Here is a 46,531-nt window from a genome sequence, read left to right as displayed (position 1 = left end):
AGGGCGTACAGCACGAGCGCACCGGCCAGGCCGCCCGCCGCCGAGGGCAGGGCGTCGGCGAGGCCTCCGGAGTCCGGCCGGTTCAGCGCTGCCGCGGCTCCCACCAGGCCGAACAGGAACACGCCCGCCGCCCCGGTGCGCCGCCTGCGCAGGGCGAGCAGCCCCACGGCCATGGCCAGGAGGGCGGTCACGCCGAGGATCCCTAGCTGCAGGACGAGCTTGTCGTCGGTCCCGAAGGTGCGGATCGCCCAGTCCTTGACCGCGGCGGGCGTGCGGTCGATGGCCGCTCCCCCGACGACCGGGACCGGGCCGGCCTGGGGCCGGGCCCCGGCTGCGACCAGTTCCGCCAGTGCCAGTGCCGCGTAGCCGGACACCAGTCCGGCCAGCGACGCCGCCACCGGCCGCTCGATGGCTTTCTTGTCGATGCTCACACCCGTGACTTCGCAGCGCGGGCAACGCCGGATTGGTCGCTCCCGGAGCGGCGGCGGACCGTCAGTCCCGGGTGACGAGGCTGGTGACGAGTGCGGCGGTACGCCGGTGCCAGGCGCCCGCGCCACGGAGCATCGCGTGGCCGCCCGTGTGCATCGGGATGGCGGTGGCGTCGGCGCCCGCGAGCCGGGAGCGGCGTACGAACTCCCAGGACCCGGCGGCCGAGGTGACCCGGTCCTGCTCGTCGTGGAGCAGGTAGAGCCTGCGGCCCGCGAGGTGGTCCACCGGCTCACCGGGCGGACACCAGGGGGCGAGGGCCACCACGCCGTGCACCAGGGGTGCGCCGGCCGCCCGCAGCGCCGCCCGGCCGCCCATCGAATGGCCGACGAGGACCACCGGTACGTCCCCGGCGAGCCCCTGCAGCCGTGCGAGGGCCGCCTCGGCGTCCCTGGCGGCGTCGCATCGGGAGCCGTTCCATCCGCGGTGCCGGTAGCGCACCTCGGCGACCAGGACGTCGCGTCCGCGCGTCGCGCGGACGACGGCGGCGGCGAAGGGCCTCATCCGCAGCGCGGGCAGGTTGAGGAGGGGCGGCGGCTCCGGCCCGTCCTCCCGCCCGCCGTGCAGCAGCAGGACCGCCGCCGCGGGTATCTCGGGGGACGTGCGGACCACGAGCTCCCGGCCCTCGCCGGTCGATGCCGTGTCCCGCTCCGTCCCGGCCGTCACCCGTGCTCCCGGCGTCCGGCGCGCGGCGGGCGCGGGAAGAACCCGCTGGTGCGGGCGGCATAGGCGGCGTATCCGGGCCGGTCTGCCATGTGGGCCTCCAACAGTCTCTTGCCGCTGCCCCAGATCAGCAGCGCGCTCATCACCAGCGGCGAGACCAGCGTGAGCGCCGCAGTCTGCCAGGTCGCGCAGGCCAGCAGGTACAGACCCCACCAGACGAGGAAGTCGCCGAAGTAGTTGGGGTGCCGCGTCCAGCTCCACAGACCGCGGTCCATGATCGTTCCGTGGTGCTCGGGGTGTTCCCTGAAGCGGGCGAGCTGGAGGTCACCGACCCCCTCGAAGAGCAGTCCGGTCGCCCACAGCAGCAGGCCGGCGGCGGCGAGCGGACCGAGGGGCACGGACACGTACGACGCGGCCTGCACGGGCAGCGAGACGAGCCAGACCAGGGCGCCCTGGAGGAGGTAGACCTTGCGCAGCGCGTACAGCCGGGTGCTGCCCGGCGCCCGGGCGAGCATGCGGGCATAGCGCGGGTCCTCACCGTGCCCCCGGCCGCGCCGGGCGATGTGCAGGGCCAGGCGCAGTCCCCACACGACGGTCGCCGCGGCGACCGCGAGCCGCCGGCCCTCGTCGCCGTACCCCGCCGACAGCAGCCAGCTGGTGAGGGCCACCGCGGCGAAGGCGGCTCCCCAGGCGATGTCGACGATCCGGTGCAGGCCCCTGACGGTGGCTACGGCGAAGGTCACCAGCATGACGGCGAGGGCGGCGCCGGCCGCGACGGCCAGGTTGACGCCCAGCGCGCCCCAGTCGACGCCGCCGGCGAGGGTCTGCGCCGGGCCGGTCACGGGGTCTCCCGCGGCACGGGGTCGGCGGTGAGCAGCAGTTGGCGTACGTCCAGGTAGCGCGAGCGGAATCCGGCCTCGGAGTAGGCGAGGTAGAGCTCCCACATCCGGCGGAAGGTGCGGTCGAAGCCGAGGGCTTCGACGGAGTCGGCCCGGCGGTCGAACTCCTCGCGCCACAGCCGCAGCGTCTCCGCGTAGTGGTCGCCGAAGCCGCTGTCCGCCACGGTGTGCAGCCCGGCCGCGGCGCTCTCGCGGGCGATCGCCTCGCGGGAGGGGATGAGCCCGCCGGGGAAGACGTACTTGCTGATCCAGGTGTGCGTGCGGGCGGTCAGGAGCATCCGCTCGTGCGGCATGGTGATGGCCTGGAGGGCGACGCGGCCGCCGGGTGCGAGGAACCGGCGCAGGGCGGCGAAGTACGCGGACCAGTACTCGGCGCCGACGGCTTCGATCATCTCCACGCTGACGACGGCGTCGAAGGAGCCCTCCACGTGGCGGTAGTCGCGCAGTTCGACGGTGACCCGGTCGCCGAGGCCCGCCGCGGCGATGCGTTCCCGGGCCAGGTCGCGCTGCTCGGCGGAGAGCGTCACGGTCAGCACCCGGGCGCCCCTCGCGGCGGCCCGGATCGCCAGCTCGCCCCAGCCGGTGCCGATCTCCAGCAGCCGGGTGCCCGGTCCGACGTCCGCGAGGTCGAGGAGCCGGTCGATCTTGCGGTGCTGGGCGGCGGTGAAGGTCGCGGGCCCGGCGGGGAAGGCGGCGAAGACCGCGGAGGAGTAGGTCATGCTCCGGTCGAGGAACAGCGTGAACAGCTCGTTGGACAGGTCGTAGTGGCGGTGGATGTTCTCCCGCGCGCCCTCGGGGGTGTTGCGCTGCTGCTCGGGGCGCCTGCGCACCCACGCGTCGCGCAGCCGGCGCAGGGGCGCCGGCACCAGGTCGTCGACGTGGGCGGCGAGCACGGTCAGGGCGCCGACCAGGTCGTCGCTGTCCCACTCCCCGGCCATGTAGGACTCGCCGAAGCCGATCAGGCCGTCCGCGCCGATCCGGCGGTAGAAGGCCTCGGGGTCGTGGAGGGTGAGCGTCGGCAGCGCTCCGGCCTGCGGCGGGACGCGGTACGCCGGGCGCTCCCCGGAACCGTGCCGTATGCGCAGCGGGAGCCGGGCGAGGGCGCGGCCGATGATCCGCTCGGCGACGGCGGTGCGCAGGGCCGATCCGCGCGGCGGCCGGGCCACGTCGGGCCAGCGGTCCGCGTCGACGGGTGCGAGCGCGCTCTCGTGGGCCGGGGAGTACGAGACGGTCACAGGGTGCCTTCCTGCGGGGGGCGAACGGGACGGGGGCGGACCGGGAGTCCGCGGAGGAAGAGGCGGATGCCGTGGAAGCGGATGGCGGCGGAGACCCTGGCGGTGGACCAGGGGTGCCGCAGTGCGGCGCCGAGCAGGGCGCTGACGCCGGCCGGGCGGTGGCGGCCCCGTACGGTCGCGGTGAAGGGGCAGGTCCCGTCGTCGCGGCGCAGTTGCACGGTCAGGTCGAGGCGGTCGCCGGGGACGGGCAGCCGCATCCGGTAGAAGCCCTCGACCGCGAAGAACGGCGAGACGTAGAAGTCCTTGGGGACGTCGGCCAGTCCGTCGATGCCGGGGCGCAGCAGGTAGCAGTGGCGCTCGCCGTAGGTGTTGTGGACCTCGGCGACGACGCAGACCGGGGTACCGGCGCGGTCGTGGCACCAGTACAGGGTCAGCGGGTTGAAGACGTGCCCGAGGACGCGGGCGTGGGCGAGCATCAGGACGCGCCCGTCCGCGTTCTCGACCCCGTGGGCGGACAGCTGCGCCTCCAGGCCCGCGCGCAGGGTGGGTGCCCGGCCGCCGAAGTGGTCGCGGGGGTCGAACCGGGCCAGGGCGCGCAGCGCCCGGGGTATGCGGGGCGGGTCGTCGATGTCGATGAGCCACAGGTAGGTGCGCTGGCTGAAGGCGTGGCGGACGGGGGTGGTGCGGGCGTGGGCCACCGTGCACTCGTAGAGGGCCGGTACGCGGGGCAGGGCGGCCCGTGGCGCGGGGGTGCCGTTCACCACCGCACCCCCAGGGCCTCGGCCGCGGCGACGCCGGAGCGGCAGCCGTCCTCGTGGAAGCCCCAGCCGTGGTAGGCGCCGGCGAAGGCGGTCACGGGTGAGTTCAGCCGGGGCAGTTCCCGCTGTGCGGCGACGGACCGGGGGGTGTAGACGGGGTGTTCGTAGACCATGCGGGCGATCACCTCGAAGGGGTCGACCCGGCCGCGGGCGTTGAGGGTGACGATGTGCGGGTCGGCGGTCGGCAGCTGCTGGAGCCGGTTCATGTCGTAACTGACCTGGACGCTCTCGGGCCGGGCCGAGCAGGACGGGAGCCAGTAGTTCCACGAGGCGCGCGCGTGCGGTGAGCGGGGCAGCAGCGAGGTGTCGCGGTGCAGCACCGTGGGGTTGCGGGAGTAGGTGAACGCTCCGAGGATCCGGATCTCGTCCTCGGTCGGGTCGGCCAGCAGTCGCAGCGCCTGGTCGGGGTGGACGGCGATGACCACGGCCTTGTACGGGGTCGAGTCGCCGTCGGGGGTGAGCACGCGGGCGTGGTCGGCGGCGCGCACGACGGACCGGACCGGAGTCCCGGTGCGGACGGAGGTGAGGTTCTTGGCGGCCCTGGCCACGTAGCTCGCCGAACCGCCCGTGACCGTACGCCACTTCGGGGATCCCTTGACGGACAGCAGTCCGTGGTGGGCCAGGAAGCGGAAGAGGTACCGGGCGGGGTACTGGAGGGCCGTGTCCGGCGCGCAGGACCAGACGGCCGCGACCAGCGGGATGGCGAAGTGGCCGACGAAGTAGGAGGAGAAGCGGCGTCGTTCGAGGAACTCCCCCAGGGTCTGCCCGCCGTCCTCGGAGTCGAGCAGCCGCCGGGCGGCACGGTGGAAGCGCGGCACCTCGGCCAGCATGCGCAGGTGGCGGCCGCGCAGCAGGTTGCCGCCGCCGAGCAGGCCGGCCGCGCCGCGGGCGCCCGCGTACTCCAGTCCGCAGCCGTCGCACCGGACGGACATGCTCATCTCGGATTCCTGGGTGGTGACGCCGAGTTCCTGGAAGAGTCGCAGCAGGTGCGGGTAGGTGCGCTCGTTGTGCACGATGAATCCGCTGTCCACGTGGACGGTGCCCGCGTCCGCGGTGGGCAGTTCATGGGTGTGGGCGTGGCCGCCCAGGCGGTCGTCCGCCTCGTACAGCACCACGTCGTACTCGCGTTGCAGCACATGGGCGGCCGTCAGCCCCGCCACGCCCCCGCCCACCACAGCGACTCTCTGCCGGTCCACGTCACTCAACCCCTCACGCTCGCCTGCCCGCACGGCCGGTGCCGGGCGTTTCACGGGTACTTCGGTGCCGGACGGCCCGCGGATGGGAATCTTGTTCCGGAGGGCGCCGTGTGCCGGCCGCCGGTGCCGCCCGGATCGCCGCCGAGGCAGTGGCGCATCCGGTGCAGCCCGCGGCGGGCGTGGCTCTTGACGGTGCCGAGCGGCATGCCGGTGCGCTCGGCGATCTGGGCCTGGGTCAGGTCCGCGTAGAAGGCCATGGCCAGCACTTCCCGCTGTGCGCGGGGCAGTTTGGCCAGCTCGCCGGTGACGAGCAGCCGCTCCAGTACGGTTTCGGGGCCCACCGCCGGCTCGTCAGCGGGCGGCAGGGCGGCGCCGGCCGCGGCGACCAGGTCGAGCCGACGGGTACGGGCCGTGAGCGCGTCGGCGATCTTCCGCCGGGTGATGCCGACCAGCCAGCCGGCGAACGGTCCGCGCTCCGGCCGGTATCCGGCCCGGCCCTGCCAGGCGGCCAGGAAGACCTGCTGGCTGACGTCCTCGGCCTCCCTCCAGTCGCCGAGGGTGCGGGCCGCCAGGGTGTGGACGAGCCCGCCCCAGCGGCGGTAGGCCGCGCTCAGGCAGCGTTCGTCGCCGTGCACGAAACCCTCCGCGATCTCGTGGTCGGGAAGCTGCTCCCGGGCCGCGTCGGACGGCCGGGCGGTGACGCTCTGTGCGGTCATGGCGACTGCTCCTCGGGCCGGGACCGGGGTGGGCCGGTCGGCGGACGGTGCCCGCAGGGCGCACCGTGCGCCGTGGGCCCGTCCAGATTCCGTCCGCGCATCGCATCGATTCCACTCGCATCGTTTGTGCGTCGCATGATGGATGCATGAACGAGCCCGCAGAGCCCGCACACGGCGTGACCACCGGAGCCGTGGCGCGCCGGCTGGGGGTGGCCCCCACGACCCTGCGCTCCTGGGACCGGCGCTACGGCATCGGGCCGGCCTCCCGGGAGGACGGCAGGCACCGGCGGTGGACCCCCGGGGACATCGCCGTGCTGCAGGAGATGTGCCGCCTGACCGCGTCGGGGGTGCCGCCGGCGGAGGCCGCGCGCGCCGCCCGGGGCGGGTCGGCGGGCGACGGGTCCGCCGGGTCCGCCGGGTCCGCCGCATCTTCCGCGTCCGCGGCCGCCCGCGCCGTCCCCGCCGCGCCGGCCCGTGAGCCGGGATCGGGCAACGGCCTGCCGCTGGGCGATGTGCGCCAGGAGTGCCGGGGGCTGGGCCGGGCCGCCGTGCGCCTCGACTCCCCGACCATGGACGAGATGCTGGGCTCCCTGATCACCGAGTACGGCCTCGTCACCACCTGGGAGGAGGTGATGGTGCCGACCCTGCACGCCGTGGGTCGCAAGTGGGAGACCTCGGGCGACCAGTACGTCGAGGTCGAGCACCTCCTGTCCTGGCACGTCTCGACCGCGCTGCGCCGCGTGGGCACCGGTGCGCCGTCCGGGCCCCGGGCGGCCGCTCCCCCGATCCTGCTGGCCTGCGTACCGGGCGAGCAGCACACCCTCCCGCTGGAGGCGCTGACCGCTGGTCTCGCCGAACTCGGCCTGCCCGCCCGGATGTTCGGGGCGGCCGTACCGCCCGAGGCGCTCGACCAGGCCGTGCGCCGGACCGGACCGGCCGCGGTCGTGCTGTGGGCCCAGGCCCGCTCCACCGCGCACCACGCCCTGGCCCGGCACGTCGCCGACACCACCTGGGGCGTCAAGGGCGCCCGGGCCCGGACCACGGTCCTCCTCGCGGGCCCCGGCTGGGCGGGACCCGCGCCCGCCCCGGGCATGCTGCGCCCCGGCGGGCTGCGGGAGGCCCTGGCCCTGCTGCACGGGCTGTCCGAGGCCGCGTCCGCGGCGCGGGCCCCTCAGCGGCCCTGACCGGCTCCGCGCCCGGCCGCCGGGGCGGCGCGGACCTCGTCGACCACGTCGCGTATCGCCTGCACGACGAGTCGCGGCTGCTCGACGGCGATGCCGTGGCCACTGTCGGTGTCGGTTACGTGCCGGGCGTGCAGCCCCTCGGCCAGGCGCTGCTGGGCGGCCAGCCAGGCCGGCCAGGTCGATCCGCCGCCGACTCCGAGGTCCCACGGGTGGTCGGAGGTGAGCACGACGGCGGGCAGGTGACGCGGCAGGGCCGGCGCCCCGGAGACCTCCCGTACGGCGGCGGGGTAGTCGGGTGCTTCGAGACCCTTCCCGGGGTCCGTGGCCCGGATCCGGTCCATCCACGCCGACCACTGGGCCGGTGTCAGGGTGTCCTTCAGGAACGGGGAGGCGCCGTCGACGGTCACCAGCCCGGCGGTCAGCGCCGGTCCGGTACGTGCGAACAGCGAGCCGATCATCGCTCCCCAGGAGGCGGCGACCAGCACGTACGGCGGGCGCTCACCGGCGGTGAGCGCCGCCCGCAGGTCCCTGACGCCCGCGGCCGCCGTGGTGGGCTGGGGCACGGGCGTCGAACGGTTCGGCGTGCCGTCGAGCCGGGTGGTGCCGGGCCGGTCGTAGGCGCACACGCGCGTGAACGAGGCGACCGTGGTGAGGACGGCCGACGGATCCGGTTTCAGGTCGGCCCCGGGACGCGCGGGGTCCGCGACGTGCGTCCACTCGTCCGACGCACCTCCTGCGCCGGACACGAGCACGACCGTGGGGGACCCGGATCCGCGGCAGTCCAGCAGCACGCGGCGACCGGATCCGACGTCCACCAGGCGTGCGGAATCGGCCCCGCCGTCCGCCGCGGCCACGGGCCCCGCCCCCGCGAGCAGTACGCACGACAGGGCGAGGGCGGCGGCGGTGACGACGGCGGACACACGACGGGCCATCGGGACACGGTGTGCCCGGTCCCGGGCCCGGCCTCCAGCGGCCACCCGTCCAGTCTGGCACCCGGCGGTGACCCGGGACAGCCGGAACCCCGGCGGACGGTGCGAGGGCCGGATCGCGTCAGGGGCGGACGGTGTCAGGGGCGGACCGTGTCAGGGCCCGTCCTTGCCGCGGGCCCGCCGGAAGCGGGCCAGCCCCTCCGGGAGGCCGACCAGCGGGTCCGGATAGTCGTACCGGGCCCGTTCGAGGCCGGGCAGCTGCCAGGGCTCGTGCACCGAGGGGCCCGGCAGCCCGGCGAGTTCCGGGACCCAGCGCCGTACGTAGGCGCCGTCCGGGTCGTACCGCTTGCCCTGGATCACCGGGTTGAGCACCCGGTTGGGGCGGCTGTCGGTGCCGGTCCCGGCCACCCACTGCCAGTTGAGCTGGTTGTTGGCGACGTCACCGTCGACCAGCAGGTCGAGGAAGTGCCGGGCTCCGGCCCGCCAGTCGATGTAGAGCGTCTTGGTCAGGAAGGACGCGGCGAGCAGCCGGCCCCGGCCCGGCATCCAGCCCTCGTGGGCGAGCTGCCGCATGGCCGCGTCGACCACGGGGTAGCCGGTGCGGCCCTCCTTCCACGCGCTCAGGTCGGCCTCGGCCGCCTTGCCGCGCCGCCAGCGGTCGTCCCGGGTGCGGTAGTCCTGGGCGGCGGCGCCGGGGCGGGCTGCGAGGAGCTGGTACTGGAAGTCGCGCCAGCAGAGCTGCCGTACGAAGGCCTCGGCGCCCGCGCCGCCCCGGGACCGGGCCCGGTGCACGGCCTCGGCCGCCGACACCGCGCCGAAGTGGATGTACGGGGAGAGGCGGGAGGTGGCGTCGCCCGGGAGGTCGTCGTGCCCCTCCTCGTACCCGTCGGCGTACCCCTCCAGCCAGTCCGCGAGCCGCTCCCGGCCCTCCCGCTCTCCCCCGGTGGCCAGGCCCGCGGAGACGGAGCGGACGGCCGCCCGGGACGGGACGGCGTCGGAGCGGATCGCGGCGGGCACCCGGACCTGCTGCGGCGGCGCGAGCGGCTCGCGCAGCCGCTCGCCCGACCAGCGCCGGAAGTACGGGGTGAAGACGGCGAAGTGATCGGATCCGCTCGGTGTCACGGCTCCGGCGGGCAGGGCGGTGACCACGCCGTCGTGGACGTACAGGCGCCGCCCGTCGGCCTCCAGGGCACTGCGCAGCCGCTGTTCGCGGCGCAGGGCGAAGGCGCTGCAGCCGGCCGCCATGTGCACCTCGTCGGCGTCGGCCTCCCGTACGACGGCGCACACCTCGGCGACGGGGTCCCCCGAGCGCACCACGAGCCGGCCGCCGCGCTCGCGCAGCCCGGAGTCGAGACCGGCCAGACAGTCCGCGAGGAAGGCGAGCCGGTTCGGTGCCGCGAAGCCCGCGCGGTCCACCGCCGGGTCCCTCACGAAGAGCGGTACGGTCTCGTTCCCCTGGCCCAGCGCGGCGCGCAGCGGCGGATGGTCGTGGACGCGCAGGTCCGAGGTGAACAGGACGACCGAGACGTTCATGGTGCTGCTCCTGGCATCGGGCCACCGGACGGGCTCTGGACGTGCCGCGCGGTGGTCGCTGGGCTGGCCTTGCCGGCCTGGCCCTGTCATTCCGCGCGTGCGGCCTCGGCGGATGCAGCCGGGTGGCGATCACCGTCCGCCTCCGCCGTGCGCGCGATGTTGCGGGCCATGCCGCCGAAGACCACGGCGTGGAACGGCGAGACGCTCCACCAGTACAGGTGACCGGCCAGGCCGCGCGGGTGGAAGAGCGCCCGCTGCCGGTAGCGGGTGCGGCCCTCCTCGTCCCGCTCGGCGTACATCTCCAGCCAGGCGAGGCCGGGCAGCCGCATCTCGGCGCGCAGCCGCAGCAGCCGGCCGCGTTCAATCTCCTCGACCCGCCAGAAGTCCAGGGAGTCCCCCACCCGCAGATGGGCGGCGTCCCGGCGGCCCCGGCGCAGTCCGACGCCCCCGACGAGCCGGTCGAACCAGCCGCGGACGGCCCAGGCGAGCGGGAAGGAGTACCAGCCGTTCTCCCCGCCGATGCCCTCCACGACCCGCCACAGGGCCCGGGGCGAGGAGTCGACGGTGCGCTCGCGCTCGTCGGAGTAGAGGCTGCCGCCGGCCCAGTCGGGGTCGGTGGGCAGCGGGTCGCTGGGCGCTCCGGGGTAGGAGGCGGAGGACCAGCGGGTGAGCACCTGGGCGTCGCGGACCTTCTGGAGGGCGTAGGTGAGGGCGGTGTCGAAGTCGAGGGGGGCGCCGGGCGGATCGGGCACCCAGGCGGCGATGTCGTGCTCGTCGCAGACGACCTCGTACTTGAGCGACTCCGCGAGGGGGCGGGCGATGGAGCGGGGCACCGGGGTGACCAGGCCGACCCAGTGGCTGGAGAGCCGCGGGGTGAGGACCGGTACGGGGAGGATGAGCCGCTGGGGCAGCCCGTCGACGCGGGCGTAGCGGCGCATCATGTCCAGGTACGTGAGGACGTCGGGGCCGCCGATGTCGAAGGCGCGGCTGACGCCGGCGGGCATCCGGGCGCTGCCGACCAGGTAGCGCAGCACGTCGCGGACGGCGATGGGCTGGATGCGGGTGCGCACCCAGCTCGGGGTGACCATCACCGGCAGCCGCTCGGTCAGGTAGCGGAGCATCTCGAAGGAGGCCGAGCCCGAGCCGATGATGACGGCGGCCCGGAGCACCGTGGTGGGAACCCCGGAGCCCAGGAGGATGCGCCCGACCTCGGCGCGGGAGCGCAGATGCGGCGAGAGGTCACGGTCGGCGACCCCGCGCGGGGTGAGTCCGCCCAGGTAGACGATGCGGCGGACGCCGGCGGCGCGGGCCTGCTCGGCGAAGTTCCGCGCGGCGAGGCGGTCGGTGCGCTCGAAGTCGCGCCCGGTGCCGAGGGCGTGCACGAGGTAGTAGGCGACGTCGACGTCCCGCAGGGCGGGGGCGAGCGACGCGGCGTCGGTGACGTCGCCCCGGACGATCTCCGCCTGCCCGACCCAGGGGTGGTCGCGCAGTTTCTCCGGAGTACGGGCGAGGCAGCGCACCCGGTGGCCTGCGGTGATGAGCTCGGGTACGAGCCTGCCGCCGATGTAGCCGGTGGCTCCGGTGACCAGGCAGCGGGTGCCCGGGGCCGGGAGTCCTTGTGCGTCCGTCATGGGTTGCTCCGATCCGCCTCGCGGGTGTCCCCCGGAACACTTCCGGGGGCGCGGTCCGGCCGGATGCACGGACCGCCGCCCACGAGTCGACCGTACGGAGCGGGCCTACTTCGGCATGAGGACCGTGTCGACGATGTAGACGGTCGCATTGGCGGTGGGTACGTTGCCGCAGACGACCTTGGAGGAGCCGTTCACCCTGTAGTCCGTGCCCGAGCCCTTGGTGGTGACCATGCCCTTCTGCAGGGTCTGGAAGGAGCCGCTCCCGAGCTGCTCGGGGGTGAGCTTCTCGCCCACCACGTGGTAGGTGAGGATCTTGGTCAGGGTCTCCTTGTCGGCCAGGACCTTGTCCAGGTCCGCCTTCGGGATCTTCGCGAACGCGTCGTCGGTCGGCGCGAACACCGTGATGTTCCGGGCGTTGTTCAGGGTGTCCACCAGTCCGGCCTTCTTCACGGCCGTGACCAGCGTCGACAGTGCGGGATTGTTCGAGGCGGCGGTGGCGACCGGGTCCTGGGCCATGCCGTCGAAGGAGCCCGCGCCGCTCTTCGGCACCGAGGCGCAGGCCGGGCCGAACGGACTGCCCGCTACCGTTTCGGTGTCACCGATCGGTGTCGGGGAAGAAACGGCATCGGGCGCGGCGGCCCCTTCCTTGCTCGTACTCTCCTCCGAACAGGCGGACAGTGCCAGCGGAAGCAGTACTGCGGCGGTCACGGCGAGGGCGGCACGGCGGAAGGTGTGAATGCTCATGGTCTCTCCAGGGTCTGCGGGGCTCACCCATCGGTGAGTCACGCTGCCCATTCGGCGCGGGCCCTCATCCGGATGGTCCCCTCACCGGAACGGGCGACACCCCGAACACGCCTTCGAAGAACTGTCCACGACTGCCGACCCATGTCCGCCGGGACCCATCCGGCCGGTCGACGGCTCCGAATGAGCTGTGCAACCAAGAACTCCTGGAGGACCTCCCCGGTGAGAGAGAACGTGCGCATAGGCCGGCCCCCGTCGGCCGCTCCGGACCTGCCCGAGCTGATGGGCCGGGTGGCCCGCGGTGATCAACAGGCGTTCGCGGTCGTGTTCGACGCCGTGTCCGGTCCCGTCCTCGGGCTCGTCCGCACCGTGCTGCGGGACCCGGCCCAGTCGGAGGAGGTCGCGCAGGAGGTGATGGTCGAGCTCTGGCGGACCGCCGCCCGCTACCAGTCCAAGAAGGGCTCGGTGATGAACTGGGTCCTGACGCTGGCCCACCGCCGGGCCGTCGACCGGGTGCGTTCCGAGCAGGCGGCCTCCAACCGCGAGAAGCGGGCGGCGCTGCTGGAGCACACCGCGGCCTACGACGAGGTGGTGGAGCAGGTGGAGACCCGGCTGGAGCGCGAGCAGGTACGGCGCTGCATGCGCGGTCTCACCGAACTGCAGCGGCAGTCGGTCACGCTGGCCTACTACCGCGGTCTGACCTACCGGGAGGTCGCGGAATTGCTCGCCCTGCCGTTGGGTACCGTCAAGACACGACTGCGCGACGGCCTCATCCGGCTCCGTGACTGCCTGGGGGTGGGCTTGTGAACGCCGTGGATCTCCACACGTTGACGGGCGCGTACGTGCTCGACGCCCTGGAGCCGGACGAACGGGCCGCCGTCGAGCGGCACCTCGCCGACTGCCCGTCCTGCGCCCAGGAGGTCCGGGAGCTCTCCGAGACCGTCGCGCGCCTCGGGCTGGCCGTCGCCGCGCCGCCGAGCCCCGCGCTGCGCAACGAGGTGCTGCACCGGATCGCGACGGTCCGCCAGGAACCGCCCCGGGCGGTGCGGGCGTCCCGCGGGAGCCACGTACGGCCCCGCTGGCGGCGGTCGTCGGACTGGGCTCTCGCTGCCTGCCTCGCGGGGGCCGTCGCACTCGGCGGCGTCGCGGTGGCGCAGTACGAGCGGGCCGAGGAGGCCCGGCAGCAGGCGCAGCAGGCCCGCAGCGCGAACGATGCCGTCGGCGCGGTCCTCGCCGCCGCCGACGCCCGGGTGACCACCGCGCCCCTGCGGGGCGGCGCCGTGGGCACGGTGGTCGTCTCGGCCTCCCGCAACCAGGCGGTCTTCGCGGCCTCCGGCATGCCGGCTCCGCCCGACGGGAAGGTGTACCAGCTCTGGTACAACGACGGCGGGAAGATGCGCTCGGCGGGTCTGATGGACACCGGTACCCCGGCCGCGGCCACGCTGCTCGCCGGGCCGGTCAACGCGGCCTCGGGGATGGGCATCACCGTCGAACCGGCCGGCGGCTCGCCGCGGCCGACCTCGGCGCCGGTGGCCCTGCTGGCCTTCCCCGCGGTGTGAGCCGGCGGGGGCCGGTCAGCCGGCGGGAGCCCGGAAGCGGTTGCGGTACTGCGTCGGTGTCGTGTCGAGCCGGCGGCGGAAGGCACGCACGAGGGTGTCGGTCGTGTTGAATCCGCAGACGGTCGCGACGCGTTCGAGGGTGTCGTCCGTGGACTCCAGCCGGTTGCGCGCCACTTCGACGCGGGCCGATTCGATGTAGGCGGCCGGGGTCGTCCCCAGCTCCGTCTTGAAGATCCGGGTGAGCTGCCGTTCGCCGACGTGGGCCTGCTCGGCCAGGTCGGCGACGGTGAGCTGCTCGGCGATGTTCCGCGTGATGTAGTGGCGGAGGTCCTCGATGCGCCGCGTGGTCGACCGGGGTTCGAGCGGGACGCTGAACTGGCTCTGCCCGCTGGGCCGTTTCAGGTACATCACCAGTTGCCGGGCGACGCGCAGGGCGACGGCCTCGCCGAAGTCGTCGGCGACGAGGGCCAGCGAGAGGTCCAGGCAGGCGCTGATCCCGGCGCCGGTCCACACGTCCCGGTCCCGGATGAAGATCGGATCCGCGTCGACCTCGATCGAGGGGTGCTCGTCGGCGAGTTGCTGCGCGGTCGACCAGTGGGTCGTGGCCCGTCTGCCGTCGAGCAGCCCGGCGTCCGCCAGGATGTGCGCGCCCACGCAGACGGATGCGACGCGGCGGGTCGTGGCGGCGAGGGTCCGCACCCGGTCGACGACGGCGGGGTCGGCCACGGCGCGGACTCGGCCCCCGCAGTCGGCCTCGACCGACCCGGGCACCAGCAGGGTGTCGATGCTCCTGCCGGCCACCTCCCGGAAGGTGAGGTCGGGCAGGATCCGGACCCCGGCGGAGGTGGTGACGGGGTCCATGGTCTCGGCGGCCAGGGCCACGCGGTAGCCCGACGCATCGCCCATCTCCCGCTGCAGCAGGGCGAACACCTCCGGCGGTCCGGTGACGTCCAGCAGGTCGACGCCGTCGAAGAGGACGACGACGACGAACCGGTCGACGGTGCTCAAGGGGATCTCCGTCCGGTGCGGCGGCGGTCGTGTCACCACCCACCGTATGTCGGTTTCTGCAGGTTGGATGACATTGCCGACATCTCAGGGGCGGTCATAGCGTTGCGAACACGGCCGCACTCCGCGGCCGGGACCTCTCGACGTGACACCCCAGGAGGGTATTTCCATGTCCGCGACGACCCTGCGCGACCTGAGCGGCCTCGACCGGTCCCCGGCATCGGTGGCCGGTGCCACGCTGGTCCTGGTCGACTACCAGAACACCTACACCCGGGGCGTGATGGAACTGACGGGGTGGGAGCCCGCTCTCGACGCCGCCGCCGCGCTGCTGGGCCGGGCCCGCGAGGCCGGGGCGAAGGTCATCCACGTGGTGAACGACGGCGGCGAGGGAAGCCCGTACGACATCCGGGCCGACATCGGCGGCATCCACCCCCGGGTGGCTCCGGCCCCGGGCGAGCCCGTGGTCGTCAAGACGGTCCCCAACGCGTTCGTCGACACCGACCTCGGCGAACTCGTCGACGCGGCGGGCCGCAAGGACGTCATCGTCATCGGGTTCATGACCCACATGTGCGTGACCTTCACCGCGGAAGGCGCGTTCCTGCGGGGCAACCGGCCCACCGTCGTCGCGGACGCCTGCGCGACCCGGCCGCTGCGGACGGCGGTCGCCGACGTGTCCGCCGAGCAGCTCCACCACGGCGCCCTCGCGACGATCGCCGATCTGTACGGGGTCGTCGTCCCGTCCGGTTCGTCCCTCGGCTGAGCGCCGAGGGCCCGCGCCCGGCCCGGGTACCGCCCCGGCGAGGCGGCACCCGGGCACCCGGGCGGGTCAGAGTTCCTCGCCGAGCGGCAGCCGGTGGATGCCCGGCAGGTACTCGTCGAGCTCCCCGGGGGTGAACCGGGCCATGCCCACGACGTGCCAGAACTCCCCCGCCACGTCGCCCTCGTACTTGTATCCCCCGGCCGGTGTCAGCGCCGCCCAGCCGCCCGCCATTCCCATCAGCGTCGCGCGCAGGGCCGGCGGCTCCCCGTCCGCCGGGATGTTCCACAGCCGTACGGTGCCGTCCTCGGCGCCGCTCGCCAGCGTCGTACCGTCCGGGGAAAAGGCCAGCGAGAGCACCCGGCCGGTGTGCCCGACGAGGTCGGTGACGTGCTCGCCCGTGTCGGCGTCCCAGAGGCCGACGGACCGGTCGTCGCCCCCGGTGGCCAGCAGCGGGCGGCCCGGATGGGCGGCCACCGCCCACAGCCGGCCGCCGCGCCCGCGCAGCCGCGCAGCCGGCTGCCCGTCCCGCCACACGATGGCGCTGCCGTCCCAGCTCGCGCTGGCCAGCCAGGCGCCGGCCGGGCCGTAGGCGACGCCGTACACGCGGTCCGCGTGCCCGCCGAGCTGTTCCACGAGGCGGCCGCTCCTGGCGTCCCACACCCGTACGAAGCTGTCGTCGCAGCCGGTGGCCAGTACGTCGGCGTCCGAGCGGAAGGCGATCGAGCGGACCCGGCCCCGGTGCTCGGTCAGCGTGGACACGGGGGAACCCGTGGGGCGGAACCAGACACGGACGGAATCGTCGTCGTTGGCGGTGGCGAGCAGGGTGCCGTCGGCGTTGAAGGCCTCCGCCCACACGTGCTCGGTCTCGGCGTCGAGCTCCCTCATGTATTGGCCGCCCAGCGGGTTCCAGAGGTACATGTCCCCGTCGTTGCTGGCCGTGGCCAGGATCGCTTCGACGGGGCTGAACGCCGCCGACACCAGCCGGTCGCCGCGCCCGGTGAGCTCTTCCGTACGCCGCCCCGTACGCGTCTCCCAGAGCCGTACGACCCCGTCGTTGCCCGCGGTCGCGAGCTGCGTGCCGTCCGCGCTGAAGGCGACCCCGCTGATCCGGCGGCCGTGGCCGCGCAGGATGCGTTTGCCCTGGCCGGTGGCCGCGTCCCAGATCTGTGCGCCGCCGTCGTTGCCGACGGTGAGCAGCTGGCTGTCGCCGGGCCGGAAGGCGCACGCCCAGGCGGTGCCGCGGTGCTCGGTCGGCTGCTGGGGATGGAGGGCGATGGTGTATCCGTGCGGGCGCCCGGTGACCGTCCAGAGCCGGACGGCGCCGTTGCTGTCGCAGGCGGCGAGGAGTTTGCCGTCGTCCCCGAACAGCACCTGATAGACGGCACCGGTGCCCCGTTCGAGGATTCCGGCGGGCGTGCCGACCACGGGGTCCCACAGTCGGACCTGGCCGTCGGTGTCCCCGCTGGCGAGGAGGTTCCCCTCGGGATGGAAGTCGAGGACGTACACCCGGCCGGTGTGTCCGGTGAACTCGTGCAGCAGCCGCGCGTCGGCCGCGCGCCAGATCCGTACCGTGCCGCCCTGCCCGGCCGCGCCCCGGTCGGCGGTGGCGAAGAGGGTCCCGTCGGGACTGAACCGGGCCCGGTAGACGGCCCCTTGATGGCCGTCGATCTCCCGGACGCAGTGGCCCGTGTTCAGGTCCCAGAGCCGTACCCGGGCGTTCGCGTCGCCGGTGAGGAGCATGCCGTTCGGGCCGTAGACCGCGGTGTACACGGGCGCCGTGTGACCCGGCATCCGGTGCACGGGCTCGCCGGTGGCCACGTCCCAGACCGTGACCAGGCCCTCGCGGTCGCCCGTGGCCAGCAGTGTGCCGTCCGCGTCGAAGGAGACCGGCCACACTCCGTCGGGATGGACCCGCAGGTGGTGCCGGCACGCTCCGGTCACCGGGTCCCAGAGCCGCACCGCGCCGTCGGAGCCGCCGGTGGCGATGACGTCCGCCCGGAACTTGACGGCGTACACGCGCCCTTCGTGCCCCTGGAGGGTGCGCACCGCCCGGCCGTCGTCGGCGCCGCAGACCAGGATGGAGCCGTCCTCGCTGCCGACCGCGAGGAGTTCGCCGTCGGAGCTGTAGGCGATGGGTTCGGGCAGGCGGCTGGTGCGCATGCCGAATCCGTACGGGACCCCGACGGCCGACGGCCGGAAACCGGCGTCCACCGGCATCCCCGGGGCGATCGCGGCGGTCCCGAGCTCGGGGGCCGACCGCACCCCGTCGTCCATCGTCACGTCGATGAGCGCGGCCCGGTGCCAGCGGCTGCCGGTCAGCAGGGCGCCCCGCAGATCGGCCCGGGTCAGCCGGGCCCGGCTGAGATTGGCACCGGTCAGGTCGGCCCGGCTCAGGTCCGCCCGGTCGAGGCGGGCGCCGGTCAGCCGGGTGTCGCGGAGCAGTGCGCCGGAGAGGTTGGCGCCGATCAGCCGGGCGTCCGTCAGGTCGGCGTCGGTGAGGTCGACGCCGGAGAAGTCGCGGTGCGAGAGGTCCTCACCGGCCAGCCGGGCTCCCCGCAGATCGGCGTTGGCCGGGACCCGGAGCCGGTCGGAGATCCGGACGGCGTTGGCCCGGGCCGCCTCGCTGAGCGCGCGCCCCGGCGAGTCGAGGACCTCGCGCACCCATCGGGCGCACTGCTCGTGGTCGGCGAGGTCGCAGAAGAACTCGACGGCGAGCTGGCTGAGCGGGCGCGCGAGGAGCAGGGTGTGCTGACCGCGGGCGAGCTGGCGGGCGGCCTCCCGCGCCACCAGCCATTCGATGACGGAGCCGTGGATGAACTGGAAGACCCCGTCGTCGCTGCGGACCAGCAGGCTGCCCGCGCCGACCGCCTGCGCGCGCTCGGACGGGGTGAGCGGCGAGAGGGCGTGCGGGGACCCGGTCAGTTCGCTGAGGGTGCCGGCGACGGTTTCGGTCAGCTCGTCGAGCCGCAGGGCGCTGCGCCCGCTCTCCCACAGCCGCCAGGCCAGCGCGGTCACGGCCGCCCACAGCTCGTCGGTGGTGAGCCCGGGCGGCGCGCCGGGCCCGCCCTGGCCGCGCCGCTCCTCGTGGTCGAGCCAGGAGGTGAAGACGTCCTCGTACAGGCGGGCGGGGCTGAGCGCCCGGCCCGCTCCGGCGACCGCGCGCAGCTGGTCCTGGCTCAGATCGGCGACGAAGGAGAGCAGCCGGGGATTGCGGCAGAGCATCAGCAGGTCGGGGATGTTGCGCAGGAGCTGGTAGCGCTGGTCGGCGGCGCGCTCGTCGCCGTAACTGCGCACCAGGTAGGAGCGGATCTGCGCCGGGGTGAAGCCCTCGACGGCCAGGATCCGGCGCTGCGGGAGCAGGCCGACGCGCTCGCCGAGCGCGGTGAGGACCTGGGCGTGCGACTTGAAGTGCTGGGTCCTGCTGCTGACGACGATCTTGGCGTTGTCGACGGCGGCGTCGAGGAGGACCTGGAGGTGGTCGGCGGCCCGGTCGTAGCTGACCCGGTTGACCAGTTCGTCGAAGCCGTCGAAGAGCAGGACGACACGGCCCTGCGCGAGCATGTAGCGCAGGGCCCGCAGGTCGATGGTGTCGACGTCGTGGCCGGCCAGGTGGGCGGCGACGAGGCCCTCGAGGCTGTGCGCCCGGTCGAGGGAGTTGAGCGGGATCAGCAGCGGGGTCAGGTGCGGGAGCTGCTCGCTGATGCGGCGGGCGAGCTCGCGCAGGGCGAAGGTCTTTCCGTGTCCGAAGTCGCCGAGGAGCAGGACGAACCGTCCGTGATCGGACTCCAGGAGCTCCAGCAGCTCCTCGACGAGCCCGTCACGTTCTTGACCGGTACCGCCCTGGCCGTCGGGGCGGTCGGCGTCGCGGTAGCGCTGGGGGAGGTAGAGGCCGGGGGCGTACTGCTCGCTGCCGACGAGCCGGGCTGTCTGGGCGGCGACGTAACCGCGCAGGTCGAGCAGGCCCTGGAACTCGATGAAGCTGCGCACCCTGACCCGTACGCCGTGGCCGGCGGCCCGGCGGCGAAGTCCGGCGGCCGGTGCGTCGCCCGCGTACACCAGGACGGCCTCCGATCCCGTGTCGGTGGCGTGCACCTGGGCGATGAAGCGGTCCAGTTCCTCCGCGGTGGGGCTCCCGGGGTGGACGGCGATGCGCTGCTGCTGGACGACGCCGTCCTCCTGCTCCTGCCAGGTGGCCATGATCTGCACCATGTCGCCCGGTTCGCGGCGAGGGACGTCGCGCAGCCGTACGCCTTCCCTGCGCACCCGGCAGATCTCCTTGACCCGCTCGGCGAGCGCGGCGGCCGGGTCGTCCAGGGGAGCCCGTCCCGTGGCGCGCTCCACGTTGATGACGGCGGGCAGTTCGGGGACGGGGAAGACCCGTCGGGTCTGCCTCCATTGCGCGGGGACGGTCACGGACGCGGAGGTGATCCGGTCGTCCCAGCGGGTGACTCCCTCCGCGCCGACCTGGAGCAGCTGGAACCGGGCGGGGGCCGCGGAGCCGAACAGCGGCAGCTCCCCGGCGGCGCCGGCGAGCTGGGTGCGGCTGGGGTCGGCGGTGACGGTGCGCGGGCCACCGGTCGGCCCGTGCAGCAGCAGGTGCAGCCGCGGGGCGGCCAGCCGGGCGAAGGTGTCGGCGTCCCGCAGCCCGCCCGGGCCGCCGACCGCGTCGCCGGGGCGGCGGCCGTCGGTGAGCGGGTGGCGGAGCGCGCCGAGGCGCAGCCAGCCCTCCTCCTCGTAGCGGCGCATGGCCTCGGCGAACCAGGCGGCCTGGTCGCGGCCGATGAAGCCGTACTGCTCCTCGGGGCGGTGGCTGTAGGCCATGGAGGAGTTGAATCCGGCGACGACCGTGCTCAGTTCGGGCACCGGGAAGAGGGTCCAGGGCTGGTCGCTGTCGAAGACGGTGTCCAGGCCCTGGTAGAGGCCGCGGAACAGCCGGGTGTAGTGGCGCCACTTCGGCCAGTACGGCGGCTGCGGTGCCACTTCGTCGGCCTCGCAGGTGTGGAAGTAGGCCTGGGACGCGGCCTGGTTCACGTCCTGCGCTCCCGGCACCACCATCACCCGCTGGGGGGACAGGTCGAGCTGGGACCGCAGGGCGGTGAGGAAGCTGAGGGCCTGGTCGCATTCGCGCGGACTGCCGGACGCGGTCAGGTCCCCGGTCACCACCATCAGGTCGGGGGCGGGCGCCCCGGCGTCCCGGAGCATGATGAGGTCGCCGCGGATCTGGCGGCTGAGCGCATCGGGCTCGCGGCCGCGCCCGAAGTCGGGTCCGGCCAGGTGCAGGACGGTGACGGCGTCCTGGGCGCTGCGTCCCGCCTCGGCGGCCTGCGGATAGAGCGGCGCCCTGGCAGGGCGCCGGCGACCCGACCAGCCGGGGCCGGCGAGCGCGCTCGGCTGCGGCTGGCCCGGGTTCGGCTGCTCCGGGTGCCGGACGGTGCCCGATCCGCTCCCCGGATAGCCGGGACGGCGCCCCGGGCGGGCGTGGCCGTCGACGGCCTGCCCGACCCGGTTCAGCAGCAGGGAGCGGGCCGCTTCGGTGTCGGCCACGCCGACGAGGTCGACGTAGGTGATCGTGGCGAGGAGGCCCTCGATCGGGATCTCGTCCACCCGGACGGTCAGCAGTCTCCGTTCGGGCGACTCGGGCGAGGCCCGGAGCGCGGCCTGCCATTCCATGCGACCGTAGGTCGAGCGCTCGTAGTGGCGTGACAGTACGGCGATGACCGCCAGGGATTCGCTGACCCCGCGGTCCATGAAGTCTATGAAGTTGGTTCCCGGTACGAAGTCCCAGGCCTGCACCACCGTGCGGTAGCCGGCCTCCTCCAGGGTCCAGGCGATCCAGGCGGCCCACTGTTCGTCTGCCGGGGAGTAGCTGATGAAGAAGTCGAACTCTCTTGCAGGAGCGCCGAATTGCCCGTCCGTCATCATGACTCCATCGTAGGGCTGTGCCCTCGGCGGCGGGTTTGTCCCGTCAAGGACGACGATGCCTCCCGCGGCGCGGCGGACACCCCGCCCGGGCGGGCCTGTCCGATTCCGTCCGCCCCGTCTGATGCCGGGGCGTGTGTATGTGCGAACCTGTTCGCCGTGTCTCTCCTCAGGCGTCTGCATCCACTGGACTGGCTGGCCGGTGGCCTGCTCGCGCTCGGTGCGCTGTTCGTCGCCACCGGGCTGCTGCCCAGCGGGCCCGCCGCGGACGTGATGGAGCGCATCGGTCCGCTGGTGGTCTTCCTCGCGACCGTCATCGTGCTGGCCGAGCTGACCGGCAAGGCGGAGGTCTTCGACGTCGTCGCCACCTGGGTGGCACGGGCGGGCCGCGGACGGTACCCCCTCCTCTTCTGCCTCTGCGTGCTGTTCGCGTCCGTCACCACGATCACCCTCAACCTGGACACGACGGCGGTCCTGCTGACCCCGGTCATGCTGGCGCTGGCGACCCGGGTCGGCATCGCGGCCTTGCCGCTGGCGATGACCACGGTCTGGCTGGCGAACACGGCGAGCCTGCTGCTCCCCGTGTCGAACCTGACGAACCTGCTGGCCGCGGACCGGGTCGCGCTGACCCCGTCGGAGATGGCCGCCACCATGTGGGCGCCGCAACTGGCGGCCATCGCGGTGACCATGGCCTGCCTGTGGGGTTTCTACTGGCGTCCGGGACGCCGCGGGGAGACCCGCTACACGCCTCCGTCACCGCCGCGCCCCGCGGACCGGGTCCTGTTCCGGGTGTGCGCGGTGGCGTGCGCCGGGTTCCTGCTGGCGATCCTGCTCGCCGACGTACCACTGTGGTCGGCGTCGATGGCGGCCGCGCTGATCGTCGTCGTGGCCTTCTGGGTGCGCAGCCGGGAGACGCTGCGCCTCTCCCTGATCCCCTGGCGGCTCCTGGTCCTGGTCCCGGGCATGTTCCTGGTGGTGGAGACGGTCAACGCCCACGGGCTGCACGACATCCTCGCCGCGGCGATGGGGACCGACAACGGCGTCGTCGGCATGCTGAGGTCCGCGGCGGTCGGTGCGGGCTTCTCGAACGCGCTGAACAACCTGCCGGCCTACCTGGCGGGCGAGGCGGCCATTCCGGTGGCCAACCACGAGCAGCTGCTCGCGCAGCTCATCGGCGTCAACGTGGGCCCGCTCGTCACGCCGTGGGCCTCGCTCGCCACCCTGCTGTGGTTCGAGCGCTGCCGCTGGCACGGTACGCGCATCGACCTGGGCCGCTTCTTCGGCACGGGCCTGGTACTTGCGGTGGCGGGCACACTGGCGGCGACGCTCGCACTGGCCGCCACCACCTAGCGATAAAAGGTCCGGCCGCCGGAGCCGGAGGAAACGGACCACACCTCGCTGATCAAACCGTTGGTGATCCTCAGGGTGTCGGTCCCGCTCCTGGCGACGGTTCGGGCGTCCTCGTCCGTGACGGAAGCGAGGTAGGGGCGGGCGACCAGGCCGGTCGGTGCGCCGTCGACGAGCGCGAGGTCCACGACTGCCTCGCCCTCGGCCACGAAGCGAAGCCCACGGCGTTCCCGGTGCCAGGCCGCGATGATGTCGGCGAGCTGCTGCGGAGTGCGGACATCGTCGAAGGCCTCGGTGCCGGCCTGGGCATAACGCAGGACGAATTCCGGCGCCATGATCTTCTCGGCAAGGTCCAGATCACCGTTCCACATCGCAGTCCACCGGTCGTAGGTGTGAATGCCGAACTGCCGCACATCGTTGTCGCTCATCAAGACCGCCCTCGATCGTTTCGGGTTCGAGGTTCGCGACGGTAACAAGAGGGTCTGACAACGGTGATCGCCTGCCGGGCCGACGCCACGAGCTGCTGCGACGGACATCCCCACGGTCGCAGCACCGGGCCGTCTAGACGCTCGGGGCGACGGCCCCCACCTCGCCCAGCAGGTACGCGAGGGTCTCGCCGCGCGCCGCCACGAAGCTTCGTCCGGTGTCGGCCCCGGCGAAACCGGGTCTGAACGCCGCCCCGGACAGCGTGCGCAGCTCCACCCCCGCCTCGGCCGCGAGCAGCGCCCCGGTCGGCAGGTCCACCCCCTCGGCCCGGTAGCCGACGAAGGCGTCGATGGTGCCGCGGGCCAGCAGGCTCCAGCCGAGCAGTGGCGCCCACAGCTGCAGTACGCGCCGGCAGCGCAGCTCCAGCACCCCGCGCAGGGCCACGGCCGTCGCGTCGCCCCGTTCCACGGCGTAGCCCTGGGTCCAGGCGACGACGGGTCCGGGGCGCGGCAGGGCGCGATCGGGGCCGGGCAGCGTGCCGGACGGTCCGTGGGCCCCGTACCCCCTGACCGCGTGCCAGGTCTCCCCGGTGACCGGCTCGTGCACCACGCCCATCACCGGGATGCCGCCCAGGCACAGCCCGATTCCCACCACGTAGGTGGGCAGTCCGATCGCGACGTTGTTGCTGCCGTCCAGCGGGTCGACCAGCCAGGTGCGTTCGCCCGCCGCGTCGAGCAGTCCGGCCTCCTCGGACAGGATCCGGTCGTGCGGGAAGTGGTGCTGTATCCGGCGCAGGACGAGTTTCTCGGCGGCGAGGTCGAGGTCGACCTGCACGTCCCCGGAGCCGTCCTTCGTACGCAGGCACCGCGCCGTTGCGAAACGGCTGCGCAGCAGGCCGCCCGCCTCTTCTGCCGCGGCGACGGCGACCCGCCTCTCGTGGTCGAAATCAGGCCCGCTGTTGGGCATCGATCCTCCTGAGGACGGTGTGGACGCTGCGCACGGTCTGGACGGTGTCGCACAGCCGGCGGGTCGTGCGGCGCGGGCGGCCGTCGAGCGGGCCGAGCGAGAGGTCGAGCCGTCCGGGGATCGACGTCCCGTGCACCAGGGTGGCCGCCGGTTCGGCTCCCTCCAGGGCGGTGGCGTGGAACTCTCCCGCCGCGAGGGTGTAGGTCTCCCCGCCGGAGCTGATGTGGGCGGGGCCGGGCTCGCTCCGCACCAGGACGGAGGTCGGCCGGATCTCGTCCACGCCGTCGCTCCCGCTGTACACCTCGAAGACCCGGTGGGTCGCGCCCTCCTCACCGCCGCGCACCACGCTCGTCCGTACCGGCAGGTTGGCCACCCGCCCGTACAGCACGCGGCTGCGCAGTTCCCAGCTGTGGGCGTGCATCGGTGACGCGTCCGGCTCGGCACGGTTGCCGATCTCGAAGAGATGCACACAGACTCCGAGCGGACCCTCTCTCACCAGCGGCAGGCAGAGGAATCCGAGCGGATGACGGACAGCGCGTAACTCCCGGTTCCCGGAGGCTATTTCCTCCAGGGTGACGAGAGTCCTCTCAAGCTCCTGGTCCATGGGCACGCGCCGGAGCGCATCACCTCCTGTAGGGGTCCTCCGCGTGCAGGGCCTTCTCGATGATCTTGCCGATGTCGCTGTCGGTGAAGACGCGCGGCAGGGGCAGCCGCAGGTCGTCGAAGAGCGTGCGCACCTCGTCGACGGTGGGCTCCTGGCCGAGCGGGGAGGCGACCCGCAGATCGAGCACGGTCGCCTGCTCACGGCTCTGGTGCAGCTCGGTCACGTAGTAGTCGTAGAGCGGTTGCCCGCGCTCCACCAGCAGGTTCACCCGCGACTGGTCGTCCTGGGTGATGATGAGGCAGGTCTCCGACAGGTCGAAGCGCAGGGTCGGCACGGCGGCGGACAGGTGCACGCTGATCTCCAGCGTCGTCAGCTGCCGCTGGTACCAGCAGGCGGCGAGCACGGTCGCGTACGACTCCCGGCGGACCCGGTCGGTGGTCCACACGTCGTCGCCGCGACGCTGCCCGCCGAACATCTGCCGGAACCGGGCGTAGGCGGCGCAGGCCCGCTCGTCGGCCGGATTGACGATGTCGATCTTCACGTTGAGCTGCGAGCGCTGTTCCTTCGCGGCGCTCACGCACAGGGGCAGGGTAACCGCCCGCAGGTAGGTTCCCGTACCGCCCTTGAAGTACCAGAGGTTGGTCTGCTGGCGGGCCTTGCGCAGTGCCTCGCCGACCTCGTTGCCCGACAGCGAACGCACCATCGCGAGGTCTTCCAGCGCCTGCCGGGTCCCGCTCATCGCCTCCTGGATACTCGCGGGCCGGCGCACGCGTTCCACGATCGATCCGGTCGCGAGGAGGCCGAGGACGACGAGGGTGGCACCGGAGGAGACGTCGTCACTGATGACGTCGCCGAAGATGTCCAGGAGTCCGACCACCATCGCGATGCAGAGGGCGACCACGACGTCGGCGTTGCGCAGCACCCAGGCAACGAAGCGTTCCAGCCGTCCTACGTGCGCTGCCATGGACGCACCCCCCTCCCCCACCCGTGCTCCGATGGTAGGAGATGCGCCGGTGGCGCCACCAGAGCGACTTCACGTCGCGCGGGAGTCCGCCTCCGGCTCGCGGGCGCCGGTCAACAGGCGGGCGCGCAACCGCTCCACCGTCTCCGGCGACAGCCGGACCCGCTCCTCCAGGTAGCCCTGCACCGATCCGTACGCGGCCTCCAGGTCGGCCAGCACCAGCTCCATGATCACGGCGGGGGCGCGGCCGTAGCCGGGCCACTTCATGACCCGGCCCTCATGGGCGGCCCGCCAGTCGGCGACGAGCCGCTCGGTGGCCAGTTCGGTGAGCGCAAAGTCGGCGAGGACGTCCTCCCGGCCCACCCCGAGCAGGGTGAGCACGAACGCCCCGATCAGCCCGGTCCGGTCCTTGCCCGAGGCGCAGTGGAAGACGACGGGGCCGGGCGCCCCGGCGATCTCCTCCAGGACCTGCCGGATCTCCTCGGCGCCGTCCTCGGTGACTTCGGCGAACCGGTCCGCGAGGTAGCGCCACGGGTCGAGGTCCGGGTCGATCTCGGCCTGGTCGTAGGGCCGGTGCTCGATGCTCAGGTTGACGTAGCGCAGCCGCTCCGCCTCGGGCACCCGTCCCTTGGCCTCGATCTCCCACGGATAGCGCAGGTCGATCACGGTACCGATGCCCAGCTCCAGGAACCGCTCCCGGTCGGCGCCCGCCAGCTTGCCGAGCGAGTCGGCCCGGTACAGCGTCCGCCACCGGACGGTCCGGCCGTCGGCGGACCGGTAGCCGCCCAGGTCCCGGAAGTTGTGCAGCCGCTCGAACTCGACATGCCGGTCCATCGGTTCCCCCTTCGCCCTCTGATCCGATGATCATGCCGCAAGCGGGGCGTCGAACTCCAGGCCGCCCGACCGGTGTTGCGAACGGGCGGGGGCTGACGGTTACGCGCTCCCCACCACCGCGGCCTCGGGGCGGGCCGCCGGGAGGGCGAAGGTCTCCGCCAGCAGCTCGTACGAGCGCTGCCGGTCCGCCGGGTCGCAAGTCAGGGTGTTGATGATCAGCTCGTCCACGCCGTGGGCCGCGCCGAGGGCGGTCAGCGCCGCGGACACCTGCTCCGGCGCCCCGGAGACCAGCGCCGTGCGGTGCACCTTGGCCCGCTCCAGCTCCGCGCCCGTCCAGCGGTGGCGGCGCGTGGTCTCGTACGACGGCAGCGGGCCGTCCTGGCCGAGGTCCTTGCGGGCGCGCCACAGCAGCAGGCTCTGGGCCAGTTCCTCGGCGCGGCCGGCGCTGTCCGCCGTCACCACCCGCACCGCGAGCGCACCGCCCGCGCGGCCGCCGGTGGAGGTGCGGAACTGGCCGCGGTAGTCCTCGAGGGCCTCCCGGCCGCCGACCGGCGAGAAGAAGTGGCCGAACGCGAAATCGGTGCCCAGCAGTCCGGCCAGCCGCGCCGACTCGCGTCCCGCGCCCAGGAGCCACATCTGCGGCGGGACCGGTGCGTGCGGGACGACCCCGCCCGCGCCCAGCAGTGCGCGCAGTTCCGCCAGCCGCTGCGGGAAGTCGCGGGCCGGGCCGCCGGCCCGGCCGATCCCGAGGTCGACGCGCCCCGGGTGGAGGGAGGCCAGTACGCCGAACACCTCGGCCACCTTCGCCGGGTCGTAGCGGGGCAGCAGCACGCCGCCGGTACCGATCCGCATCCGCGAGGTGTGGGCGAGCAGGGTGCCCGCGAGGATCTCCGGCGCGCTGCTCGCGAAGCCGGGCGAGTCGTGGTGTTCGGCGACCCAGTAGCGGGTGTAGCCGAGGTCCTCCGCGGCGCGGGCGAGATCCACGGAGGCGCGCAGCGCCTGGTCAGCGGTGTGGTCCTCGCCGACCGGGGTCTGGTCCAGTACGGACAGTCGCAGCTTCGTCATGACGGGCCGCCTTTCAGTGCTGGTGTGCGGGGAGACCGGTGGCGCCCGCCATGGTCGCGGGCACGATCCTGAAGTCCCGTTCGAAGACCAGGTTGTGCAGGTCCGCGGCGGCGATCGCGCGCAGGGTGGGCAGTTCGGCGGCGGCCTGTGCGTCGTCGAAGACGTTCAGCGGCCATTCGGAGACCGTCGCCCCGCGCAGGTGCGGGTGGTGGAAGGAGGCTCCGTAGTGCGCGTACAGCGTCACGGGCGGGATGTCGGCGGCCGACTGCTCGTCCCACCACAGGGTCCAGGCGTGGAAGAGACTGCCGTCGTCGGCGCGTTGGACCCCGCCGGCGTCGATCACGCCCTGCCCGAGGAGCAGTTCGTCGTTGAGCTCACCGAGGGCCTGGCGGGCGTACGGGTCCAGCAGGCGGGCGGCGGTGCGGAAGTGCTCCTCCTTGTCGGGCCGGGAGACGGCGCCGCCGTGGATGCCGTCGCGCAGATCGGCGAAGTGGCGCAGGAGGGCGTCGAGGTTGGGGACGTCGGAGATGGTCATGTCAGCTCCATGAAGGTGAGCGGGGAAGACGGAGGCTCAGGTGTCGTTCGGTGAGGTCAGCAGGTGCAGGGCCCGTCCCAGCCAGTCGCGCATCGACGTCACCGGGCGCCCGCCCGGGCCGCGGCCGGGTTGCAGGAACGCCCCGTGCCCCGTCTGCCGGAACTCCCGCAGGGTGACCTCCACTCCGGCCGCCCGCAGCAGGCGCCCGTAGTGGTGCACGTCGTCGCTGACGGGATCGAGGTCACCGGTGGCCAGGACGGCCGGTGCGAGTCCGCGCAGGTCGGCGGCTTCGAAGGGGGTGCTGTGGAGCCGCGTGCCGTCCGCGGCGACCGGCCGGCCCGGATGCCGGTAGTCCTGCCAGGCCGCCCTCAGGTAGGAGGCCGTGGGGAACAGGTCGGGAAAGCGGTGGTACGAGGCGGCCGCGCACTCGGGGTCCAGCGGGGGGTACGCGAGGACCTGCGCGGCCAGCGGCACCCCGCGGTCGCGGCAGACGAGGGCGGCCGAGGCGGCGAGGGTGCCGCCGGCGCTGTCTCCGCCGACGGCCAGGACGGGCGGAGCGCCGACGGGCCGGTCCTGCTCCCCGGCCCAGGCCAGGGCGGACAGGACGTCCTCGACCATGGCCGGGTGGCGTACGTCGGGGGCCAGCCGGTAGTCCACGCTCACCACGCCGAAGCCGGACGACCGGGCGAGCTCGGCCGTGGCACCGTGCCAGTCCTGGGCGGATCCGGCGCGCCAGCTGCCCCCGTGGGCCCACACCAGCCAGCCGTGCGGTGACCCGGCGCCCGGCCTGAACACCCGGGCGGGCAGGGGGCCGGACGCGGAGGGGACGGACACCTGCTCCCAGCTGACGACGGCACGGCCGGTGCCGTCGGCCGGTCGGGTGGATGTGGCCATCGGGGTTCCTTTCCATCGGTAGCCGGCGCTCGCGCCGGGCCCGGGGCCAACGTTCGCGGCCGCAGCAGGGCTGTCACAAGGCGGAGTTGCCTTAGTGGGGGCGGTCACTTCGTCAGCCGGCCTGCTTGGTGCGGAGGAAGAGGACGGTGGTGAGGGTGCCGACCAGGACGATCGCGGTGTTCACGATGACCGCGGTCGTGATCCCGGCATGAATGTCGGTGTTGGCCGCCGCGATCGCCGACATGATCGGCGTGCCCATCGTGATACCGACCTGCTGCGTCATCGTCGCAAGCCCCGTCGCCATGCCCTGCTCGTGATCCGGCAGACCCGTCGTCGCCGTGACCATGAACCCGACGATCACCAGCATGTTCCCCACACCACCCGCGAACGTTGCGACCAGCAGCAGCCACATGCTCGAGGACGTCTCACCCAGCGCGATCAGACTCAGCGTCGCCACCGCCTGGAGCACACCACCGATGACCAGCGTGCTGCGGGTGCTCGTCGCTCCGATGACCCGCGGTGCGATCGAACCACCGATCACCGTCCCGATCCCCAGCACACCGAACGACAGCCCGGCCGTCAGCGGCGAGAAATCCAGAACCTCCTGCAGATACAGCGTCATCAGGAACACCAGACTGGTCTCCGTCAGGAACGCGATCAGACCCGCGATATTGCCCCACGCCACCGTCTTCTTCTTCAGCACCGACACCGGCACCAACGGAGCCGCACTCTTCGACTCGATCGCATAGAACACCACCAGCAGCACCACACCCGCCGCCAGCCACCCCAGCGCACCACCCGAACCCCAGCCGTGCTCACCCGCCTGCGTCAGGCCGTAGATCAGCGCCAGCAGACCCAGCGTCACCGCCGTCGCACCCGGCAGATCCAGCTTCGGACGCACTGACGGACGCGACTCCTTGATCACCGCCGGAGCGATGAACAACACCGCCAGAGCCACAGGGACGTTGATGAAGAACGCCCACCGCCACGACAGCAGATCCGTCAGGACACCACCCAGGATCGCGCCCGTCGTGAACCCCGCCGACATCAGCGCACCGTTCAACCCCAGAGCCTTCTGACGCAACGGCCCCTCAGGAAACGAGGTCGTCAGCAGCGACAGGCCCGCCGGAGTCACCGCCGCCGTCGCAAGACCCTGGAACACACGGGCGATCAGCAGCATCTCCGGACTGTTCGCCAGACCACCCGCGAGGGAGGACAGACCCAGCACCGCAAGCCCGACGAGGAACAGCCGGCGCCGCCCGAACAGATCCACCACCCGGCCGAACAACAACGTGAAGCCCGCAGCACACAACGCGAACGACGTCGCGATCCACTGCAGATTCGACAACGAGAAACCGAGCCCGTCACCGATCACCGGCAACGCCACATTCAGAATCGAGAAATCAACCGCCAGCATGAACTGCGCCACCAGCAGCACCACAAGAACCAGCTTCAAACGCCCGTCCAGACGAACAGGCCCCCCGGTCCCCGTATCGACCCGCGCACCTTCGACAACCGACATCGCCGTCCATCCCTTCGATCACGCAACGAGGTGTTGCGTCATCGACTCTGGACCGGTCGGAGGGGGTTACCCAGCCCCCTGGTTGTGCTGGCGCCGGGCAGGCTAGCACTGGCAGGGCCACCTTCACGGGCAGCGCTCGGCGCCCTCCCCCGGCACACTGGAACGCATGGACACACCGACTGCTTTGGGCGAGTTCCTCCGCACGCGTCGCGCCCAGCTCCAGCCCGAGGACGTCGGGCTCCCCTCCCACGGCACCCGCCGTCGCGTGCCCGGGCTGCGGCGCGAGGAGCTCGCCCTGCTGGCCGGCGTGAGCATCACTTACTACACGCACCTGGAGCAGGGACAGAGCACGAACGCCTCGGACAGCGTCCTCGACGCCCTGGCCCGCGCGCTGCGCCTGACCCCGGACGAGCACGCGCACCTGCTGAACCTCGCCCGGCCGCCGCGCGCCAAGCGGGCCCAGTCGCCGCGCCCCGAGCACGCCCGCGACACCACGCGCCGGCTGATCGCCGCGATGCCGCAGGTCCCGGCCGTCGTCCTGGACGGCCGCAACAACGTGCTCGCCTGGAACCCGCTGGGACATGCCCTGCTCGCGGGGCACGTCGACTTCGCGAGCCCCGACGATCCGGCGGTACGCCCGAACCTCACCCGGATGCTGTTCCTGGACCCGCACACCCGGGAGCTCTACACGGACTGGAAGAGCGAGGCCCGGGTGGCCCTCGCGGCCCTGCGCCTGGTCGCCGGGCGCAACCCGGAGGACCGTGCGCTCGCCGAGCTCATCGGGTCCCTGATGCTGCAGAGCCCGGACTTCGCCTCGCTGTGGTCCAAGCACCCCGTACGGGACTGCACCGTCGGCACCAAGAACCTGCACCACCCGGTCGTGGGTCCGCTCACCCTCGACTTCGAGAATCTGCACCTCACCGACGGCACCAACCACCGGATGCTGCTCTACAGCGCCCCCGAGTCCTCCCCCTCCGACGCTGCGCTGCGCATGCTGTCGAGCCTGACCGCGGCTCCCGCCCCGGCCGGGCACGAACGCCCGAAGCCCGCGTCGGCGGATGCCGACGCGGGCGGGGAGCGGTAGGGCGGCGGGTCAGTCCCGGGCGGCCGCACTGACCGGGGTCCGGTCACCGGAGGGATCACGGGCCGGGTCCGGGTCCGGGGCCGGGACGGGCTGCGTACGGGGCCTGGCGCGGCCGAAGCGGCGCATGGCGGGCATCTCGACGAAGCGGTAGAGCAGCCAGCCGCCCAGCAGCGAGGCGGCGAGGAAGCCGACGATCACCAGCAGGGCGACCGGGACGCTGTAGGTGTGCTCCCCCAGCAGCGAGCGCAGGTAGAAGATCGTGACGCCCTGGACGAGGTAGAAGCCGAAGGACACCTCTCCCAGCCACACCATGGGCCGGCTGCGCAGGAAGGTGGCCCGGTCGTCCACGTCGGCCTGCGCGGTGGCCCCGATGAGCGCGGCGACCGGGATGATCGTCGCGACGACGAATCCGTACTGGAACGGGGCGACGAGCGCCGCGGCGTAGCCGAGGACCGTGAGCGCGAGGGAGACGCCGAAGCCGACGCGGCGCGGCCACAGTCCCGCGAGGACGATGCGGGCGAGCAGGATGCCGAGGACGAACTCGAAGAGGCGGCCGGCCGGGAGCAGGTAGCCGAACCAGAACTGCATCCCGGAGATCGGCGTGATGGTGGACTTCGGGGTGTCGGGGACGAAGTGGGTGGCGATCAGCTGGACGGCCACCATCCCGGCGATCATCGCGGCGCTCCAGCCCCACAGGGCGGTCCGGCCCCGGAGCCTGCGGATCGGAACGATGAGGGCCGGGAAGAGCATGTAGAAGAGCAGCTCGCTGCCGAGGGACCAGCTGGGCGGGTTGACGCTGAGGTTGACGGTGGGCTGCGGCCACCAGGTGTGGATGAGGAAGAGGTTCGGGAGCCAGTCGGCGACGCCGGTGACGGCCGAGCCGGCGAAGAGGATCATCGCGGCGGCGAAGACGACGAGGTGGTTGGGGAAGATCTTCAGCAGTCGGCGGCGGAGGAAGGCGGTGACGCGCTCGCCGGGCTTGGCGGCCCAGGCGAGGACGAAGCCCGAGAGGACGAAGAAGAAGGAGACCCCCAGGTAGCCGGCCTTGCCGAAGGCGGTGGAGAAGCCGTCCGCGACGGTGGCGTCGGCGAAGGGGTTGATCGGCGCGTTCGGCGGGATCGGGGAGTCGGTCAGGGACGAGTGGAAGAAGAAGACGGAGAGCGCGGCGAAGAAGCGCAGGCCGGTCAGTGAGGGCAGCTTCGCCCGCTTCGCGGCGTCGGGGGACGTCGTGGAGGCCACAGGAGATCGCTCTTTCGGGAGTGGGGTTCGTCGGGGACAGCCGCCGGGACCGTGCTCCGCCGTGCGGTGCGCGGTCCCGGCGGCGCGAAGGGGCGCAGGCGTGCGGGACTGCCCGGTGGGGCGGAGTGCTACTGGTCGATCTCGTTGCGGTAGACCATGAGCTTGGCGTCCTTGGCCACGTAGTAGTTCTGGACGGAGTACGCGATGGTGGCGAAGTCGAGGCGGCCGTCCCCGTTGAAGTCGGCCGTGGCGATGCGGGCGACGGACTCCTCGGAGACCCGCCACTTGGCCCAGACGCCGTTGGCGGCGTCGATCGCCTTGTAGTACATGACGCCCTGCCAGGGCCACGGTCCGCGCAGGGCCACGAGGAACTCCTCGTCGCCGTCGCCGTCGAAGTCGGCGCAGACGATCTGGTGGCCGGGGCCCTCGCCGTTCTCGTTGGGGTCGCCGTACACGTCGAGCAGGACGCGGTTCCAGCCCTCGTCGTCCGCGGCCTTCGTGTAGACGGCCACGGTGTTGCCGTGGAAGGGCTCGATGGCGGCGACGTACGCCATCGGGTCGTCGCCGAGGCGGCCCGCGTTGAGGTCGCCGCTGCCGCGGAAGCCGGTCTGCTCGAACTGCGTGAGCTCGCCCGTGCCGATCAGCTCGCGGACCCACTCCTGGCGGGCTTCGTCGAACCAGAGCCAGGTGACGCCCTCGTCGGAGGCCAGCAGCAGGGATTCGAGCTCGGAGCCGGGGATCAGGCCCTGCTTCTTCTCGGCGCCGTGGATCATCCGGAAGTGACTGTCGTCGATGACGGTCATCGGCCACTCCTGCGCCGTGTGCACGTCGTCGGGCTGGGTGAACAGCACGACGGGCAGTACGGCGTGGACGTCCTCCTTGGCGACGATCGGGAGGCCGATGATCTGGAGCCGGTCGGTGCGGGTGAAGTGCCCGGCGCGCAGGCGGTGCATGCCGGTGGCGCGGCCGACGTAGTGGCGCTTCCAGCGGGACTCGTCCTTGTCGGGGGTGCCCGGGTTCTCCAGCCAGTCGATCTTGCCGCCTTCGGTGTTGGCGTCGTGGATCGTGCCGATCGGGCCGTACAGGTCGTAGCAGACGATGACGTCGGGGTGGCCGTTGCCGCTGACGTCGGCGAAGTCGGCGCCCACGGGCATCTTGATCCGGTCGGCTATCAGCCGGCGGGTCCAGTCGCCGTCGTTGGCGTACCAGTAGATCTCGCCCAGCCGCAGCCCGTAGCCGAACAGGTCGGGCTTGCCGTCCCCGTCGATGTCGGGCGCCTCGAGCCAGTAGCCGTCGCGGAGCTGGTCGGCGACGATCTCGGCGGTGAACTTCGGGGCGCGCAGGACGGTCTCGGGGTTCTTGCCGGTGCCGGTGGCGGTCATGAGCGGTTCTCCAGGGGGGTGAGGACGGTCGCGGGGTGGAGGGTGCGCAGCGCGCGGGGTACGGGGTGGTACTCGATGGCGAGCCAGATGCAGTCGGTGTCGGCCCGGTACTGGTGCCAGGGGTAGTGGTAGGTGCACTGGGGGCCAGTGGCGCAGAACGGGTCCGGGGTGGTGTAGCCGGGGCTCATCAGGACGTCCTGGTAGAGCGAGGCGTGGTCCCGGTCCCGGAAGCGCTGCATCCGGCCCAGGCCGTGGACCTGGGTGTGGACCTCGATGAAGTCGTGCTGGTTGTGGACGGCGCAGTCGGTGCCGGCGGGCGAGAACCAGAGGTTGGCGCGGACGTTGAACTCGCGCAGGTCCATGGAGGTCTCGCGCTCGCCGAGTACGTGCGCCGGGTCGAACAGGACGGTGTTGATGTCGTCCTGGAGGCTGCGGTACAGGGCGGTCTCGCGGGGAAACTCGCCGGGGGCGAGGAGGTCGGCGAGGTGGGACCAGCCGGGTTCCGCGGTGATGCCGGTGATGTCGGTGCCGTCGGGGGCGGTGCGCAGGAGGAGGAGCGCGTCGGCCTTCTCGATGCGGGTGTCGGCGAGGACGGTCGAGGAGAGCGGGGGGATGGTCTTGCGCGGTTCCTCCGCGATGGTCACGGGCGTCACACCGGGGTTGACGACGATGGTGCGGCCTTCGACGGTGTAGTCCACGGCGTCGCGGACGAGTGCGGCCCTCAGGTACGGGGTGCTGAAGTGCAGCGGGCGTTCGACGGCGGACGGGGTGGCGCTCATGCGGCGGCTTCCTCTCCGGGGGTCAGGTGCGGGCGAAGTCGGCGGTCCGGGCGAGCTCGACGCTGAGCTCGTCGACGGCGCTGTCGGGGACGAAGGGCTCGGGCGCGGGGCCCAGCCCGAAGAAGTGGGCGAGGGCGGCGACCGTGCGCTCGGTGGCGCGTCCGTCGCCGTACGGGTTGGCGGCGTTGGCCATCCGGTCGTAGGCGGCCCGGTCGCGCAGCAGCTCCAGGGTGTGGGCGACGATGCCGTCGGTGGCCGTGCCGACGAGGCAGGCGGTGCCGGCGACGATGGCCTCGGAGCGCTCGGTGACGTCGCCGAGGACCAGGGTGGGCTTGCCGAGCGCGGGCCCTTCCTCCTGGCTGCCGCTGCTGTCCGAGACGATGAGGTCGGCGCGGCCCATGAGCTTGCAGAAGCTGAGGTAGGGCAGCGGATCGGTGACGGTGATGCCCGGGTGGCTGCCGATGTGCGGGAGCAGCGCCTCGCGGACCACGGGGTTGCGGTGCAGCGGGACGACGACGCGCACACCGGGCTCGTCGGCGATGCGGGCCAGGGCCCGGCCGATCTCCGGCAGGTGCGGCCATGCCTCGCGGCGGTGCGCGGAGGCCAGGACGACCCGGCGCGGGTCGAGGTCGAGGTCGGCCAGGGCCGGGTCGCCGTAGCTCCCGGCACGGCCGCTGGCCCAGCGCAGGGCGTCGATGACGGTGTTGCCGGTGACCGTGATCGTGTCGGCGGCGATGCCCTCGCGCAGCAGGTTCGCCAGGTTGCCGGGGGTGGGCGCCAGGTGGAGGGCGGCGACCTGCGCGACCAGCCGTCTGTTGCCCTCCTCGGGGAAGGGCGAGCCGAGCCGGCCGCTGCGCAGTCCGGCCTCGACGTGGACGACGGGGATGCGCTGGTGGAATCCGGCCAGGGCCCCGGTGAGGGTGGTGGCGGTGTCGCCGTGGACCAGGACGGCGTCGGCCGGCGCGGTGGCGAAGTAGTCCTCCAGGCCGCGCAGCGAGCGGTAGGTGACCTGGGAGAGGGTCTGCTTGGGGGCCATCACTTTCAGGTCGACGTCGGCGTTGAGGCCGAAGGCGTCGAGGGTCTCGTCCAGCATCTGGCGGTGCTGCCCGGTGGAGATCACGACGGGCTCGAAGCGCGGGTCGTCCTGGAGGGCGCGGATGACCGGCGCGAACTTGATGGCTTCCGGCCGGGTGCCGAGGACTACGGCGACGGAACGCATGGCTTCTCCTACTTTCTGACGCGTTGGGAATCGAGCCGTGGCGGGGCGTACGAGGGCGCGGCACGGCGGTGCCGAGGGCCTGTCGACGGGTGGTGGCCAGGGGATCGGATCTCACTGCGAGGGGCTTTTCAGCTGCCCTCTTTCCGGCCAGGACTCAGCTTTCCCGGAGCGGGCCGGGGAGTCAACGAACGCCCGTGACAGCTCGAACGGTTGAACGGGAACGACACAAGCCCCGCACTCCGGGGACCGGAGTGCGGGGCTTGTGACCAGGGATGACGCCTCGGGGCGAGGTCAGCCCCGGGCGGCGGGCTTGATGGACATGGAGTGGCGGAAGAAGTCGGACGGGTCGTACTTCCTCTTCACCTGCTGCAGGCGCGGATAGTTGTCCTTGTAGTAGAGCGTCTGCCACGGCACACCGGACCGGTTGCGGCGGGGGTCGGTGACGTCACGGTCGGGATAGTTGATGTAGCAGCCGTCGGTGCTGTCGTCGATCAGCGGCACGCCACCGGTCGCCGAGAAGAAGTCCTCGTAGAGGTCACGCAGCCAGCCCAGGTAGTACGCGTCCTCGCCCTCCTCCTGCCAGAAGGTCTGGAAGCACATCTTGAAGATGGACGAGCGCTGCGCGTTGGCCGTGGCGTCCGGTGCAGCGGCGTTGACCTGGCCGCCGAAGGAGAAGAGCACGAGCATGGTGTCCGGATTCTTGAAGTCCGGCCGGCTCATGTACCGGTAGAGCGCGGAGATCTGGTGGTCGGTGAAGTTCTTCCGCATGTACGCGGACTTGTGGGCGCCGCGTGAGGTGGGGTTGGTGATGACCGGGTTGTTGGTGCCGACCAGTCTGGTGGCCTGGAGCCAGGGCAGGGTCCTGGGCTCCGCGAACTGCGGCATCGCCGGCAGCTCTCCGGTGGGGCGGGTGAGTGCCTTCGGGATGACTCCCGTACCGGCCGTGATGGCCGCCAGATAGTCGTCCAGCAGCTTTCTCGCGTTCGGCACGGTCGCATCGACCTGGGTGAACATGCCCAGGCTGCCGTGCGCCTTGGAACTGACGTTGAACAGGCTGGAGAGGTTGCGGTACGGGGAGTCGGGCGCGCTGTTGGCGGCGTGCCAGGCCCCGAAGTTCTTCAGCAGCCGGGTGAACTTCGCCTCCGTCAGCTGCTCCCAGGGGAAGTCGACGGCGCTCACCAGGACCTTCGACGGCGGGGAGATCAGCTGCTCGGAGGGTACGGAGCCCCTCGCGTCCGGGGAGCGGAACCAATAGCGGGTCACCAGACCGAAGTTGCCGCCGCCCCCGCCCGTGTGCGCCCACCACAGCTCACGGTTCGGGTCGTTCTTCTCCCGGGTGGCCACGACCGTGCGCACGCCGCCCCTCCCGTCCGTCACCACCACCTCCACGGCGTAGAGGTGGTCGACGACCAGGCCGTGGGCCCGGGAGAGGAGGCCGTAGCCACCGCCGGCTATGTGCCCGCCGGCTCCGACGCTGTAGCAGATGCCGCCGGGGATGGTGACGCCCCAGCCCTTGTACAGGGCTTCGTACACGTTGATCAGGCGGGCGCCGGCCTCGACGACGAACGCGCGGAACTTCGGGTCGTACCCGACGTGCGTCATCTCCGAGAAGTCGATGATGACCTGGGTGCCGGAATGCGCGGCGAAGTCGGCGAAGCAGTGGCCCCCGCTGCGCACCGAGACCCGCTTGCCCGCCCGGACCGCGTCTCTGAGCGCCCGTTCGGCGTCCGCGGTCGAGCGGACCATCTTGATGTAGTCCGGGCGGGCCACGAAGCGCTGGTTGTTGCCGGTGGTCAGCATTTCGTAGCGCGGATCACCCGGCCTGACGACGGATCCGGTCCCGGCGGCCACGGCCGCGGCCCCGGAGTCGGCGGGGGCGGCTGCAGCGGCCACGGGGCCGGACAGTGCGCCGGCCACCGCCGCACCTCCGACGACGGCCGCGCTGCGGGTGAGCATGGTCCGGCGATCGACACCGTTCATGTGCGTCTACCTCGACTTCTGTTCGACGATGGGGTGGGTGCCGTGCCCGGCACCCGGTGCGGTCGTGAGTGGTGCGGTGGGGAGCTCCGTGTCCGGCTCCCCGTCCGGGTGCGGGTGCGGGTGCGGTCGCGGGTGCGGCCCAGGGCTCCCGCGGTCGAGCCGGCCGGAGAGCGCCGCGGTGCCGAGACCGGCCGCGGCGAGTCCCGCGCCGATCCAGGTCGGCGCGGTCCACCCCAGGCCATGGGCTACGGCGAGACCGCCGAGCCAGGCACCGAGGGCGTTGCCGAGGTTGAAGGCCGCGATGTTCGCCGCGGAGGCGAGGGCCGGGGCCCCGGCGGCCTGCTGCATCACGCGTGCCTGCAGCGGCGGCACCGTCGCGAAACCGATCGCCCCGAAGGCGGCCAGGGTGATCGCGGCGGGGACGGCGGCCCGCGAGGTGAAGGTGAAGATCACCAGCACCAGGCAGAGGCCGCCCAGGATGAGGTACAGGCTGGGCATCAGGGCCCGGTCGGCGGCCCGGCCGCCGAGGACGTTGCCGACGCAGAGCCCGACGCCGAAGAGCACGAGGAGCCAGGCGACCGCGCCGTCGGAGAAGCCGGCCAGCTCCGTCATCATCGGCGCGAGGTAGGTGAAGGAGGCGAAGACGCCACCGAAGCCGAGGACCGTCGTGGTCAGCGCCAGCCACACCTGGGGTTTGCGGAAGACGGCGAGTTCACCGCGCAGGGCTCCGCGTTCCGGCGCCGGCTGCGCCGGGACCAGGGTGAGGAGGCCGAGCAGTCCGACGATGCCGATGCCGGTGACCGCCCAGAAGGTCGAGCGCCAGCCGAACTCCTGCCCCAGGAAGGTGCCCAGCGGGACTCCGAGCACATTGGCCAGGGTGAGTCCGGTGAACATCAGGGCGATGGCACTGGCCCGCCGGTCGGGGGCCACCAGGTCGGCGGCGACGACGGACCCGATCCCGAAGAACGCGCCGTGCGTCAGGGCGGCGATCAACCGCCCGCCCATGAGGGCGGTGTAGTCGCCGGCCAGGGCGCAGAGCAGATTGCCCGCGATGAAGACGGCCATCAGCACGACGAGCATGGTCTTGCGCGGCAGCCGGGCACCGGCCGCGGTCATCAGCGGCGCGCCGACGACCACGCCGAGGGCGTAGCCGGTGACCAGCATGCCGGCGGAGGGGATGGAGACGGACAGGTCGTCGGCGACCTCCGGGAGCAGACCGACGATGACGAACTCGGTCGTCCCGATGCCGAAGGCACCTATGGCGAGGGCGAGGAGGGAGGCACGCATCGGCCCGGTCAGACCTGTCGCAGGGCGCCGCCGTCGACGCTCCACTCGGCGCCGGTGACCTGGCCCGCGAGGGGCGAGAGCAGGTACGCGACGACACCGGCGACGTCGTCGGGGGTACCGATGCGACCGCTGGGCAGTCGGCGCACCTCGCGGATGAAGTGCTCGACGGCCTCGTCGGCCGGGAGGCCGAACCGCTCGCCGAGCTGCTCGGCGAAGCCGCCGGGTGCATCGAAGAGCGCGGTCCGGGTGGGTCCGGGCGAGACCACGTTGGAGCGCACGCCGCGTGCGCCGAACTCCGCGGCGAGGGACTTGGACAGGGACAGCAGGGCCGTTTTGGTGGCGGCGTAGTCGACGATGCCCGGGGCGGGGAAGCGGGCGGCCTCGCTGGCGATGTGCACGACGGTGCCCGCTCCGGTGTCCAGGAGCGCGGGCAGGGCCGCGCGGGTCATACGGACGGCGGAGTGGAAATTGACCTCGAAGGTGTTCTTCCACTGCTCGTCGGTCACGTCGAGGAAGCCGGTACGGGACTCCAGCACGCCGACGTTGTTGACGAGACCGTCGAGCCGGCCGTGGCGTTCGATGACCGTGGCGGCCACGTGGCCGGCGGCGGCCGGGTCGGTGAGGTCGGCGGCGACGGTGCTGACCCGGTCGCCGAGGGCTTCGGTGCTCCAGGGCTTGCGGGCGACGCCGACGACGGTGGCGCCCTCGGCGGCCAGCAGGCGGACGGTTGCCTCGCCGATGCCGGACGACGCGCCGGTCACGAGGTACACGCGGTCTTCGATACGGAGGTCCATCACGTTCCTTGAGGAGGAGAGAGGCGACCCGGCACGGTCGACGGGAGTGGTCGGACGACCGTGCCGGGACACTTCCCGGGGTGAGGGGGGATCTCTTCGGCCGGCGAATCAGCCGGCGGCGACGTCCTTCGCGGCCTTGGCGCGGAGGAAGAGGACGGTGGTGAGGATCCCGACCACCACGACGGCGGTGTTGACGATGACCGCGGTGGTGATGCCGGCGTGGATGTCGGTGTTGGCCGCCGCGACCGCGGACATGATGGGCGTGCCCATCGTGATGCCGATCTGCTGCGTCATCGTCGCAAGCCCCGTCGCCATGCCCTGCTCGTGATCCGGCAGACCTGTCGTCGCCGTGACCATGAACCCAACGATCACCAGCATGTTGCCGACACCACCCGCGAACGTCGCGACCAGCAGCAGCCACATGGACGCAGACGTCTCACCCAGCGCCACCAGGCTCAACGTCGCCACCGCCTGCAGCACACCACCGATGATCAGCGTCGAACGCGTGCCCACCGCACCGATCACCCGCGGTGCGATCGAACCACCGATCACCGTGCCCACACCCAGCACGCCGAACGACAGACCCGCCGTCAGCGGCGAGAAGTCCAGCACCTCCTGCAGATACAGCGTCATCAGGAACACCAGACTGGTCTCCGTCAGGAACGCGATCAGACCCGCGATGTTCCCCCACGCGACCGTCTTCTTCTTCAACACGCTCACCGGCACCAGCGGAGCCGAACTCTTCGCCTCGATCGCATAGAAGACGATCAGCAGCACCACACCCGCGGCCAGCCAGCCCAGCGCCGACGGGGCACCCCAACCGTGCTCACCCGCCTGCGTCAACCCGTAGATCAGAGCCAGCAGACCCAGCGTCACCGCCGTCGCACCCGGCACGTCCAGCTTCGGACGCACCGACGGACGAGACTCCTTGATCACCGCCGGAGCGATGAACAACACCGCCAGAGCCACAGGGACGTTGATGAAGAACGCCCACCGCCACGACAGCAGATCCGTCAGGACACCACCCAGGATCGCGCCCGTCGTGAACCCCGCCGACATCAGCGCACCGTTGAGACCCAACGCCTTCTGGCGCAGGGGCCCTTCGGGGAACGAGGTGGTGAGCAGGGACAGGCCCGCCGGCGTGACGGCCGCCGTCGCGAGGCCCTGGAAGACACGGGCGACGATCAGCATCTCCGGACTGTTCGCCAGACCACCCGCCAGGGACGACAGGCCCAGCACCGCCAGACCCACCAGGAACAGCCGCCGACGCCCGAACAGATCCGCCACCCGCCCGAACAGCAACGTGAAGCCCGCAGCACACAACGCGAACGACGTCGCGATCCACTGCAGATTCGACAACGAGAAACCGAGCCCGTCACCGATCACCGGCAACGCCACGTTCAGAATCGAGAAATCAACCGCCAGCATGAACTGCGCCACCAGCAGCACCACAAGAACCAGCTTCAAACGCCCGTCCAGACGAACAGGCCCCCCGGCTCCTCCCCCCTCCCCTGAACCCGCGTCAACACGCGCACCCTCGACAACCGACATCGCCATACATCCTTTCGATCACAACTGAGGCCTTCCAGCTCGAAGGCCGGTACTCGCCGGACAAGCCGGCTCAGGCAGGGGTGTGCGCCGAGGCGCGGCGCCTCAGTTCTTCGGACAGTTCCTGCCAGTCCCGCGCGCACTGGGCGGCCGCGGCGGCGGCCGTCTCGACGCGGTACGGGGGTATTGCGGCGACGATCCGCTCCCACTGGCGCAGTCCGCTCACCTGGAGGTCGAGCATGCGCAGCAGGAGCCTGCCCGCCTCGCTGAGCCTGAGCAGGGGGTCCTTGCACAGGCTGGTGACCAGTACGGGCAGTGGCTGCCCGCGGCCCCGGGCGGGAACCGCGGGCAGTGCGGGGGCCGGAGTGTTGCCGGAGCGCCGCTGGGCGGCCGGTACGGGGTCCGCGCCCTCTCCGATCCGGCGCCGCACGTCCCGTACGGTCGAGGGCGCGATGCCCGCCTCCCGCGCGATCTGCCGCAGGGACGCGGTGGGACGGCCGGCCAGCAGCCGGGCCGCGGCCTCCCGGCCACGGACCGGATCGGCCGGCCGGATGCGGCCGTCCTGGCCGACGCGGCCCGGCGGCGCGGGCCCCGGGGTCTCGCGGCGTCGCAGCGTCCCGACGGTCTTGGCCGCCAGGCCGGTCCGCCGCGCGATGCCGCGGTCGGACCAGTCCGGGTGGGACCGCAGGATGCGCAATGCCGCGGTGGTCCGTTCCGCCTGGGTCAGCGGGAGTCCGTGGCTGATGTTGGCCTGGACCGCGATCACGAAGGCGTCCTCGGCACTGCCGTCGAAGTACGTCACGCCCACCGTGTCCTGCCCGCGCAGTACGGCGGCCCGCAACCGGTGCGTCCCGTCGATGATCCGCATGGTCGGGCGGTGCACGAGCAGCGGCGGCAGCGTCCGGCCGGATTGCGCGAGAGCCTGTGCATGGCTCTCGTCCACGTGGACGGTGCGGGGGGAATCCGCGGCGAGCAGTGCACCGACCGGTACCTCGACCGCGACGTCGGGGGTCTGCGCCGCGTGCCAGGGGTTCGGCTCCTCCATGAAGTTCACCTCCTTCCAGCACTCGGTGGTTCGGGCGCCGCTCCGTTCGGCGGCCCCGGGGAAGAAATTACGTAATTACCGTTCGGTAACCAATCGGGAGCCCGAACCCCGTTGAGATTTCGGCAAGTTGATGCCGGGGAGGGCCGGAGGGGTGGGCGATCGCGGAAATTCCCCGGTCGCCCACCGGGCGGGGGCTCAGACCCCCGCGAGCTCGCCCGCGCGCACGAACTCCCGCAGCCAGGCCCGGAATTCGGGGCCCAGATCCTCGCGCTCGCAGGCGAGCCTGACCGTCGCGCGCAGGTACTCGGCCCGGTCCCCGGTGTCGTAGCGCCGGCCGGAGAAGACGACGCCGTGCACGGGGCGTCCGGCCCGGACCAGTGCGCGCAGCGCGTCCGTGAGCTGGATCTCGCCGCCGCGTCCGGGGCTCGTGGCCCGCAGGACCTCGAAGATCTCGGGGTCGAGGAGGTAACGGCCGATGATGGCCAGGTTGCTGGGCGCGGCGGCGGGCTCGGGCTTCTCCACCAGGTCGGTGATGCGGACGCCGTCGCCGTCCGCCGCCCCCTCCACCGCGGCGCATCCGTACAGGTGGATCGACTGCGGCTCCACCTCCATGAGGGCCACGACGCTGCCGCCGAGCCGCTCCCGCACCGCTGTCATGCGGGCGAGCAGGGGGTCACGGGGGTCGATCAGGTCGTCGGCCAGGAGGACGGCGAAGGGCTCCTGCCCCACGTGGGGCGCGGCGCACAGGACGGCGTGCCCGAGGCCCTTGGGGTCCCGCTGGCGCACGTAGTGGATGTCGGCGAGCTCGGTGGAGGCGCAGACGCTCTTGAGTTTGTCTTGATCACCCCGGCGCTGGAGGGCCTCCTCCAGCTCGTGGTTGCGGTCGAAGTGGTCCTCGAGCGGCCGCTTGTTGCGTCCGGTGACCATGAGGATGTCGGACATCCCCGCCGCGACGGCCTCTTCCACCACGTACTGAATGGCCGGCTTGTCGACCACCGGAAGCATTTCCTTCGGGGTGGCTTTGGTCAGCGGGAGGAATCGTGTGCCGAGTCCCGCGGCGGGGATCACTGCCTTGGTTATCCGGTGAGGTGTGGAATTCATGCCACTGACGCTAGAACGCACCGCGCCCGACCGGCTTGAATTACCCCGCCTTCAGTCCTACTTGGGCATTTCCGCATCCGTCGGCGCCGCGATTCCCCGCCGGATGAGCCGCCACAGGTCCCCGAGCTCACCGGGCGCCGTGCCGGGGCGCTCGCCCCGGCCCCGGCGCGCCCTGGCGACGACTCCCCCCACCAGATGCGCCGTCAGCAGGGCAGCGGGACGCGGATCGACCTTCGGGTCGAGCTGCCCCTCTTCCGCGGCCTGCTCCATCAGCTCCCTGACTTCCGGGAGCCAGCACCCGCACCAGTCGGGTCCGGCGCCGACGCGCTCCTGGGTCAGCCGCGCCGCGGCACGTACGGCCGCGTCCGCCTCGATCAGCCGGCCCAGGGCGAGGACCAGCGCGGAGACGGTGTCCAGCGCCGGGCCACCGCGGGCCGTCACTCCCTCGACCACTCTGCGGGTGGCGGCCCGCCCCGAATCCTCGACGGCCGAAGCCAACTCCCCCTTCGCCGCGAAGTGAAAGGTGAGAGCCCCGATCGAAATTCCGGCTGAGCGGCTCAGCCGGGAAAGCGAGGTCCCGTCGTACCCATTGCGGTCGAATTCAGCGGCGGCCACCGAGATCAAATGATTTCGGGTGCGTACGCCGCGCTCCTGCTTCACCACTGCGCCATCACTGCCATCCAGGTCGTTCCTCACTCGCCATTGCGCCCGCAGGGAGATGGCGACCTCCAGCCTCGCCCCGGCACCGACCGCCCACAACGCCGACTTGACGAAGAAGCGCCCATGACCGGCCGCCCCGCGCCGGCCCCGTCACCGGCGCCGCCGGCCTCAGCCTCCAACGTGCCGAAGTCGTGGGGTGGACGCCACATGTTCGCTAGAAAAAAAACGAACGTTCTGTATTCTACCGAGTACGACGGCGCACGCCTGATGTCCACAGTGGAGGGGGAGACAGATGACGACACGGACAAGGACCAGACCTCTGCCTGCCGGTGACACCGACCTGGCCGGGTTCACGCAACGCCTCTTCGGTCACTTACCGAGAGCCGACCAGCGCGGCTGGGCCCGGGTCTACCTGCAAGGACTGCTCACCACCCCGGGGAAGAAATCCGTACGCAGGCTCGCGGCGTCCGTCACCGAGTCGCCCACCGCCTCCCAGTCCCTGCAGCAGTTCATCAACGCGAGCCCCTGGGACTGGAATCCGGCCCGCACCGAACTGCTCCGCTGGGTGGAGGAACGGCACCCGGTGCGGGCCTGGACGATCGGGCAGGTGTGCTTCCCCAAGCGGGGTGAACACTCGGTCGGCGTGCACCGCCGCTTCGACCCCGTCGCCGGACGCATCGTCAACTGCCAGCTGGGCTTCTGCCTGTTCCTGTCGCTGGACGGCATGAGCGTGCCCGTCGACTGGCGGCTGGCGCTCCCCGAGGCCTGGGTGACGGATCCCGTCCTGCGCCGCCGGGCACGCATCGGACCCGAGGTCACCCATCAGACCCCGGAGGCCCTCGTACTGGAGCTCGCCGACTCGATCGCGGCCCGTACCTCGTCGGCCCGTCCCCCGGTGGTCGCCGACCTCAGCCGCCTCGGCGGCGCCGCCGCCCTGATCGGCGTACTCGGCCGCCGCGGCCACGACTTCCTGGTGTCCGTACCGCCGACCCTCGTGGTCCGGGCCGCCGGCGCGACGCACCGCGGCGATGCCGCCCGGCCCCCCGGACACGGCACCACCGCGGGCGACTTCGCCCGCCTGGGCAACACCAGCCACCCGTACGCGGCGCCGCTCGGCGGCGCCGACGCGCGGCCGCGGCGCCAGCTCATCCACTCGGCCCTGGTCCGGGTGCCGGACGGGGAGCCGGGAGTCCGGGGGACGCACCAGATCTACCGGATGTTCGGCGAACGGCGTCAGGGGCCGGGCGGGAGGGCCGGGAGCGGCGGGAGCGCCGGGCCGGTGTGGCTCACCAACATGAACCGCCACCGGATGGACGACCTGCTGCACCTGCTGCGGCGGTCGGCCCGGTCCGCCGCCGTCCTCGGCCCGCTGGCGGACGAGTTCGGTCTCCTCGACTTCGAGGGGCGCTCCTTCCCCGGCTGGCACCATCACATGACGCTGATGTCGGCCGCGTACGCGTACAAGGGAGTACCGGCCCTGCGGGAGCGGCCGGAGTGCGCAGAGCTCGACGGTCGGCAGTCCGCCTGAGCGCGGGCGTGCTGCGGAGGTACCCGGCCGCGCCGGGTACCGGTCGGCTCAGGCGCGGATGAGGGCGAGGGCCTCGTCGCGGATCCTGTCCAGGGTGGCCCCGTCGCGGGCCTCGACGTTCAGCCGCAGCAGGGGCTCGGTGTTGGAGGCACGCACGTTGAACCACCAGTCCCGACCCGTCACCGTCAGGCCGTCGAGCTCGTCCAGCTCCACACCCTCACGGGCGCCGAAGGTCTCCTTCACCGCCGCGAGACGGGCCGCCTGGTCCGCGACGGTGGAGTTGATCTCCCCCGACCCCGCGTACCGGTCGTAGGACGCCACCAGCGCGGAGAGCGGACCGTCCTGACCACCGAGCGCCGCCAGCACGTGCAGCGCAGCCAGCATGCCCGTGTCCGCGTTCCAGAAGTCCTTGAAGTAGTAGTGCGCCGAGTGCTCACCACCGAAGATCGCACCCGTC

The 46,531-nt window shown here is 72.5% G+C and carries 39 protein-coding genes and 2 pseudogenes; 7 read left to right on the top strand and 34 right to left on the bottom strand.

What is annotated here, in order from left to right; genetic code table 11:
- The 7 genes and pseudogenes from ACWGE1_RS16060 to ACWGE1_RS16030 form a co-directional block, all read right to left on the bottom strand.
- Positions 1 to 431, bottom strand: a pseudogene (locus tag ACWGE1_RS16060) (molybdopterin-binding oxidoreductase); the annotation flags it as partial.
- Positions 432 to 492: 61 nt separating this feature from the next.
- A complete protein-coding gene (locus ACWGE1_RS16055) occupies positions 493 to 1,152 on the bottom strand; it encodes an alpha/beta fold hydrolase (RefSeq protein WP_453421116.1) in 660 nt (219 codons plus the stop codon).
- On the bottom strand, positions 1,149 to 1,991 hold the full coding sequence (locus ACWGE1_RS16050) for a DUF1295 domain-containing protein (RefSeq protein WP_453421115.1): 843 nt from the start codon (positions 1,989 to 1,991) through the stop codon (positions 1,149 to 1,151). Before ACWGE1_RS16050 ends, ACWGE1_RS16055 begins: the two co-directional genes overlap by 4 nt.
- A complete protein-coding gene (locus ACWGE1_RS16045; protein ID WP_453421114.1) occupies positions 1,988 to 3,283 on the bottom strand; it encodes a class I SAM-dependent methyltransferase in 1,296 nt (431 codons plus the stop codon). Before ACWGE1_RS16045 ends, ACWGE1_RS16050 begins: the two co-directional genes overlap by 4 nt.
- Positions 3,280 to 4,044 (bottom strand): DUF1365 domain-containing protein, encoded by a 765-nt coding sequence (locus ACWGE1_RS16040; RefSeq protein ID WP_453421113.1) that lies wholly within the window; start codon positions 4,042 to 4,044, stop codon positions 3,280 to 3,282. The genes ACWGE1_RS16045 and ACWGE1_RS16040 overlap by 4 nt, the downstream gene beginning before the upstream one ends.
- Complete coding sequence (locus tag ACWGE1_RS16035) at positions 4,041 to 5,306, bottom strand: NAD(P)/FAD-dependent oxidoreductase (protein WP_453421112.1); 1,266 nt, start codon at positions 5,304 to 5,306, stop codon at positions 4,041 to 4,043. Before ACWGE1_RS16035 ends, ACWGE1_RS16040 begins: the two co-directional genes overlap by 4 nt.
- Positions 5,307 to 5,347: 41 nt before the next feature.
- Positions 5,348 to 6,013, bottom strand: a complete 666-nt coding sequence (locus tag ACWGE1_RS16030; protein WP_453421111.1) for a sigma-70 family RNA polymerase sigma factor — start codon at positions 6,011 to 6,013, stop codon at positions 5,348 to 5,350.
- A 146-nt stretch (positions 6,014 to 6,159) separates the two neighbouring features.
- On the opposite strand from ACWGE1_RS16030, the gene ACWGE1_RS16025 reads away from it, so the two are divergent.
- A complete protein-coding gene (locus tag ACWGE1_RS16025; protein WP_453421110.1) occupies positions 6,160 to 7,197 on the top strand; it encodes a MerR family transcriptional regulator in 1,038 nt (345 codons plus the stop codon).
- Here the strand turns inward: ACWGE1_RS16025 and ACWGE1_RS16020 are convergent.
- The 4 genes from ACWGE1_RS16020 to ACWGE1_RS16005 all read right to left on the bottom strand — a co-directional run bounded on the left by ACWGE1_RS16020 (position 7,185) and on the right by ACWGE1_RS16005 (position 12,034).
- Positions 7,185 to 8,129 (bottom strand): alpha/beta fold hydrolase, encoded by a 945-nt coding sequence (locus ACWGE1_RS16020; protein ID WP_453421109.1) that lies wholly within the window; start codon positions 8,127 to 8,129, stop codon positions 7,185 to 7,187. The two genes, ACWGE1_RS16025 and ACWGE1_RS16020, sit on opposite strands and share 13 nt — an antisense overlap.
- Before the next feature lie 150 nt (positions 8,130 to 8,279).
- Positions 8,280 to 9,659, bottom strand: coding sequence for a cryptochrome/photolyase family protein (locus ACWGE1_RS16015; RefSeq protein ID WP_453421108.1), 1,380 nt, complete (start codon positions 9,657 to 9,659; stop codon positions 8,280 to 8,282).
- A gap of 86 nt (positions 9,660 to 9,745) precedes the next feature.
- The gene (locus tag ACWGE1_RS16010; RefSeq protein WP_453421107.1) at positions 9,746 to 11,290 is read right to left on the bottom strand and encodes an SDR family oxidoreductase; all 1,545 of its coding nucleotides are present in this window, start codon (positions 11,288 to 11,290) and stop codon (positions 9,746 to 9,748) included.
- Between the two features lie 105 nt (positions 11,291 to 11,395).
- Complete coding sequence (locus ACWGE1_RS16005) at positions 11,396 to 12,034, bottom strand: fasciclin domain-containing protein (protein WP_453421106.1); 639 nt, start codon at positions 12,032 to 12,034, stop codon at positions 11,396 to 11,398.
- Between the two features lie 219 nt (positions 12,035 to 12,253).
- On the opposite strand from ACWGE1_RS16005, the gene ACWGE1_RS16000 reads away from it, so the two are divergent.
- Both ACWGE1_RS16000 and ACWGE1_RS15995 read left to right on the top strand, forming a co-directional pair.
- Positions 12,254 to 12,838 (top strand): sigma-70 family RNA polymerase sigma factor, encoded by a 585-nt coding sequence (locus ACWGE1_RS16000; protein WP_453421105.1) that lies wholly within the window; start codon positions 12,254 to 12,256, stop codon positions 12,836 to 12,838.
- Positions 12,835 to 13,590, top strand: a complete 756-nt coding sequence (locus ACWGE1_RS15995; protein ID WP_453421104.1) for an anti-sigma factor — start codon at positions 12,835 to 12,837, stop codon at positions 13,588 to 13,590. The genes ACWGE1_RS16000 and ACWGE1_RS15995 overlap by 4 nt, the downstream gene beginning before the upstream one ends.
- Before the next feature lie 15 nt (positions 13,591 to 13,605).
- On the opposite strand, the gene ACWGE1_RS15990 is transcribed toward ACWGE1_RS15995, so the two are convergent.
- Positions 13,606 to 14,598: a GlxA family transcriptional regulator gene (locus ACWGE1_RS15990; protein ID WP_453421103.1), complete on the bottom strand. Its 993-nt coding sequence runs from the start codon at positions 14,596 to 14,598 to the stop codon at positions 13,606 to 13,608.
- 166 nt (positions 14,599 to 14,764) lie between these two features.
- Here ACWGE1_RS15990 and ACWGE1_RS15985 point away from each other — a divergent pair, with 166 nt between their 5' ends.
- Positions 14,765 to 15,355 carry a cysteine hydrolase family protein gene (locus ACWGE1_RS15985; protein WP_453421102.1) on the top strand — a complete coding sequence of 197 codons (591 nt, stop codon included), beginning with the start codon at positions 14,765 to 14,767 and terminating at the stop codon, positions 15,353 to 15,355.
- 66 nt (positions 15,356 to 15,421) lie between these two features.
- Here the strand turns inward: ACWGE1_RS15985 and ACWGE1_RS15980 are convergent, their stop codons facing one another.
- A complete protein-coding gene (locus tag ACWGE1_RS15980) occupies positions 15,422 to 21,274 on the bottom strand; it encodes a WD40 domain-containing protein (RefSeq protein WP_453421117.1) in 5,853 nt (1,950 codons plus the stop codon).
- Positions 21,275 to 21,433: 159 nt separating this feature from the next.
- Here ACWGE1_RS15980 and ACWGE1_RS15975 point away from each other — a divergent pair, with 159 nt between their 5' ends.
- Entirely contained in the window at positions 21,434 to 22,624 is a 1,191-nt protein-coding gene (locus tag ACWGE1_RS15975; protein WP_453421101.1) for an SLC13 family permease, read from the top strand.
- Here the strand turns inward: ACWGE1_RS15975 and ACWGE1_RS15970 are convergent.
- From ACWGE1_RS15970 to ACWGE1_RS15930, 9 genes are all read right to left on the bottom strand, one after another.
- The gene (locus ACWGE1_RS15970) at positions 22,621 to 23,049 is read right to left on the bottom strand and encodes a nuclear transport factor 2 family protein (RefSeq protein WP_453421100.1); all 429 of its coding nucleotides are present in this window, start codon (positions 23,047 to 23,049) and stop codon (positions 22,621 to 22,623) included. The two genes, ACWGE1_RS15975 and ACWGE1_RS15970, sit on opposite strands and share 4 nt — an antisense overlap.
- 133 nt (positions 23,050 to 23,182) lie before the next feature.
- Positions 23,183 to 24,013: an inositol monophosphatase family protein gene (locus tag ACWGE1_RS15965; RefSeq protein ID WP_453421099.1), complete on the bottom strand. Its 831-nt coding sequence runs from the start codon at positions 24,011 to 24,013 to the stop codon at positions 23,183 to 23,185.
- On the bottom strand, positions 23,994 to 24,482 hold the full coding sequence (locus ACWGE1_RS15960) for a hypothetical protein (RefSeq protein WP_453421098.1): 489 nt from the start codon (positions 24,480 to 24,482) through the stop codon (positions 23,994 to 23,996). Before ACWGE1_RS15960 ends, ACWGE1_RS15965 begins: the two co-directional genes overlap by 20 nt.
- A gap of 154 nt (positions 24,483 to 24,636) precedes the next feature.
- Entirely contained in the window at positions 24,637 to 25,581 is a 945-nt protein-coding gene (locus tag ACWGE1_RS15955) for a hypothetical protein (protein ID WP_453421097.1), read from the bottom strand.
- A gap of 69 nt (positions 25,582 to 25,650) precedes the next feature.
- Positions 25,651 to 26,412, bottom strand: coding sequence for a tyrosine-protein phosphatase (locus tag ACWGE1_RS15950; RefSeq protein WP_453421096.1), 762 nt, complete (start codon positions 26,410 to 26,412; stop codon positions 25,651 to 25,653).
- Between the two features lie 99 nt (positions 26,413 to 26,511).
- A complete protein-coding gene (locus ACWGE1_RS15945) occupies positions 26,512 to 27,477 on the bottom strand; it encodes an LLM class flavin-dependent oxidoreductase (protein WP_453421095.1) in 966 nt (321 codons plus the stop codon).
- Between the two features lie 13 nt (positions 27,478 to 27,490).
- Positions 27,491 to 28,012 (bottom strand): hypothetical protein, encoded by a 522-nt coding sequence (locus tag ACWGE1_RS15940; RefSeq protein ID WP_453421094.1) that lies wholly within the window; start codon positions 28,010 to 28,012, stop codon positions 27,491 to 27,493.
- Positions 28,013 to 28,048: 36 nt separating this feature from the next.
- Positions 28,049 to 28,906, bottom strand: a complete 858-nt coding sequence (locus ACWGE1_RS15935) for an alpha/beta hydrolase (protein ID WP_453421093.1) — start codon at positions 28,904 to 28,906, stop codon at positions 28,049 to 28,051.
- A 112-nt stretch (positions 28,907 to 29,018) separates the two neighbouring features.
- Positions 29,019 to 30,428, bottom strand: coding sequence for an MFS transporter (locus ACWGE1_RS15930; protein ID WP_453421092.1), 1,410 nt, complete (start codon positions 30,426 to 30,428; stop codon positions 29,019 to 29,021).
- 166 nt (positions 30,429 to 30,594) lie between these two features.
- Between ACWGE1_RS15930 and ACWGE1_RS15925 the strand changes: the two genes are divergently transcribed.
- Positions 30,595 to 31,512, top strand: coding sequence for a helix-turn-helix domain-containing protein (locus ACWGE1_RS15925; protein ID WP_453421091.1), 918 nt, complete (start codon positions 30,595 to 30,597; stop codon positions 31,510 to 31,512).
- A 9-nt stretch (positions 31,513 to 31,521) separates the two neighbouring features.
- On the opposite strand, the gene ACWGE1_RS15920 is transcribed toward ACWGE1_RS15925, so the two are convergent.
- From ACWGE1_RS15920 to ACWGE1_RS15870, 11 genes are all read right to left on the bottom strand, one after another.
- Positions 31,522 to 32,751 carry an acyltransferase family protein gene (locus tag ACWGE1_RS15920; RefSeq protein WP_453421090.1) on the bottom strand — a complete coding sequence of 410 codons (1,230 nt, stop codon included), beginning with the start codon at positions 32,749 to 32,751 and terminating at the stop codon, positions 31,522 to 31,524.
- 128 nt (positions 32,752 to 32,879) lie between these two features.
- Entirely contained in the window at positions 32,880 to 34,133 is a 1,254-nt protein-coding gene (locus tag ACWGE1_RS15915; protein ID WP_453421089.1) for an FG-GAP repeat domain-containing protein, read from the bottom strand.
- On the bottom strand, positions 34,130 to 34,912 hold the full coding sequence (locus tag ACWGE1_RS15910) for a hypothetical protein (protein ID WP_453421088.1): 783 nt from the start codon (positions 34,910 to 34,912) through the stop codon (positions 34,130 to 34,132). The genes ACWGE1_RS15915 and ACWGE1_RS15910 overlap by 4 nt, the downstream gene beginning before the upstream one ends.
- 22 nt (positions 34,913 to 34,934) lie before the next feature.
- The gene (gene wecB / locus ACWGE1_RS15905) at positions 34,935 to 36,131 is read right to left on the bottom strand and encodes a non-hydrolyzing UDP-N-acetylglucosamine 2-epimerase (RefSeq protein ID WP_453421087.1); all 1,197 of its coding nucleotides are present in this window, start codon (positions 36,129 to 36,131) and stop codon (positions 34,935 to 34,937) included.
- Positions 36,132 to 36,422: 291 nt separating this feature from the next.
- Entirely contained in the window at positions 36,423 to 38,111 is a 1,689-nt protein-coding gene (locus tag ACWGE1_RS15900; protein ID WP_453421086.1) for an FAD-dependent oxidoreductase, read from the bottom strand.
- Positions 38,112 to 38,117: 6 nt separating this feature from the next.
- A complete protein-coding gene (locus ACWGE1_RS15895; protein WP_453421085.1) occupies positions 38,118 to 39,398 on the bottom strand; it encodes an MFS transporter in 1,281 nt (426 codons plus the stop codon).
- A gap of 8 nt (positions 39,399 to 39,406) precedes the next feature.
- Complete coding sequence (locus ACWGE1_RS15890; RefSeq protein WP_453421084.1) at positions 39,407 to 40,192, bottom strand: SDR family NAD(P)-dependent oxidoreductase; 786 nt, start codon at positions 40,190 to 40,192, stop codon at positions 39,407 to 39,409.
- A gap of 108 nt (positions 40,193 to 40,300) precedes the next feature.
- Positions 40,301 to 41,743, bottom strand: coding sequence for a DHA2 family efflux MFS transporter permease subunit (locus ACWGE1_RS15885; protein WP_453421083.1), 1,443 nt, complete (start codon positions 41,741 to 41,743; stop codon positions 40,301 to 40,303).
- Between the two features lie 70 nt (positions 41,744 to 41,813).
- Positions 41,814 to 42,785 carry a ParB/RepB/Spo0J family partition protein gene (locus ACWGE1_RS15880; protein ID WP_453421082.1) on the bottom strand — a complete coding sequence of 324 codons (972 nt, stop codon included), beginning with the start codon at positions 42,783 to 42,785 and terminating at the stop codon, positions 41,814 to 41,816.
- A gap of 195 nt (positions 42,786 to 42,980) precedes the next feature.
- Positions 42,981 to 43,886 carry a UTP--glucose-1-phosphate uridylyltransferase GalU gene (gene galU / locus ACWGE1_RS15875; protein WP_453421081.1) on the bottom strand — a complete coding sequence of 302 codons (906 nt, stop codon included), beginning with the start codon at positions 43,884 to 43,886 and terminating at the stop codon, positions 42,981 to 42,983.
- 57 nt (positions 43,887 to 43,943) lie between these two features.
- Complete coding sequence (locus tag ACWGE1_RS15870) at positions 43,944 to 44,546, bottom strand: TetR family transcriptional regulator (protein ID WP_453421080.1); 603 nt, start codon at positions 44,544 to 44,546, stop codon at positions 43,944 to 43,946.
- A gap of 292 nt (positions 44,547 to 44,838) precedes the next feature.
- Here ACWGE1_RS15870 and ACWGE1_RS15865 point away from each other — a divergent pair, with 292 nt between their 5' ends.
- Positions 44,839 to 46,074, top strand: a complete 1,236-nt coding sequence (locus ACWGE1_RS15865) for an IS701 family transposase (protein WP_453421079.1) — start codon at positions 44,839 to 44,841, stop codon at positions 46,072 to 46,074.
- A gap of 48 nt (positions 46,075 to 46,122) precedes the next feature.
- On the opposite strand, the pseudogene manB reads toward ACWGE1_RS15865, so the two are convergent.
- A pseudogene (gene manB, locus ACWGE1_RS15860) lies at positions 46,123 to 46,531 on the bottom strand (phosphomannomutase/phosphoglucomutase); the annotation flags it as partial.

The organism is Streptomyces sp. NPDC054932 (assembly GCF_053610205.1).
This window is presented reverse-complemented; position numbering and strand designations above follow the sequence as displayed.

Bases quoted from the DNA above. Each gene is read 5' to 3' on its own strand.
- ACWGE1_RS16015 (WP_453421108.1), bottom strand. From the start codon at position 9,659: ATGAACGTCTCGGTCGTCCTGTTCACCTCGGACCTGCGCGTCCACGAC.
- ACWGE1_RS15880 (WP_453421082.1), bottom strand. From the start codon at position 42,785: ATGGAGGAGCCGAACCCCTGGCACGCGGCGCAGACCCCCGACGTCGCG.
- galU (WP_453421081.1), bottom strand. From the start codon at position 43,886: ATGAATTCCACACCTCACCGGATAACCAAGGCAGTGATCCCCGCCGCG.
- ACWGE1_RS15900 (WP_453421086.1), bottom strand. From the start codon at position 38,111: ATGAACGGTGTCGATCGCCGGACCATGCTCACCCGCAGCGCGGCCGTC.
- ACWGE1_RS15925 (WP_453421091.1), top strand. From the start codon at position 30,595: ATGGACACACCGACTGCTTTGGGCGAGTTCCTCCGCACGCGTCGCGCC.
- ACWGE1_RS15935 (WP_453421093.1), bottom strand. From the start codon at position 28,906: ATGGCCACATCCACCCGACCGGCCGACGGCACCGGCCGTGCCGTCGTC.
- ACWGE1_RS15980 (WP_453421117.1), bottom strand. From the start codon at position 21,274: ATGACGGACGGGCAATTCGGCGCTCCTGCAAGAGAGTTCGACTTCTTC.
- ACWGE1_RS15890 (WP_453421084.1), bottom strand. From the start codon at position 40,192: ATGGACCTCCGTATCGAAGACCGCGTGTACCTCGTGACCGGCGCGTCG.
- ACWGE1_RS15955 (WP_453421097.1), bottom strand. From the start codon at position 25,581: ATGGCAGCGCACGTAGGACGGCTGGAACGCTTCGTTGCCTGGGTGCTG.
- ACWGE1_RS15950 (WP_453421096.1), bottom strand. From the start codon at position 26,412: ATGGACCGGCATGTCGAGTTCGAGCGGCTGCACAACTTCCGGGACCTG.
- ACWGE1_RS15910 (WP_453421088.1), bottom strand. From the start codon at position 34,912: ATGAGCGCCACCCCGTCCGCCGTCGAACGCCCGCTGCACTTCAGCACC.
- ACWGE1_RS15985 (WP_453421102.1), top strand. From the start codon at position 14,765: ATGTCCGCGACGACCCTGCGCGACCTGAGCGGCCTCGACCGGTCCCCG.
- ACWGE1_RS15885 (WP_453421083.1), bottom strand. From the start codon at position 41,743: ATGTCGGTTGTCGAGGGTGCGCGTGTTGACGCGGGTTCAGGGGAGGGG.
- ACWGE1_RS15940 (WP_453421094.1), bottom strand. From the start codon at position 28,012: ATGACCATCTCCGACGTCCCCAACCTCGACGCCCTCCTGCGCCACTTC.
- ACWGE1_RS16025 (WP_453421110.1), top strand. From the start codon at position 6,160: ATGAACGAGCCCGCAGAGCCCGCACACGGCGTGACCACCGGAGCCGTG.
- ACWGE1_RS15965 (WP_453421099.1), bottom strand. From the start codon at position 24,013: ATGCCCAACAGCGGGCCTGATTTCGACCACGAGAGGCGGGTCGCCGTC.
- ACWGE1_RS15895 (WP_453421085.1), bottom strand. From the start codon at position 39,398: ATGCGTGCCTCCCTCCTCGCCCTCGCCATAGGTGCCTTCGGCATCGGG.
- ACWGE1_RS16005 (WP_453421106.1), bottom strand. From the start codon at position 12,034: ATGAGCATTCACACCTTCCGCCGTGCCGCCCTCGCCGTGACCGCCGCA.
- ACWGE1_RS15915 (WP_453421089.1), bottom strand. From the start codon at position 34,133: ATGACCGCCACCGGCACCGGCAAGAACCCCGAGACCGTCCTGCGCGCC.
- ACWGE1_RS16020 (WP_453421109.1), bottom strand. From the start codon at position 8,129: ATGGCCCGTCGTGTGTCCGCCGTCGTCACCGCCGCCGCCCTCGCCCTG.
- wecB (WP_453421087.1), bottom strand. From the start codon at position 36,131: ATGCGTTCCGTCGCCGTAGTCCTCGGCACCCGGCCGGAAGCCATCAAG.
- ACWGE1_RS15930 (WP_453421092.1), bottom strand. From the start codon at position 30,428: ATGTCGGTTGTCGAAGGTGCGCGGGTCGATACGGGGACCGGGGGGCCT.
- ACWGE1_RS15945 (WP_453421095.1), bottom strand. From the start codon at position 27,477: ATGACGAAGCTGCGACTGTCCGTACTGGACCAGACCCCGGTCGGCGAG.
- ACWGE1_RS16030 (WP_453421111.1), bottom strand. From the start codon at position 6,013: ATGACCGCACAGAGCGTCACCGCCCGGCCGTCCGACGCGGCCCGGGAG.
- ACWGE1_RS15970 (WP_453421100.1), bottom strand. From the start codon at position 23,049: ATGAGCGACAACGATGTGCGGCAGTTCGGCATTCACACCTACGACCGG.
- ACWGE1_RS16010 (WP_453421107.1), bottom strand. From the start codon at position 11,290: ATGACGGACGCACAAGGACTCCCGGCCCCGGGCACCCGCTGCCTGGTC.
- ACWGE1_RS15865 (WP_453421079.1), top strand. From the start codon at position 44,839: ATGACGACACGGACAAGGACCAGACCTCTGCCTGCCGGTGACACCGAC.